Raw genomic sequence first — 56,487 nt, 5'->3', positions numbered from 1 at the left:
TTCAAATCCTCTTTCTGAAACAGTCACGAGCATCTGCCGGCCATCGGTGGGGTGCGGTGTGCGGGCGACCAGACCGGCCTCCTCGAGCGCGGCAACCGTCGCCCCCATGGACTGCGGCTTCATCCCCTCGGCACGAGCCAGCTCGGCGGAAGTCTGCGGCCCCTCACGAACCAGACGCCCAAGCACCATCGCTTCCGTCAGCGAAAGTTGTTCCCTTTGCCCGGATGCGCGGACGCGGCGCACGATCAGGCCCATCGCCCGGATGAGTTCGTCGATCTGTTGTTCCGTTGCAGCCATCGATGCCCTCTCCATCTAGACAGTAAAACTTATCAGTTTACCTGTCAAGAAAACAGCTAAAGATTCGCTGACGCCACATGCTGAATCCGAACGATGCGGCGTGCCATCGATCGAACTGATACGACTTCACGCAAAAGAAAACTCCCTCACGAGGAGGGAGCTTCTACGACCGGATTCGCAGACGATTAGTGCTTCGTATTCGTGTCCAGCTTGAGAGAAGCAGCTCCCCCACCAACAGCAATGGTGCGATGGAAGAGTTCGAGCGCCAGACCAAACATAGAGCGAGCATGCTCCGGGTCGTAGCGGACGCCTTCGTCGCGAAGGAAGGCGTGCGCTCCGTTGACCTCATGCCAGTTCAGCCTTGCGCCCACCTCGTTGAGCCGCTCGAGCACTTTCATGCGGCCCTCGGTCGGAATGTGCGGGTCCTGCCGTCCCCAGACCATGAGGAGCTCGCCTTTGATCTCCGCAGCGCGCGCCATCGAGTTGTCGTTCATGCCGGCGCCGAGACCGCCCTTGTGAATGTCGGTGGCGTAGAAGCAAACCGTGCCACTGACCTCAGGGTTCATCGCTGCGCGGAAGGCAAGGTGGCCACCGATGCAGATGCCCATGACGCCCAGGCGGCCGGTGCAGTCGGGCCTTGAGGCAAGGTGCGCGAGAGCTGCGCGAGCATCGTCGTCGTAGGCCTGCACGGTCTTGGTGGTCTTCAGGGTGTTGCCGCGATCGGAGCCCGCCTGATCGTATTCGAAGACGGTGCCGAGCGGTTCGAACTCGTGGTAGATCTCCGGAATAGCGACGATATAGCCGTGCCCGGCAAGCTGCACGGCTGTGCGGTGAATGGGCTTGGTGACCTGGAAGATCTCGCTGTACAGCACGATACCGGGGTAATGGCCCTCAGCCGCCGGGCGCACGATGTGGGTCCGCATGGGGCCAGATGGGGTGTCCAGGTCTACGTATTCGTTGTCGATAACAACCATCGGTGGATCTCCCTGTGTGCAGTGACGATCGGCATGCAGACTCCGTGGAGCAGCCCAGTCACGTCCCGCGTCCTGCTACGCTGCGGCCTCGATCACCCGGATGACGAAGCATGTGATGTTGTCCGAACCACCGCCGTCGCGCGCGAGCGCAATGAGCTGCTCGCAGGCTGAAGCCGCACTCGGGGCTTTGAGAAGTGTGGAACCAATGACTCCGTCTGAGACGTGGCGGGTGAGGCCGTCGGAGTTGAGCAGGATTACGTCGCCAGGCTCCAGCACCTCTCGAAACAGGTCAGGGTGTACATCCGGCTCCGCTCCAATAGCGCGAGTGATGACCGACTGAAGGGGCGAGTCTTTCGCCTGTTGCTCGGTGATCAATCCGAGCTCGACCTGCTCCTTGAGATACGAATGATCGGAGGAGATCTGGCGCAGGTGACCATGGCGAAGAAGATAAGCGCGGCTGTCCCCAACGTTGAGGACGGTGAGGTCATTGCCGCTGATCCGCGCCGCGACAAGGGTCGTGCCCATGCCCCGATAACGGGTATCGTACGCCGCCCGGGCGCAGACCGCCCGGTTAGCAGCGGCGGCGGCGCGCTCCAGCGCAAGCCCAGTCGACGTGGGAACGTGCCCGGGTGCGGCGTCCAGTTCCTGGTGAAAGATCTTGACGAAGGTCTCTGCGGCGATGGCGCTTGCCACCTCGCCCCCCGCCGGACCGCCCATCCCGTCACACACGACGAAGAGTCCGAGCGCGGCATCGGAGCCGTAGGTGTCCTGATTCAGACGGCGCACGAGCCCGACATCGGTCATCGCAACGGCTTCCAGGACGACTGCAGACACCAACGTGTTCCCCCGGACGGCTCAACGAACGGCCGCCAGCCCGGCCAGCAAGCGCCCGGCGCTCCCGCTTTCCGCAGCTACCGCCCGAGGATACCGTATTTCGATGCAAGGAAACCTGCGACACTCTTCGGCGCGGCAGCAGCAACCTCCTGCCATGTGACCAGTCCAAGCCTGCTGCGGAGTTCACTGGATCGGACAGCGACCAGGATGCGGAACCATGCGTCCCGCAGGTCGGGCCGCCGGTCATCGCAAAGAACGACGAACCGGGCTTCCTGATGCGCAGCGGCCAACACACCGCGGATGAGCTGCCAGCCGGCAAAACCCGCGTTCCCTCGCGGCAGATCCTCGAGTTCGAGGTGAGTCGATGCGCCTTCGTAGCGCAGCAAGCGTTCCCTCGATGCCGTACCAAAACCTCCCTCCGTGAGCTTTGCTTCGACCAGCAGATCTCCGAGGCGCATGTCGATCTCCGTCCGATCGACCTCGCCGCGAGCCATGGGGAGCATGCCGCGCACACCAAACTCCGGCCGAAGCCCTGGTGCAACGCCGAGGAGAGCGCAAATGCCTGCGCGCCTTGTCATTCCGGGATAGCAGAAGATATTCATCAGCAGGGCGTCCGAGCTTACCGCGCAATCCAGTTCAGCCCGGCGCCGGTCATGGGAACGAGGCACGAGTCGGCTCGACGTGTAGGCCTTTTCGAGGCGCGCCGCCCAGGCCGGACGAGCCAGGATCCGTCGATAGGATGCGGAGAGAAAGTTTCCATGCGTGCCGTCGTCCTCCGGCGCATAGAGGATGCTCGGCGTGGAACCTGCCGTCTGCTCGTGGAGGTGTCCCTGGCTGGCGCGCAGAAGGTTGCGCGCGCTCAACTCGCGTCGCAGCTTCCCGGCCGTGAGAAGCGAATGTTGGCGATCGTCCACTCGAACAGCATAGCGAAGGTATGGCGAACATGGGTGGATCAATCGCCGCTGACGGAAGCCTCTAGCTCATCAAATCCCCGCCACTTGTAGAAGGCGAGCGAGAACGCCCAACTCAGCACGAAGATGCCGATGATGGCATACCCCAGCAAGCCGAAGTTCTCGTTGAGGCGACCCACGAGCAGCCAGAAGCTTCCGCTGGGATGGGTTCTGTCGGCGACGAGTCCGAGCGCCTCGATCCCGCCCACGGCGAGAGCCACGACGACCGAAACCGAGGTGATGGTGAGGTTGTAGTACAGCTTCCGGATAGGCTTCACGAACGCCCAACCGTAAGCCCCGAGCATGAGGATGTTGTCAGTGGTGTCGACCATGCTCATGCCGGCGGCAAAGAGCACCGGGAAGATGAGGATCGACCACAGGGACAATCCGTGCGACGCCCCCGTGGCCGAGATGCCAAGTACCCCGACCTCGGTCGCGGTGTCGAATCCGAGGCCGAAGAGCAGGCCGAGCGGATACATGTGCCAGCTCTCGCGGATCAACGCAAACATGGGACGGAAGAGCTTCGCCAGCAACCCTCGGCTGTTGAGCAGCAGATCGAAGTCCTCGTCGACATAGGGCTCTCCGCGGCGCACGCGGGCAAAGGTCTGGTAGATCGACCGGAGTACGACGATGTTGACCAGCCCGATTGCAAAGAGAAACAGGGTGGAGACGAGCGTGCCGATGAGGCTTCCGATGGAGTGAAATCCCTCGATGCGCTGCTGCAACGCCCGGGCTGAGGCTGCGATGGCGACCGAACCGACGATGACAATCGTCGAATGGCCCAGCGAAAACAGCAGGCCCACTGTGACCGGCTTGCGGCCCTCCTGCATCAGCTTGCGGGTGACGTTGTCGATGGCGGCGATGTGATCTGCGTCAACGGCGTGGCGAAGCCCGAGGCTATAGGCGAGAAACGCCGTCCCCAGCAGGACCGGATGCGGATGAAAGGCGATCGCAGCCCAGATCCAGGCCCCGAGATTGAAGGCAATGAGGCCGATGTAGATCGCGACGACGCGCGCACGTGTGCCTCGCATCCGTCCCATCAGCATGCGCATGCCGCTCAAAGCCATAGAGCTACTTTATCGTGATGCCGGCGCGTTGCAGTGATGGCCCTCACCCACGCTGCCTCTGGGCGACCGCGAGGGTAAAGGTGAAGACCGATCCCTGCCCCGGCTGGCTGGTCACCCAGATCTGTCCGCCGTGCGCCTCTACGATCGCGCGGCAAATAGCCAGCCCCATACCGGTCCCGGAGCTCACAGGCCGGCGATTCGGCGAGCGGTAGAACTTGTCGAAGATGAGGGACTGTTCCATCGGATCGATGCCAAATCCGCGATCGGCGACACTGCAAGCAACGAAACCGCCAGAGATCTCGGCGCTGATGAAGATCGGAGTATCCGGGTTCGAATACTTGGCCGCGTTCTCGATCAGGTTATCGAGCACCTTCTCCATCCAGATGGGGTCGGCCATGACGCGGGGCAGCGTTGTCGGAAGCCGAACTTCGATGGGATGGTTTTCGAGCAACGTCTCGTTCTCACCGATCGCCTTCTGCATCATCTCTCCCAGGCCTTGCGGGGTGAGATTCATCCGCACCTCTTGGCTGTCGAGCTGCGCCATGTCCACCGCTTCAGCCACAAGGCGATTCAGCCGGTCTGCCTCCTCGTCGATGATCGTGAGCAACTCGCGCGAGCTTGCCGGTGGAAGCTGTGCCGTCAGCAATGTCGTGACGGAGGCCTTGATGGAAGTCAAAGGGGTGCGCAACTCGTGGGTGATCGAATCCATCATCCAGCCACGCAGTCGCTCGCTCTCGCGCGAAGCCTCGGCACGCGTCAGCTCAGACACAGCGCGGGCGCGGTCCAGCGAGATCGATACAAGACCGCCCAAGGCTTCAAGGGTCTGCGTCGAGAGCCTTACGCCGCGAAGAATCACCACTCCGCGAGGCCTCACCCCGGTACGCAGCGGGATCACCGACTCGTCTGAGGCCGGACTGAAGGTTACCGCCGGAGAGTTCGAAAGCTCCTGCAACTGGCTGGTGGAAAGCGCCGCAGGCCAGTCGGGCCCGGAACGATAGACACTGTCGTTGTCCAGTAGGTAGAAGACGACGGAGTGAGCTCCGCTGGCAGCTTCGATCGCCGCTGGGATGGCGTTCGTCAGCGGTATGATCTCGTCGGTCTGGAGAAGACCGCGACCGAGCCGGTAGAGCACTTCAAGCTCAGCCTGACGTTTGCGGGCATCGTCCGACTCCATGCGGATGCGGTTCGAGGAGCGGCTCGCAAAGACCGACGTAATGAGAAAGACGGCAAGTGCAAGGATGTTCTGCGGGTCTGATACGGTAAACGTGTCGACCGGTGGCAGGAAAAAGAAGTTGTAGCAGGCAGTCGCGATGAGCGACGAAACAATCGCGTAGCGGAGCCCCCAATTGGCTGCGATAAACAGAATGAGCAGAAGGAAGCTCAAAGCCACGGTAGTGGGATTGGCGTGGATCACCGTCCGAAAGAACGCTGTGATGATCGCCAGGCCAGACAAAATTCCGAGCCACCGAGCCGCCGTAATGAATCGTTTCGAGTTCACGAGCTGGATTGTACTGCGATGAGCACCCAAGGTATTGCGCGTAAACGCCCAGAAGACTGGTTGGAGTCCGCCGAGGCCGCGGAAGCTTCGGGAAAACCGCGAGGGCGGTTCAAGGTCTTCCTCGGATACGCCCCCGGCGTGGGCAAGACCTTCAGCATGTTGAGCGAAGGCATCCGCCGCAAGAGCCGCGGCGAGGACGTCGTCATCGCCATGGTGGAAACCCACGGACGCGCCGGGACTTCCGCCGAGGCAGAGAAGCTCGAACAGCTTCCGCGCAAGCGCATCGACTACAAAGGCACCATCTTCGAAGAGATGGATCTCGAAGCTGTCCTGCAGCGGCAACCCACGGTGGCGCTTGTGGATGAGCTTGCACACACGAACGTGGAAGGCAGCCGCCATCACAAGCGCTACGAGGATGTCTTTGCCCTGCTGGAAGCCGGCATCGACGTTCTCACGACGTTGAATGTGCAACACATCGAGAGTCTTACGCCACGGGTGCAATCCCTTACCGGCGTCATCGTGCGTGAGACCGTCCCGGACTGGGTACTCGACCGGGCGGATGAGGTTGTGATCAACGATGTGACGCCCGAGGCCCTCGCAGAGCGCATGCGCCGCGGTGACATCTACCCCATGGAGAGGGTTGAACGTTCGCTGCAGAACTTCTTCCGCCGGGGAAACCTGATCGCGTTGCGCGAGATGGCGCTGCAACGCGTGACCCGTGCCGTCGATCGCACGCTCGATACCTACGTCAAGCGCAAGCAGCTCGGCGGCCATTGGATGGTCTCGGAGAAGGTGGCCGTGTGCGTGAGCGCAAGCCCCGGATCCAGAGACCTCGTCGCGCGCGGTGCTCGCCTTGCAGACGCCATTGGCGCGGAATTCTTCGTGCTTCACATGGATACGGACATCGACGCTGAACCGGACACCGCGAGGGCGCTGGAGGAGAACTTCGAGTTCGCGCGCAATCTTGGGGCCAATATCGTTCACCTCAAGGGGACCAACGTCGCTGCGGCTACGGCGCAGTTCGCGGCACAGAACCGCATCACGCAGGTGCTCTTTGGAAGATCCGCTCTCACCGGCCTGAAAAAGTACCTGTATTTCGTGGCGATAAGCCGTTTCATGCGGGATGCACCCCACGCGGACCTGCACATCATTACGCAGGAGCAACGCTGAGATGAAGATTCTTGTGGTCGACGATGAACGCCAGATCGCCCGCGTGCTGCGGACCTCGCTCGAGAGTTATGGCTATGAGGTTGCCGTCGCGGAGAACGGCGTTGAGGCGTTGCAGAAGTTGAAGACCTTCTCGGCAGATCTCATCATCACGGACCTCTCGATGCCGGAGATGGATGGTGTGGAGCTCACGCAGCAGGTGCGCAAGTTCAGCGAGTTACCCATCATCGTGCTCAGCGTGCGCGAGCAGGATGCCTCGAAGGTTCTTGCGCTGGACAACGGTGCGGACGACTACGTCACGAAACCGTTCAGCATGCCGGAGCTGCTTGCTCGCGTGCGTGTGCAGCTCCGCCGCCGCAGTTCCCAGGAGCAGCCTGCCATGTCGATCAGCGATGGGGACTTCTCCATCGATGTCGAGGCGCATCGCGTGCTTGTCCGTGGTGAAGAGATCCATCTCACGCCCAAGGAGTTCGACTTGCTGCTCCTGTTGCTTCGCAATGCAGGCCGCGTGATGACCCATCGGACGTTGTTGAGGACGATCTGGGGTCACTCTGGAGAAGGCCAGCCGGAGTATCTGCGGGTGCTCGTGGCACAGCTGCGCAAGAAGATCGATCTCGGAGAGGCTCCGAGCTACATCCGCAGCGAACCATGGGTTGGCTACCGCCTTGAACCCGATCCTCTGACCGCCTTTACGACTTCTTAACGCCCTCCATACGGACTTCCTACTCCCTCTGACTTTGTAATGAAGGAGTTGGAGGAAGTGTGTCAAAAAGTCATGCAATCAGCACCACCGCGCTCGTACTTTGGAGCGCAGTAACGTGGGCCCAGCAAACAAGCAGCAACGTCGAAACGTCTACGGCGCCAGTTGCCAATGTCGCGTCCCAGAGCAGTACCGTGCAACAGGGTGGATTTTTCAAGCGCCTGGCGGACGCGTACCTCAGCGACTGGCGTGCCGTGCCTGATCCTAACGCCCCCGCAACTCCACGCCGCGGCTTTCCCGCGCCTCTGGATTCCACGCCTTTCCCCAGCCCCGACTTCTCTGTTGGGGGAACGCCTGTCATCGGAGCAGCTGACACCCAGACCTACCCTCTCATGCAGGCCATCAATGGCAATCGCAGCCGGGTGAAGATCTATGGCTGGCTGAACGGCGGCTTCAACGTCAGCACTTCAAACAAGGGGGATGGCGCCAATAGTCCAGCCTCCTATTACTACAACCCGAATCGGGTTACACCGGACCAGCAGGTCCTCTATGTAGAACGCCTGCCTGACACGGTGCAGACAGACCATGTCGACTGGGGCTTCCGATTTGCCCAACTCTATGGTCAGGACTACCGCTACACGACGGCAAAGGGCATCTTCTCGCAGCAACTGCTTGCGCGCAATCACGAGTATGGGTATGACCCCGTGATGGCCTACGTGGACATCTACGTTCCGCATGTTGCCAAAGGCATGAACATTCGCATGGGGCGATACATCTCCTTGCCGGACATCGAAGCTCAGCTGGCCCCCAACAACTACACGTACTCGCATTCCTTGCTCTATTCGGTCGATCCTTACACTCAGACCGGCATCGTAGCGAGCATCAAGCTCTCCGACCACTGGCTGCTGCAGACGGGATTCTCCGGTGGCAACGACGTCGCACCCTGGACAAAGGATGCACAGCCCACCGGAACAGCATGCGTGGACTACACCTGGCATAAGGGCAACGACGCGCTTTACACATGCGCCAACTCCTTCAATAACGGGAAGTACGCATACAACAACCTCCAGTCCTACTACGAGACGTGGTATCACGTCATCAACGCGCATTGGCACATGGATACCGAGACCTGGTACATGTACGAGCGCGATGTGCCAAATATCGGCGGGAATGTCTCCCATCCGATTGCACCGGAGACTGGCGCGAACGGTGCGTTCTGCTCCTACGGCGAACAACGCTGCTTCGCTCCTGAGACCGCCGTGGTCAATTATGTCGAGGACAAGATCGACACACATAACTACCTGTCGATACGCAACGAGTTTGTCGACGACATCAAGGGCCAGCGCACGGGCTTCACCACCATGTACTCCGAGCACCTGATCAGCTACGGCCACTGGATCGGAAGCACCATCCTGTTTCGGCCGGAGATTCGACTTGAGCATTCCTATCAGCTAAAGGCCTATGACCTCGGCACCAAGAACACACAGTTTGTTGTAGCAGGCGACATCACCTACCACTTCTAGGCCAGCGAACGGCAATACCACGGAGGCAGTTCATGTCCGATGCGATCTTTATCATCCTCACTCTTATTTTGTTCGGAACCGGTCACGGCTACATCGAAGCGTGTGCCCGGCTGAAAGGCAAGGCAAACCGTGCTTGAAAACATCATCCTGTTGCTGATATCGGCAGCCGTCATGGTCTATCTCGTGTACGCGCTGTTGCGCCCGGAGAAATTCTGATGACGCTCAATGGCTGGGCGCAGATTGCGCTCTTCTTCGCTCTTCTCCTGGTGCTCACTCGACCGATCGGTCTCTTCATGACCGCAGTCTTTGAGCGCCGCAAGACCTTCCTCGACCCGTTGCTCCTGCCCGTCGAGCGCCTGCTGTATCGCGTCACGGGCATCAACCCGGAAGAGGAGATGCACTGGAGCATTTACCTCGTCGCGATGCTGATGTTCAGCGCCGCAACGCTCTTCCTCACGTACGCGATCGAGCGCCTCCAGGGTCACCTGCCATGGAATCCACAGCACCTGGCAGCCGTCGCACCAGACCTTGCGTGGAACACCGCGATCAGCTTCACCACGAACACAAACTGGCAGTCGTACACACCCGAGACGACGATGAGCTATCTAACACAGATGCTCGGGCTTGCTACACATAACTTCTGGTCGGCTGCTGTCGGAATCGCTCTGGCGGTTGCGTTCATTCGCGGCATTGCACGTCGCGAGATGAAGACCCTTGGTAACTTCTGGGTCGACATCACGCGTGCACTGCTGTGGGTCCTCGCACCGCTCTCGCTCCTGTTTGCGCTTGCGCTGGTCTCGCAGGGGGTGGTGCAGAACCTGAAGCCATACGACTCTGCAAAGCTCGTTCAACCGCAGAGCGTGACCGGAGCCGATGGCAAAGTCTCGACGGTGACCACTCAGACGATCGCGCAGGGGCCTGTCGCTTCGCAGGAGGCGATCAAGATGCTCGGCACCAATGGTGGCGGGTTCTTCAACGCCAACAGCGCGCATCCGTTTGAGAATCCAACGCCTCTGACCAACCTGCTGCAGATGCTGGCGATCTTCCTCATTCCTGCCGGCCTCACTGTCGTGCTCGGAGAGATGACCAAGTCGCCGCGACATGGATGGGCAGTCTTTGGCGCCATGTCTGTTCTGTGGTTTGCAGGTGTGGCTGCAACCTATTGGGCAGAGGCACAGCCTAATCCCCTGCTGCGCGGCGCGGACCAACACGTCAGTGCAACACAGAGTGGCGGCAACATGGAGGGCAAGGAGGTTCGCTTCGGGATTGCGAACACCGCGCTCTTCGCCACGATCACCACAGACGCTAGCTGCGGCGCCGTAAACGGCATGCACGATTCGTTCTCGCCGATCGGCGGCATGATGCCGCTGCTGAACATGATGCTGGGCGAGGTGGTCTTCGGCGGCGTGGGCGCCGGTCTGTACGGCATGCTGATCTTTGTCATCATGGCAGTGTTCATCGCAGGCCTCATGGTCGGTCGAACGCCGGAGTACCTCGGCAAGAAGATCGAAGCGTACGACATTCAAATGTCGATGCTTTATCTGTTGATCTTCCCGTTGTTGATTCTCGGCTTCACAGCGATTGCCGTGCTCTCTCCAAAGCTCGGCCTCTCGAGCCTGACCAACCAGGGGCCGCATGGGCTCTCGGAGATCCTCTACGCCTACACCTCGGCGACCGCGAACAACGGCTCCGCCTTTATGGGTCTCAACGCGAATACGCATTGGTTCAACACCACGCTGGGGCTCGCCATGTTCTGCGGCCGCTTCCTCATGCTGATCCCGATGCTCGCCGTTGCGGGCAATCTTGCAGCGAAGAAGAGCGTTCCCGCCACGGCTGGCACGTTCCCGGTAACGACGCCGATGTTTGCGACGTTGCTGGTGGGCGTGATTCTTATCGTGAGCCTGCTGACCTTCTTCCCCGTCCTGTCTCTGGGACCCATTCTCGAACACCTGCTGATGCACGCCGGCAGGAGCTTCTAAAGGAGAGCGAACGCCATGAATACAAGTTCAAACAGAAAAACGCGTAGCCTCTTCGACGGCGAGATCCTTCGTCGCGCCAGCTTCGATGCGGTCCGCAAGCTCAGCCCCATTGTGATGATGCGCAACCCCGTGATGTTCGTCGTCGAGATCGGGAGTGTGTTGACCACGATCCTGCTCGTCGTCGATGGGGTCCGCAAGATCGGCCACTTCGGCTTCGACCTGCAGATCACATTGTGGCTCTGGTTCACAGTCCTCTTTGCAAACTTCGCGGAGGCCATGGCCGAGGGCCGAGGCAAGGCCCAGGCCGATGCGTTGCGCAAAGCCAAGTCCGAGACGATGGCAGTTCGCATCGTGAAAGATGATGTCACCGAGCAGGTGCCGAGCTCCAAACTGCGAGTCGGTGACATCGTGCGCGTCGTCGCCGGGGAGATGATCCCCGGCGATGGCGAAGTCATTGAAGGGGTCGCATCCGTCGATGAGTCCGCGATCACAGGCGAATCAGCGCCGGTGATTCGTGAAGCAGGCGGTGACCGATCCGCAGTTACGGGCGGTACACGCGTGCTCTCCGATGTGATCGTCGTGCGCATCACATCGAACCCCGGCGAGACCTTCCTCGATCGCATGATCGCACTGGTGGAAGGCGCAGAGCGGCAGAAGACACCGAACGAGATCGCGCTCAATATCCTGCTGTCGGGATTGACGATTATCTTCCTTCTCGCCGTCGTGACCCTGCAACCGTTCGCGATCTACTCCGGTGCGCCACAGACGATCTTTGTCCTGATCTCGCTGCTCGTCTGCCTCATTCCTACGACGATCGGTGCGCTGCTGTCGGCTATCGGAATCGCAGGCATGGATCGCCTGGTACAGCACAATGTACTGGCGACTTCCGGCCGGGCCGTGGAAGCGGCCGGTGACGTCGACACCCTGCTGCTCGATAAGACGGGAACCATCACGATCGGAAATCGTCAAGCCTCGGCATTTCTCCCTGCCCCGGGAGTGTCGAGTGCGCAGCTTGCGGACGCCGCACAACTCTCGTCTCTTCCGGACGAGACGCCGGAGGGTCGCTCCATCGTGGTCCTCGCAAAGGAGAAATACGATCTGCGAGGGCGCGAGCTCGCGTCGCTGAATGCGCAGTTCATTCCTTTCAGCGCCATGACGCGCATGAGCGGCATCGACATCGATGGCCGCATCATTCGCAAGGGCGCCGTCGATGCGATCGCCAACTACCTGGAGAAGCTCGGCAACCCCATGCCGAAGGAGGTCCGCGAATCGGTAGAGGAAGTGGCTCGCTCTGGCGGCACACCGCTTGTTGTTGCCGAAAACAATCGTGCGCTTGGGGTCATCCATCTCAAGGACATCGTCAAGGGCGGCATGCGCGAACGCTTTGAGCAGCTACGCGCGATGGGCATTCGCACCATCATGATCACCGGCGACAACCCTCTGACGGCTGCAGCCATTGCACGCGAAGCCGGCGTGGATGATTTTCTCGCTGAGGCCAAGCCAAAGGACAAGATGGATCTGATCCGGCGCGAACAAGCGCAGGGCAAGCTGGTTGCGATGACCGGGGACGGCACCAACGACGCGCCCGCGCTCGCGCAGGCCGATGTAGGCGTTGCGATGAACTCGGGCACCCAGGCTGCGAAAGAAGCAGGAAACATGGTCGACCTCGATTCCAACCCCACCAAGCTCATCGAGATTGTGGCTATCGGCAAGCAGCTGCTGATGACACGCGGAGCGTTGACGACCTTCTCCATCTCCAACGATGTGGCAAAGTACTTCGCCATTATCCCGGCGATGTTTGCGGGTGTCTTCCCTGTGCTGAATGCGTTGAACATCATGCATCTGCATTCGCCCGAGTCCGCGATTCTCTCCGCCGTGATCTTCAACGCGCTTGTGATCGTCGCGTTGATTCCGCTGGCTCTGCGCGGCGTTGCTTATAAGGCGCTCCCTGCTGCGACGCTGCTCAAGAAGAATCTGCTCGTGTACGGCCTCGGCGGCATCATCGTGCCGTTCGTCGGCATCAAGCTCATCGACATTGTGATCACGCTCGTGCATCTCGCATAGGCAAGGAGGCTGAGATGAAGAACGAAATGAAAAAGTTAATTGTGACCTCCGTACTGTTCACGCTGGTGACGGGCGTGCTGTTCGGGCTTGTGTATCCGCTGGTGACGACAGCCATCGCGTCCGTGGCATTCCCGAAGCAGGCGAACGGGTCGCTGGTGTATGACGCGCAGGGATCTGTGATTGGATCGCACCTGATAGGACAGGCGTTCGTCGGAGACAGCTACTTTCACGGCAGGCCTTCGGCAGCAGGTGCTGGTTATGATGCCGGTTCATCAGGTGGATCGAACCTTGGGCCAACAAACAAGGCATTGCTCACGCGGGTGGACCAAGCTGTCGCGGCAGAGGGTGCCGGGGCTCCGATCGATCTCGTGACGACATCGGGCAGCGGGCTGGACCCTGACATCACACCTGCGGCTGCCATGTTTCAGGTGGAACGTGTGGCTAAAGCACGGAAGCTTTCGGCTGACGCCGTGCGTACCCTTGTGGAAGCGCACGTCACCCAACGCCAGATGGGTCTCCTGGGTGAACCACGCGTGAATGTGCTCGAACTTAACCTCGCGCTGGATAAGGCAAGTCACTAAACGGAAGCAGATGAACGGAAGTTCATGGCGGGTTCTCCTTCAGCGGTGCGACGCTGGAAGGGGGCCCGCCATCCTGCGTTGACGCTATGGTTGCCGTCGCCCGAGCGGGCACGCAGATCGGTGATACTCAACCTATGGCGAATACAGGACGGAGGGAGTTGACGCGACGGAGTCTTGTTCGATCGGGGCTTGCCGGTGCCGCGATTGCAGGGCTTGCTCCCCTTCCACTGCTGGGTGCAACTGCAGATCTAACCCTGGAGATTGCACCCTTTACCGCCGAACCCACTCCGAAACACCGGTACAAGACTCTCGCTTACAACGGCCAGGTCCCGGGACCGCTGCTCCGCATGCGTGCCGGGCAGGCAACGACCGTCGAGGTTCGGAACCGATCTTCCCGCGAGGAAGTCGTGCACTGGCATGGGCTCTTCCTGCCATCGGAGATCGATGGCGCCATGGAAGAAGGAACGCCGATGCTTGCTCCCGGAGAGTCGAGACAGTACACCTTCCGGCCGGATCCTGCGGGATTTCGCTGGTATCACACCCATACCTTTGCGGGAAACGACCTTACCGCTGGTCAGTTCAGCGGCCTGCACGGTTTCCTTATGATCGATGGCCCGCGTGGAGCGCAATCGACTGCGTTCGATCGTGAGGTATTCCTGGCGCTGCACGATTGGGGAGGCCAGATGCTGGCCAGCGACGACGGCTCAATGATGCCGAGCTATGACGTTTCGACGATCAACGGCAAGGCGCTGGGCTTCGGTGAGCCGGTGCGGGTGAAGCACGGCGAGCGCGTGATGCTGCACGTTCTCAACTCGAGCCCGACGGAGGTTCATTGGATCGCGCTCGCTGGACATAGCTTCCACGTCGTCGCGCTCGACGGCAATACCCTTCCTACGGGCCAACAGAAGACCGTGCCCATGTTGAGGCTGGCGCCAGCAGAACGTATCAGTGCCATCGTAGCGATGGACACTACCGGCGTCTGGGTGCTCGGCGAGGTGCGCAAACATGTGCAGGCGGCCGGCATGGGAATCGTCCTGGAGTACGAAGGCGCCAACGGCAAGCCGAAATGGATTCAGCCGGAAGAACTGACCTGGAGCTACCGACAATTTGCTGGCAGCGATGAGTCCCTCACGGTAGATGCTTCCGAGCCGTCGGAGCCGGCATTGCCCATCAGGCTCATCTTCTCCTCGAAGTTTGAAGGTCACGGCGCGCCGGAGCGATGGACGATCAATGGAAAGAGCTATCCCGAGACTGAAGAGCCCGTGCTCCAGAAAGACAAGCGCTATCGCCTGATCCTCGATAACCAGAGCCATGACGATCACCCATTGCACCTGCATCGGCACGTCTTCGAGGTGAAGTCGATCGATGGAGCATCCGGGCTGAGAGGCATCGTCAAAGATACCGTGCTGGTTCCGGCGCATAGTGTCGCTGAAGTTGAGTTCCTGGCGCAGCATCCAGGGCGAACGTTGTTTCACTGCCACCAGCAGGACCACATGGACCGTGGCTTCATGATGGTGTTTCGATATTCATAAGAAGGGGACGATCGAGACGTGAGGGCGTTGGTATCGGCATCTAGAAATCTCCTGATCGCGATGGTGGCACTGGCTCTTCCGGTGCTTGCCAGCGCGCAGGGCAACTATGAGATCCAGGTCTATGGCGCCGACACCGTTGCGCCGAAGACATTGATGGTCGAACTGCATTCCAACTACACCGTGGACGGCCAGAAGCAGTTGATCGATGGCGTTTACCCGACCAATCATCAGGAGCACGAGACCATCGAGCTGACCGAAGGCGTCACGAAGTGGTCTGAGGTCGGCTTCTACATCTTTACCAGCGAACAGGACGGCCACGGTGTGCAATGGGTCGGCGATCATATCCGTCCGCGCGTGCGAGCTCCTGACAGCTGGCATTGGCCGGTAGGGGTTAGCCTGTCGACCGAGGTGGGCTATCAGCGCGCGGTCTATTCGCCTGACACCTGGACCTGGGAGATTCGCCCGATCGTCGACAAGACATTGGGGCGTTGGTACTTTGCAGTCAATCCTGCGCTGGAGAGAACGTGGCACGGGCCCGATGTGAAGCAGGGGCTGGCATTCGCTCCGGGCGCAAAGGTCGGCTATGACTTCACCAAGAAGATCAACGCGGGCTTTGAGTATTACGCGGATTACGGTGACCTGAGGCGCATCGATGGCCTGCACGATCAGCAGCAGCAGCTGTTTGTGGTCACGGACCTCAATGTATCGCCAGCATGGGAGATCAACATCGGCGTAGGCATGGGAGGAACCAGCGCGACCGATCACCTGATCGTGAAGGGCATCCTTGGCCGAAGGTTCGAGTGGGGCCATCACACTGCGGTGGACTAGCCAGACTCTCGCAAACGCCATCCACCAGCAATCGCGGTGTTCAGGCAGCGACGTATTGCGTCATCCAGCCAACCAGTTCATGCTCCGGAAGGGGACGACTGAAGAGATATCCCTGGGCAAAGTCGCAGCCGTCGAGGCGAAGGGCCGCCAGCTGGTCTTCGGTTTCGACCCCTTCAGCGACGACGCGCATACCAAGCGCGTGTCCCATCTCGATCGTCGTCTGGACAAGAACTCGATCGGCTGAACTCTGCGGCAGTCGGGACACGAAGGAGCGATCGATCTTCAGCTCGTTCGCCGGGATGTGGCGAAGCTGCTGCATCATGGCGTAACCGGTGCCAAAGTCATCCACGGACAGCCCTATGCCCTTCATGCGGAGACGCGTGAGGACGTCGAGTGTGCTGGACAGCTCCTCAATCAGGCCACCTTCGGTGATCTCAAGGATGATGCGATCCGTACTGATCCGATAGCGTTCCAGCAGAATCGCCAGCGTGTCGGGAAAGCTAAGGTCCCGCAAAGAGGAGGCGGTGACATTGATCGAAAGCGTAGGTGTCACGTCGGAGATCTGCGCCATTCGCTGAAGCGCTGCAAGACTTTGGGCGACGACCTCCCAATTCAGTCGTTCCATCAGACCGGCGCTTTCCATTCGGTCCAGGAAGCGGGCCGGAGGAAGCACGCCAAGGCGGGGATGTTGCCAGCGGACCAGAGCTTCGATCCCGACCATGACACCCGTGGCCAGATCGATCTGGGGTTGGAAATGAGGGATGAACTCGTGCTGAATGAGCGCCCGCTCGAACTCCTGGTCAAGGCAGTCCTCTGGCTCAGAGCACGGGCCACCCTCAGTCTTAAAGGTGCGCTCCGAAGCAACCGAAGCTTCATAGCGCGAGATCATCGCTTCGAGATCGGACCGGCGGAAGGGCTTCGCAATGTGTCCGACGATCTTCAGCCCGAGAGCCATCGCCAGCTCTTCGGCGCTCTCCATAATCCGGACGCCTAAACCGCTCATGACGATGAGGCTTGCCGTGCAACCCTGGCGATTGAGGAGCCGCAGCAACTCGACGCCGTCCACCTTTGGCAGGACGAGATCGAGAATGATCAGGCCAACGTCAGGAGAAAGAGCATGAAGGAACTCTGCAGCGCTCGAAGTGAGCGTGGTACGCAGGCCCATTTGCTCGACGACGTCGGCCACGAACCTGCCCAGGTCGCAGTCATCATCGATGATGAGCACGCGAGGCGCCAGCGGAATTTCAGCCGGTGAGGGCATGGCAATAGCGTTCATAGCAGCGGGGCCCGCATTTCAGCCGACGGTGATTGAGCGCGCACCTTGCGAATTGCCGCAATGAATTCACGGCGCTGGTAGGGCTTGTGGAGAAGAGGCCCGTCCAGGTGAAGCATGCGGCGCTCCGCTAAAGCATCGGCTGGAAATCCCGAACAGTACACCACACGAATGTCGCATTGCATCTGGCGGAGCTTTTCAATGAGCTCCACCCCATTCATGCCTCCGGGCATGATGATGTCGGTGATGACGAGGTCAACCTTTTGCCGGGTAAGCATCTCAAGCGCCTGGGCTGGTCCGGAGACGCCAACTGCGCTGTAGCCCAACGCGCGAAGGTAGGAGACAGCGACCTCCAGAAGGTCGCTCTCGTCGTCCACAACCAGGGCGACACCATTACCAATGACGATATCGTCGCTGGAATCTTCGAGCTGCGGATATGCCTGCGCGTCGTCATCGGACAGGGGAAGGTACAGAGACACGGTCGTGCCATAACCGGGTTCGCTATAGATTCGAACCGTCCCACCCGACTGACGAGCAAATCCGTACACCATCGCAAGCCCAAGACCGGTGCCCTTGTCGCGGCTCTTCGTTGTAAAGAAAGGCTCGAACACGTGCTCCAGCACCTCGGCGGACATGCCGTGGCCCGTGTCAGAAACAGACAGGCAAGCGTAGGAGCCGGCCTTCAACTCACCGGCTACGACTGGAGGATAAGCATCGTCCAGGTGGGCTACATGGGTGGTGATTGTGATCGAACCACCCTTGGGCATCGCATCCCGCGCATTGACCAGCAGATTCAGGAGTGCGTTCTGGAGCGCCGCCGAGTCGACGAAGACCGGAGGGGTCGTTTCGTCCAGGCTTGGGATGATGTCAATCTCAGGCCCTAAAGCTCGGGTCGCCAGTTCAAGGGTGCTGTTTACCAGGTCACTCAGCGTCGCGCGGGCGGGAGACAGCTCCTCGCGGCTTGAGAAGGCGAGCATCCTGCGGGCAAGCGAAGCTCCTCGGCCAGCGGCACGCTCTACACTCCGCACACGTCCGAGGGCCGCTTCATTTCCCTCGAGCATCTCTCCCAGCAGCTCAAGGTTACCGAGAATGATGCCGAGGAGGTTATTGAAGTCATGGGCTACGCCGCCCGTCAGCTGGCCAAGCGCCTCAAGCTTCCGGCTCTGCCGCAACTGGCGCTCCAGACGACGACGCTCCGTGATGTCACGCGCAATCTTGGAAGCTCCGATGATGTTCCCGAAGGAATCGCGAATCGGGGAGATCGTCGCTGAGACCTGGATGAGGGAGCCGTCCTTGCGGCGTCGCTCCGTCTCCATATGCTCCACGGTCTCACCACTGCGGATGCGGCTCAGAATGTCGTCTTCTTCGGAGACAAGCCCTTCCGGGATGAGGATGCGTATCGACCGGCCAAGCATCTCCTCAGCGCTGTAGCCAAAGACCTTCTCCGCTCCGCGATTCCAGCTGGTGACGATGCCGTCCACATCTTTGCCAATAATCGCGTCGTCCGACGAATCAACGATCGACGCGAGACGCTCACGCGCCAGTGCGGCACGTCGCGCCTCGGTGATATCGCGGTATGTCAGCAGGGTCGAGGTCGAGACGCCCTTGTGGTTATGGATCGGGGAACTGCTGACCTCAACATAACGAACGTCGCCATGCGACTTTCGAATCAGCTGCAGCTCAAGGGAACGGACATATCGCCCTTTCGCGGCAAGGCTGCTGGGCCACTCCGACTCAGGCAACGGCCTGCCCTCCGAAGAGAGGACCTCGTATCCACGACGGAGTTCGCTGTGGGCCACGGCTGGCCCGGATACTCCCAGAATGCGGGCGGCAGCTTTATTCATCGTTGCCAAGTTGCGAACGTGATCGATGAGGACAACGCCTTCGCTCAGCTGCTCAAAGATGACATCGGAGCGGCGTCCAGCCTCATCAATCTCGCGCTCCTGGCGAAGCAGCTGACGGCCCACCCACAGCACAACCGCTCCCGCAACCACAGCACTCAATCCCACCATGGAGGGGCTGAAATGCGTGAGGAGCGAGACTGCCAGAACTGAGAGAGCCTGAATCATCCACCCGACCTGTTACGTCCAAGAACTCGCGTGTTGGGGCATTCGCTATCAAGCCGCATTTACGCGCAACATCGTTCCTGACAAACGCTTCTCGCTGTTGCCTTTAAATCATCGGCCACCCCTCGGTCTGGGTGCATCGTGCGATGTACTTTCGTAATGACTGTGTGTCGAATCGGGAAGTTTACGCGAACAATGAGGGATCGACCTCGATTCCCTCGCTCGCGCGGATTACGCTAGTGGCGGCTCAGCGGCGACGGCGCATTCACTGGAACGGTCACCAGTACGATGTCGACCCTGCGATTCTGCTGACGGCCTTCCAGGGTGTCGTTCGACGCCGCCGGGTGATACTCGCCATAACCAGCGATCGCCAGGCGTTCGGGATCGAAATCGCCACTATCGAGAAGCATTCGAGCGACAGCGGTCGCTCGAGCTGTCGACAACTCCCAGTTCGAGTCGAAGCGCGCCGAGTGCATGGGCACATTGTCGGTATGCCCCTCAATGCGCATGTTCAGGCCATACTGCGTCAGGACGCCCGCAAGGCGTCGGATCTTCTCCTGCGCCCCGGGCAACAGCTCGGCCTGCCCGCTCGCGAAGAAGCCCAGCTCATGCAGGCTGATCACGAAGCCTTCGGGAGTCATGCGGAGCACGACTTCTTTCTGGGCGATCTCCTGCCCGAGTGCTTCCCCAAGCTTCTTCTGCAGCTCAGGAATGTCAATTCCCGCACTGCGATCGATCTGAGGGTCACCCGGACGCGGAAGCGTAGCCGGAGACGGGCCCGGAGGCGGGACCGTTGGCTGATGTCCATCTGTGGCCAGCGGGTTCATCTGCATCTGCTTGAAGCCAGCCTTTACGGCGGCCGAAACTTTGGCGACCGCTTGCTGATCCTTATACGCAGAGGCAAAGAGCACGATGAACAGAGCGAACAGAAGCGTTACAAAGTCGGCATACGAGATGAGCCACCGGTCATGACTGGGACTGGTGTGGTGGCGTTGGCGGCGCTGGACGCGCTCTCTCACTGCAACACCGTCTGTGAAATGGACTCAGCCGGCGGCTCGGGGAGGAAGCAGGCAAGGCGCTTTTCTACGGCTCGAGGCGTGTTCTTCTCCAGGATCGCGATCACGCCCTCAAGCGCGAGCTCACGCATCGCCTGACGGCGATCGACGAGTGCTCTCATCCTTCCTGCGCACGGTAGAAAGAAGAGGTTGGCTGAACCCACGCCGTAGAGTGTCGCGACGAACGCGGCGGCGATGCCCTTCCCTACCTCTTCGATGTTGGAGAGATGCTGCATGACCTGGATCAATCCGATCACCGCGCCCAGAATGCCAATCGTCGGAGCAAATCCTCCGGCGGACTCGAACACCATGGGCAACGCGTAATCGCGATCCATCTCTGCCTGCATGAGACCTTCGATCGAGTGACGCAGATCCTCAGAGCGCGCTCCGTCGATCGCCTGCGTAAGGCAGTAGCGAAGGAAGGTGTCCGGTATCGCTGTCAGAGCCGAATCGAGTGAAAGCAGGCCATGCTTACGAGCCTGCATGGCGTAGCGTCCAAGCTCGTCGATGAGTTGTGCTGCCTTGTCCTCTCCGCCGAGGAAGACCTGGCGGAGCATCGTCAGCGCGCGGCCGACAACGCTGAACGGAAACTGTACCAGCACGGCGCCCAGCGTCCCGCCGAAGACGATCAGTGCCGCAGTCGGCTGCAGGATCTGGCGGAGATTGCCCCCGTCGAGAACAAGTCCAGCGCCGACGCCGAAGACTCCGACGATGAGGCCGACGACAGCGCTTCCCTGACGCACGGAAGACTTCTCCTGCGGCACGCGCTCCGATTTGTCCATGCGTCGCTCCATCGCTAGTGCTTATGCGTGGTGAGACTGCGACTGCGGTTGAGTGCTCTCCGAAGCGATGAGATATCCATGCGCGGCCTCCACCGAAGCTGCATCGCGCTGCTGCCATGCGCCGCGAACCTGCAGTACGAGTTCGATCTGCGCCTCCAGGAGCGAAGCTGACTTCTTGAGTGATGCTTCGAGCATGCGGGCGCGAATGATCTGGTAGAAGTTCGCCAGGCTCATGGCCAGTGGATCCCCGCTCTCGAGGTTGACCCAATCCTGCAGCTGGCCGAGGACCAGCGTTGCATGGTTGAGAGCGATGCAGCGCGCCTCGATGTCTTCCTGGCGCATCGCTTCGACAGCGAGCCGGAGATCAGACGCAAGCTTGTCATATAACGCGATGACGAGGCCGATTGGCGTGGCGCCGGCGATCGCAGACTGACGATAGGAATTGGCAGGATTCGAAAAGTTCATGAGCTCTTTCCTGTGAGGCCGAGCATTGCGTTGATCTGGGCCATTTGTGTTGGCAGTTCCTCGAGTGCGGCTTCCGCCGTGCCGAGGTCGGTTGTCAGCTGCGTCTGCAGCGGGGTGATGTAATTCGTCTCGAAGTTGCTGATCTCGGAGGTCAAATCACTTTGCTGTGTCGTGATGCTCGAGAGCTCCAGGGTGAAGGCGCCGTCACCCGGATTGAGATAGAGACTCAGGGAGTTATTCATATTCGCCGCAAAGCCATTCAGCGAAGCCCCCTGGAAGAAGCTCTGGACGTCGCCCGGAGTGTTCACGAGGGCCGCATCCAGCGTGGTGGAATCCACGCTGAGTGTGCCATCCGTCCCCTGGGTGATCCCCAGATCCGACAAGCTTGAAACCGTCGTCGTCCCGCTGGAAGGGGTGTACGTGTAGTTGAGCGCCGACTGGAGCGCACTCTGCAAACCAATGACGGTCGGGTCCGACGCAAGGTCGCCTTCGGTGCCCGTGGTCGAGGAAAACTCGAACTGCTTGTTCACCAGGCCAACGGCCGTGTTGTAGTCGGTGACAAACTGGTTGACCGCGGTGGCGACTGCAGTCGAATCCGATGCCACCGTGAGGGTCGTGGTACCTCCGGTAGAGGCTCCAATCAGATCGAGCGTTACACCGCTGATCGCGCCCGTCACGGTATTCGATGCACTGGTGATCGGAACGCCATCAACCACCACGCTCGCGTTCGCCCCGGCTTCGGCCTGGGTGAATCCAAAGGTCGGCTGATTCACGCTGAACGTCGTCGTTCCATCGCTGCTTGCCAGGGTAAGGTTGGAGCCATTCGAGTCACTACCGGCGGTAGCGGTCACGCCGATGCCGGCGTTGTTGATCGCCGTTGCGAGCTGTGCGTAGGTCTCGCCAGCGGTGGTCGTAAAGTTAGTGGCTGTACCGCCCACGGTTACCGTCAGCGTGTTGGCGCCGAGTGTCTCACCCGTGGGGAGATCAGGTGTCGTCCAGCTGGTTCCGCTGAAGTTGGTCGAGCTGATACTGAAGTCGTCCGCCGAACCCGAGCTATTGCTGACGATCGCCAGACGCGATCCCGTCGAGTCACTGATCACGCTGGCAGTGACGCCAAGCGATTTTCCGCTGCTGTCCGTGGCGGTGTTGATCGCGGCCGCCAGACCTGCAAGTGTGTTGTCCCCGCTGGTGGCGGTGCTGATGGTGGCGGAAGATCCGCTCGCCATCGTGATTGTGAAGGACGTCGAAGGCAGAGTGCTCGAGGAACTGGCCGAAAGATCCGAGTACCAGGCGCCAGTCGTTGCGACGTTGTTCACGACGACGGTGTGCGTTCCAGCTACGGTGCCGGAGGCCGCCGTTGCGGTTACGACGTTTGAGTTTGAAGAGGTCACATCGCGTGTGGCCAGGGGCCCTGTCAATGTATTCAGCGATTCCATGTCCGTCTGAATGGCGGTGGTCGCCGTCTGCATCGCAGTGAGTTCGCTGGTTTGATTCGTGAGTGTGGTCTGCTCGCTCTTCCAGGCTGTCTCCGGCCCGCGCGCCGCAGCAACCGCGGCGGCCACAGCAGCCGTTACATCGATACCCGCGGACGATGCGCCAGTCGCCGCCTGCAGCAGTGAGCTGTAGTCGTAGGTTGAGTTGTTTGTGGTCGTCGCGGCGGTGACCGAGGAGGAGCTCATGCGTGAACCTTTTCTGTTCGCAGCGTGCGCACGCCGGGAATAGCGGACTTAAGCGAGGCCGGGAGATGATGCGTTGGACGGCATCACCTCCCGAGGGCCCCGGTTAGGTTTACTGGACCAGCTTCAGGACAGCCTGCTGTGCCTGGTTGGACTGCTGCAGAGCAGCCATACCGGTGGACTGCAGAATGTTGTACTGGGTCATGTTCGCAACGGTCTTGCCTACGTCTGCGTTCTGAACCGAGTTCTCGGCGGAGGTCAGGTTCTGCACCTGGCTGCTCATAACCGAGGAAGCGGCCGTGAGGCGGTTGACCGAAGCGCCGATGGTGCCACGCTGAGCTGCAACCGTGTTGATGGCAGCCGTCACGTCAGCCAGCGCGGTCTGCGCAGCTGCCGTGCTGCTGAGGTTGTCGCTGTTGAGGCCGAGCGAGGTGGCCGAGAGCGAGTTGATGGTCGTGGTGATGGTGGTGTTCGCAGCGCCAGTCGTGGTGCCGTCGCCGATGTACACGGTGTTGGTGTTGCTCGTGCCTGCAGCCGCTTCCATCGGGCCGAGAACCGAGTCGTTGGACGAGACCGAAATACCGGTCGTGCCGGTGTTCGGGCCGATCTTCAGTGCGCCAGCGCCCGTCAGGGTAGCCGTGGTGCCAGCCGACAGGGTGCCAGCCGAGACAGCAGCGGTCACCGCATTCTGAAGGTCCTGCACGGTGCTGCTTGCGCCGGCCTTGAACACGAACGTACCGCCAGTGGCGGAGTCAGTGATGGTCGTAACCGAGCCGCTGGTCAGCTGCGTTGACGTCGCCAGCGAGGCCTGGGTCGAGGTGAAGCTGGTGGGGGTGTTCGAGCTGAACACGTTCTGACCGTTGAAGTTCGTCGAGTTGCCGATCTGGTTGACTTCGGACAGGATCGACGCGAACTCCGTGTTCAGAGCGGTGGCCTGGGTGCTGGTTACGTTGCTGGTAGAAGCTTCCGTCGCCAGGGTGGTAGCGCGGTTCAGCAGCGTGGTGACCTGCGACAGAGCGCCGTCGGCGGTCTGCAGCATGCCAATTCCGTTGGACGCGTTCTGCTGCGACTGGGTGAGGGCAGCAATGTTGGCCTGGAGGCCATTGGCGATGGAGAGGCCGGCCGGATCGTCCGAACCAGAGTTGATCTTGAGACCAGTCGACAGCTGGGTGAGCGTCTTCTGGAGGTTCATCTGCGTGTTCGAGAGCGCGTTCTCCGCGGTCAACGACGCGATGTTGTTCAGGACTGTGAGTGCCATTGGGAATCGTCTCCTTGTAGTTCCAGCCGGCGCCTCACTCTTATATGTGGAGGTCGCTGATTGCGCCCCAGTCTGAGGGAGAAGGCCGTCTTGGACAGGGAACATATCGGCTGCTGCGCGACAGTGTTTACAGCAAGTCTTCATATGCCAATGATTTGTTTTGGAGGGTCATACCCCAAAAGTGGGAGCGGCGGAAGCTGCAAAACTCGCAGTCATCCGCCGCCCCATGATTTACCGATGTGAGCCGTGTCCTACTGCAGATACTGCAGGAGAGTCTGCGGTAGAGCCTTGGCTGCCGCGGCCAGAACCGCGTTATTATCCAGCTCTGCCTGTGCCAGATTCGTTGCCGCTTCGGCTGTGCTGATTCCGGTGAGCGCAGTCTGCTGGGTCGTAAGCGTGATGGTCTCGCTGCTCAGATAGGTCTCCTGCGAACTTAGCTCGCTCACGCCTTCATCCAGCGGGACGCGAAGTGTATCGAAGCTGGTCAGCGCCGAAGATACAGCCTGGGTCGCGGTGGAGATGGCGGTCGTGTCGCCACCCTTCAACGCCTTGATCAGATTTGTGAGTGAGGCAATCGTGTTGCTTCCATTGCCGAACAGTGTGCTCCCCGGGACATTCGAGGCGACTGAAAGCGAACTTCCAACGCTGACGTGGTTCACATCGGAGTTCCCCACATAGGCGTAGGAGTCCGCGACCTGGGTACCGGAGTCTGCGCTCATCGAACCAAGCGCGGAGTCGTTGGTGGACACCGCGACTCCGGATCCGGAGCTTCCCTGGCCAATTGAAAGCTGGCCATTTGCATTGATGGTCGCCGTCGTACCTGCTGATAGCGTGCCTGCGGACACTGCACCCGCGACGGCCTGTTGCAACGTCGCGATCGTGTCGCCGCTCTTCGCGGTGTAGGTGAAACTCTCACCTGTCGATGCATCGCTGATGGTCGTCTCAGAACCCGCGGTGAGAGCTGTGCTCGTCGTTAACGGAGTGGAAGCGGTACCGTTCGCGGAGCTATACGACAGCGAAGCCGGGACGAATGGCGGAGTGGAGCTTGCCGAACCACCGAAGAGGTATGAGCCCTGATACGAGGTGTTGGCCGACGAAACCACCGTCTGCAACAGACCCTCCACCTGCGAGGCGATCGAGTCGCGGTTACTGGCGGCCAACGAATCGCTCGCACCGGCTGTGCCAGAGCTGATGGCACTGTTCATCGCCGTGACGACCTGGCTCAGCGCCGAGCTCGCGGTCTGCATGCTGCTCTGCAGGGAGGACACGTTCTTCGTGTACTGATCGACGTTGGCCGACTCCATGAGGGAGCGGACCATGTTCGCAGAGGCAGAGGGATCATCCGACAGCTGTTGCACGCGCAGGCCGGTCGAGACCTGCTGCTCAGCTGTCGCCAACGAGCTTGCGCTCTGCTGGATGTCGTACTGCACCTGCGGAATCATGCTCGTCACTCGCATCGTCTTCTCCTTCTTCCTTCGTGTCGGCGATAAGCCCCAGCCAGGGCCCCCACGCGTCGCCGGGTCTACGCTTACGCCGCCGAGGCAGTTCCCATCGAGATCGTGACCTGAAACAAGGACTGTATCGTCGATACCACCCTTGCTGCAGCTTCATACTGCTGTTGGTACTGCATGAGGGAGGTCGTCTCCTGGTCGATGGAGACACCGCTTACCGAGCTGAGCTGGGTGTTGAGCGAAAGCAGACTGGACTGCGCCGCGCTTGATGCTGTTGTCGCATTCGCCGACAGCTGCCCAACCTGGTAAACCAGGTTGGCATAGGTATTGCCAGGCGTCGATCCCGAAGCGAGCGCGTTCGTCTGGATGGCCGTGAAGTTGGCGAGGTTGCCGTTGCTTCCGCTTGCTCCGGTAGAGCTGGCCGCAATTTGGGTAGTGCTGGTGAGCGCGAGACTGATGCCCGCGGCTGAACCCGAAACCGTCGATGGCAGACTGAACATCGCCGTCCCGGTATTGCCGTTTTGATCGGTGCCCTCGGCCTGCGCTGCGTTGAAGGCCTGTCCCACCTCGTTCGCCAAAGAGTCAAGCTGACCGAGAACTGCGGGGATGGTCGCCTGCTGCATCGTCAATGTGCCGCCGAGGTCGCCCCCGGTGATCGTCGAAGTCACATCCGTGCCATTGGAGTCCTTGATGACAGCGTTACCGCCGGTCCCGGTCGAGGCGCTCAGAGCGTAGCTCTTCGCACCCGACACGACGACGGCATTCCCGATCGTCAATGTGGTTCCATTCGAGGACTTGGTAGAGCTGACATTGGCGAGCTTGGACAGCTGCAGCACAAGCTGATCCTGCTGGTCCTGCAGCGTGCCCGCATCCTGTCCATGGTTGTTCTCGGCCTCGATCTGCGGATTCAATGCAGCGATCTGCTGGGTCAGCTGGTTGATCTGGCTTACGTCCTGCGTGACCTGCGTGTTGAGGCCGCCCTGGATCGAGGTCAACTGTTGCGAAGCGGTGTTGAACGATGTCGCCAGGTTTTGCGCAGCTGACAGCACCGCCTGCCGGTCCGAGGAGTTCGTCGGAGCTGTAGACAGGCTCGAAATGCTGGAGAACAACCCTGACATCTCCGTGCCGATGTCGCTGGTCGAGGTGGTGAAGACTTGCTCGATCTGCGTCAGGCTGGTCGATTGCGCGTCCGCGCTGGATTGTGCCTGCGTCTGCTGCTCCACCTGGGACTGCAGCAGCTCGTCTCTCACGCTCTGGTAGCCGTCAAAGTTGACCCCGCCGCCCAGTGTCTGGCCGTCGACGACTGAAGTCGGGCCCTCTTCCATCTGCGCGGTCTGGCGCGTGTAGCCGGGCGTGTTGGCGTTAGCAATATTGTTGTTAACGATCTGAAGAGCGCCATCGGCCGCCATCAGCGAACCGGTGGCTACGTTCAGAGAGCTTGTGAGCGACATGAATTAGGCCTCGCAGGACCACGTGCGCCGGGTTAGGCTGCCAGCGTGGTTGGGTGAACGATCGGGGGATGCATGCGCTACGTCTCCCGCGAAACCACGGCAGAGCGACGTCAGCAGGCTGATAGATCGGCTGGAAGTCTGTAAAACAAGAGCGTATCCTGCGCTGACCTGGCGGAGGTCTTCGACCGCTGTTTCAATCTGGGACTCGACATCGTCCCAGAGTTTGGCCCAGGCCCGGGCCGTGCTTCCGCTCATCGCGAGAGCATCATCGGGACGCGGCATCCGATCCAGTTGGAAGCAGAGGTCTTCCTGGCGGCAGATGCTGTCCGTGAGAGTAAGCAGGTCATTGGCAGCGATCGCATCGAGAGCGATGCGTATCTCGGTGGTCAACGCCTGCACACAGGCGAGGAAGTGAGCAGCAGACGGTTCAACGCCCTGCGGGGCGGAATCGAAGGCGCGTGGCGTCTCCGTACCTGGGCCTGTCATGGATCAGAGTCTCCTCCTCCACCGGCCCGTCGCTGCGTCGGTGGAGGTTTACATGCCCTCGCTGAGGATGCCGGAGGCAATCTTCGAGGGGTTGATGTTGTAGTTACCCGAAGCGATCTGCTGCTTCAAAGCGCTTACCTTGTCCTGCCGTACCTCGGGCGAAGCCATTGCCTGGCTCACCAGAGTGGAAACTGCAGAGCTCGAGGTGCTCAGCGTCGTACGATCCTGGGTTTCAGCCGGCGCCGCGGCGGAGCTGGACGTGGTGGCTGGTCGGCTGTTGAGTTCAACGGGGTTCTGGTTAGAGACTCCGTTCGTGAGGTCAACCTTCATTTTTTGTCCTCCTAATCTGACGGTACGTTCTATCGGCACAGATTAGGAGCCGTTCAGTAATCTCCCGGCACTTCTTGGTAACTAGCTGGTTTCAGTTACCTGCGGGGGTTGGTGCGACTCCCTCTGATTCTTTTTGCGACACGGCCGGGTGGGAATCGGCCTGCCGCTCCAGCGAACTCGTGATCATGCGTGAGATTCCGATGCCTCCCTGGGCTGCCATGGCCTGCCCAAGTGATTGCATTGCAATGCCTTGCATCGACGAGCTACCCGCATCGCCATCTTCATCGTCATCGCTTCCGGGCATCTTGCCGAAGCTGTCCTCGGCCTGCTGGAGCCACTGCCCCAGCAGCAGGGATTCGAAATCCTGGCCCGCCTTGTGGATCTTTTCCTTGCTGTCTTTTCCCTCCCCCGAGGCAAGCTGGTTGGCTTGCCGGACGAGGTTGTCCGCGGAACTACTCAGCGGCGTGGAAGCTGCGGCTGAGGCGAGGCTGGCCCCTGAGACTTGCATTAGATGACCTCCAGGTTGGCGTCGAGACCTCCGGCCGCCTTGATGGCCTGCAGGATCGCGATGATGTCGTGCGAGGTCGCACCGATTGCGTGGAGTCCTTTGATCAGTTCCTCGACGCTGGCGCCGGCCTTGAGCTGAATCGACTGGGCAGGAGTATCGGTCACGTTGAGCTTGGTTTGGGTTGTTGCGGTGGTCGTGCCGTTCGAGAAGGGCGCCGGCTGCGAGATGATGGGCGTCGTCTCGACGTCAATCGTCAGCGAACCATGGATGACGGAGACCGGCTGCAGCCGCACATCTCCGCCCATCACGATGGTTCCGGTACGTTCGTTCACAACGACGTGGGCAGGTTCTTCCACATCGATCTTCATCGATTGCACGCGCGAGATCAGATCCGGAACCGACCCATCCCCGGTGTCGGCGACGTTCACCTCAACACGGCGGCTGTCGATTGCGCGCGCCACAGGCTTGCCGAACTCCTTATTGATCGAGGTCTCGACATTGCGGGCCGTCGTAAAGTCCGGGTTCAGCAGCAGGAACGAGAGCTTGGGCAACTTGGTGAGGTCGATCGACGCATCACGCTCCACCGTTGCGCCGTTCGAGATGCGGCCGGTGGTCGGGTGGTTGACCGTCTTACTGTTCTTCGAGTTCCCTTCCGTATAGCCACCCAGGACCAGCGATCCCTGCGCCACGGCATACACCTTGCCATCGGCTGCGCGGAGGGCGGTGAGCAGAAGCACGCCGCCACTGAGGCTCTTAGCATCTCCGACTGAGGAGACGGTGACATCGAGATCCATACCAGGCCGAGAGAACGGCGGAAGCGAGGCAGTTACGAAGACAGCCGCAACATTCTTTACGGTGACGACCGCAGGCGTGATCTGCACGCCCATGCGCTGCAGGGTGTTGGCCAGTGTCTGCACGGTGAAGAAGGTCTGCTGCGAATCGCCCGTACCGCGAAGACCGGTCACGATGCCGTAACCGACGAGTTGGTTCTCACGAACGCCTTCGATGCTGGTGATGTCACGCACCGTGAGCCGATGCTCTTGCTGTCCGTTGGCAACTCGAGCGGCGAGCATCGCGAGCAACATCGCGGTGGCGATGGCCAATATATAGCTCGAACGTCGGCGCGCCGAACGAATCATCGTCTCAGGGACGATCCGGGTTAGAAGCCGAAAAGCCATAAGATTGCCTTCGTGATCGGGTTGAGTGGCTTCGTGCCATCGGAGATGATGCCCTTGCCCTTCATCTCGATCTCGAGGTTCGAGAGGGCAGAGGAAGGAACGGCGTTCTGAGGGCCAATATCGCCAGGGCGAAGCAGGCCGCGAACCATCACATCCTCATGCTGGTTGTTCATGAAGATCTCGCGGTGAGCCTCGACGATGAGGTTGCCATTGGGAAGGACCGCGATGACCTGGCCGGTGAGACTCGTCTGGAACGCAGTGCTCGAGGCCGTCTGACCGGAGCCCTTGAGCGTCGTTGTCGAGTTGGCGGCCAGCAGCGGGTTGAGTACAGAGGGCGTCTGCCCCATGATTCCCGTGATGGCGGAGTTGTGCGCAAACGCGCGCGAGGTGTTGACCGAACCGGACTGCGCAGCCGTCGTCTGCACCGAAACCACAATGGTGATGGTGTCATTCAACCTGGTTGCTTTGTAGTCGGTCGAGACGTCCGTCATCGGGCCAGTCGAGCTCCACAGACTGCCCAGCGTGTGCTCATCGGCGACGGCAACGTTCTTCCCCGAGAAACGCGCAACGTACTGTGCACGCAAGTCCTCGGCTGTAGGCTTGGGCTTCTTCTCCTTGCCAAAGGCGTGGGCGTTGATGGAAACAAGTCCCACGCAGCCCAGCATCAATATCGTTTTGAGGGCGCTGCGCATTAGAACGATCCCTTCACCAGGCCGCTACGGACAACCTGGGCCTCGAGTGTGTTGTGGTTCAGCGGGTTGCTCACGCGGATCGTCTGCCCTTCGACACCGTCCTCGAGGCACTTCACAGTCATCTGGATGTGAGCGTCGCCGCTGTTCATGATCATGGTGGCGTTGCTGCCGGCCTTCACGACCGGAAGCGCCGCCTCAACGTGCTGAGTCTTAGCGATGACCTGCGGTTTCGGCACCGGCGTCGCTGTCACCTTCAGACCAGCCGGCATGGAAACCACTGCATAAAACGGAAGGCAATCACGGGAGGAGTCACAAGCCACCCGGACTGCAAACCGAGGCACCATGCCCGCGGCAAGATCCTTGCGCGAGGGCCGGGTGTGATCAAGAGAGAGGATCGAAGTCACATGAAGCGCAGGCTGCTCAGAGGAGGAGACCACGCGGCTGAGCATCTCGATCCTCGCGCCGTTGATTGCCACACCCTGCTCTGCAAGGCGGACCTCGATGACGTGCGTAACCTGCCCGGCCGAGAGATTGAAGACATGCGTGCGATGCATCTGCGCCCCCGCAGAGGCTGATACGGTCAGCCCTCCAAGCATCGCAAGCATTGTGGTCTTCATGGTCATCTTCTTCTCCCTAGTCTTACTGCGCCAGCTGGTTCAACTGCTGCAGCATCTCGTCGCCAGCCTTGATCACACGCGAGTTCGACTCATAGCCGCGCTGCGCGAGGATCATCTGTACGAACTCATCGACGGTGCTGACGTTAGACTGCTCGAGCATGCCCTGCTGCAGCGCGCCGAGGCCCTCCGTGCCGCCGGGCGTTCCAACTACGGGATCACCCGAGGCCGTGGTCGGAAGATAGATGTTGTTACCCACGGAGTTCAGTCCACCGGGGTTGACGAAGAGCGCTGTCTGGATCGTTCCCACCTGCGAAGCCGCATTCTGGCCCGACTGCGTCACGCTCACCGTTCCATCGCTGCCGATGGTCACGCTGGTTGCTCCCGCGGGAATCGTGATCGTCGGCTGCAGCTGATACCCCTGCGCCGTGACGAGGTTGCCTGTCGAATCCTGTTGGAATGAACCCGACCGCGTGTAACCCGTCTGTCCGTTAGGAAGCAGGATCTGAAAGAACCCAGAGCCCTGGATGGCGAGATCCAACTGGTTGCCGGTCTGCGTCAGGGCGCCCTGCGTCTGCGTAATCTCCGTCGCACCAGGCCGGGTTCCGAGACCGATCTGCAGACCGGTGGCGTTGGTTGTCTGCTGCGTGGACGCGGCGCCCGGCATCACCTCGTTCTGGTAGAGCAGGTCAGAGAACTGCACAGTACGCGACTGGAATCCAGCGGTCGAAGCGTTCGACAGATTGTTAGCGATGTTATCGAGATTGAGCTGCTGGGCCGTCATGCCGCTTGCCGCTGTGTAGAGTGCGCGAAACATTGGATCTCCTTGGAAGTTCTGCTTTGATTCGCCGAGTTACTGACCTACGTGCGGAAGGTCCTGCGAGGCCGTCTTGTCCATTTCGTTGCTGAAGAGAGAAAGCATGCGGCGCATCTCTTCGACCGAGCGCTGTGCATCGATGAGCTCAACGACACCCGAGATGGGGTTGACGTTCGAGCCTTCGATCATGCCCTGGCGGAGCGTTGCGGTCGTTGCTGCAGGCGTAGTATTCGCGGGCGCCTTGAGATAGTTGTTCCCCATGCTCTCGAGGTCCACGTTGGCAGGAAAGTCGACAACCCCAAGCTTGCCGGCCGTCGCTCCGTTCACTGAGATCGTGCCGTCCGAGCTGATCGAAACCGGCTGACCGACGATCGAAATTGGAGCCCCGCCCTCACCCAGGACGGGGTCCCCGTTCGCCGTCACCAACTGCCCCTGCGCCGAAACTGAAAAGTTGCCTGCTCGTGTGTAAACAGTGCCCTGTGCGGTCTGCACCTGGAAGTAACCCTGCCCTTCGATCGCGATGTCCAGCGGGTTGCCGGTCTTCGTCAACGAACCCTGCGTCGTATCGAGGCGCGTGCCGCCGAGCACACCATAGTCGTTGGCATCCTCATTCAACATGGAGAGATTCGGATTGCCATGCTGGGCGAGCGTCGCGCGAAAGGTGCTGTGCCGTGCGCGGAAGCCAGGCGTGCTTTGATTCGCCAGGTTGTTCGCGACCGCATCCAGTGCATCCGTACGGGAGACCAGTGCTGTAGCCGCTGCATAGAGTCCGCTGTTCATCTTTGTTCCTCGCTGGAGCTACATGCAATCGCCGTGCCAATTTAGTTGAGAGGCGTTGCAGGTTGCACCAGTGCTGAATATCCAGTGTTTTCGTGATTCGCTCTCACTCACGGAGATAGCGGTTAGAGCAGCATGAGAGCAGCGTCGCGGCTTACGCGATAGCCAGCAGAGCCGGAGCCGACTCACCGACGCGGATGAGAACGTCGAGCGACCGATTGGCTGCCGTGAATCGACCCCACACATAACCGCGCGAGCGTGTGATCGAAAGCTGGTCCGCGCTGATGGCGATGCCCTGGTTGCAAAGCACGCGCGTCATCTCGGTCGTGCCGACAAGGTCGTCGAAGCAGATCTCCTGGGTCGCCGCACGTTCCTCGTGCAGAGCCATAAGAGCATCAAGCTCCGCACGGGTGATGAAGCAGGGATGCGTCTTGCAGCCGAGGACCTGCTCCATGGCATAGAGAGCACCGTACTCGATTGAGTCGACGAAGCCCATGAGCAGCTTCTTTCCGGTCGCCGAGTAATGCAGCGGCACCATGCCTGAGCGACGGAGCAACGTCGGCGGCAGCTTCACCGAGACGTGCTGAGACTCAGCCGTCGGCGTAAACAGCGGGCAGCCCCACTGCGAAGCGCGCGTGGAAAGAATCTGGCGCTCGGAGATGACGCCCATCTGCACCAGGATCTCGCCGAGTTCCCCGCCCTTGCGGCGCAACTCCTCATTGGCCCGCTTGAGGTCCATCTCGGTGATATAGCCGCGACTCACGAGCATCAGGCCTAAGGGCATTCGCGGCGAGTTTCCGTTTCGGCGGCTCGAAGAGCCCAGGAGCCGGATAATCAGTTCCTCCACCGCCGAAGCCACGCAGCGATAGCTGCAGTACCACTTGCCCTCGAGGGTGATTCCAACGTGACGAGTATCGAGCGCACGCTGCGTCAGCCAGCGGCGGCACTTGTCGCGATTGCACGGCACGGTTTTGAAACCCGCGATCCACGACGACTTCGAGAGCGATTCCACAAGATTCATCTGAAACTCCAATTTCGACACGCGAGGGGTTCGCGGATTAGGCCAGCATGTGTTGCGAGATGGGCTGAGGTACTTCGGTGACACGGAGACCATAGTTGCCGTCGATCACGACAGCTTCGCCTCGGGCGATGACCTTCCCTTCGAGAAGAAGCTCGACTGGCTCTTCGACCTGCCGGTCAAGCTCAATCACTGAACCCGAGGTGAGGTCGAGGACCTCACGCAGGGTCAGCTGACGCTGGCCGAAGCGGAGGACCACGTTGAGTTCGACATCGAGCACGAGATCGAGGTTCATGGCCTTCGCATCGCCGCGCTCAGGAAACGCCACCAGCGGGGGATGGACCGAGATCGCATCGATGCTCTGAACTGCAGCCGCATCGATGCCGATGGTAAGTCTGATCGTGGTTCCGTCATTGGCATGCATCGCAATGCCAAAGCTCTGCACGGGCTCGCTGCTGACGGCCAGCTCAACGGTCGCCTGCCACTCGGTGGCAGGGTTTGCCTCGCGGAGTGCTGCCAGCGCGGGCTCGATCCAGTGCTCCACCAGCTCGGAAAGCTCACCGTCTTCTTCAAGGGCGGCAGCGGACCGCGTCGCAGTGATCGCATGAGCGTCCGCCCGCAGGACGACGGAACCCTGCACTGCGCCTTCGAAGCGCAGCTCGAAGCTGGTCAGATCATCGGCGTCATCGACCGGAGCTCCGGTCTCTTCGACGGTCCAGGGGTTTCCGCCGAGGAACTCCAGCCGGGTTGCGAGCTGCTGCAGCAGGGACGTAAGGAACGGTGCATCGGCAAGCTTGGAAAAGGTAGGTTCCATGTCTCGTTACTCCCGGTCAGGCATGGGCTCAAGAGAGCGCGCCATGAGTTGCGCGGCCTTGCGGCGTCCACTACGGACGACGGTGGCCTCGAAGATGTCGATGTCCTCAACCGTCAGCCGGCCGGTGTTCTTCACGGGGGCCTGCATGTGGAGGATGGAGCCGGGGCGAAGACCAACGAGATCACGCACGAGGACGCGAATCTGAGTCTGGTCGGTGGCGACCATGAAGCTGCCATCCAGCAGGCGCTCGCGCAGCGTCGGGTTGGGAAGGTGGCGCAAGGCCGAGATCTTCTTGGACTGCGCGGCCTTCAGGTGGCGCAGCAGGTAGCCGACGAACGATGTCGGCAGCACAATCTTGAGGTTTCCAGTAGCTCCAGCGACCGTCATCTCAAAGAGCAGCGTGACGACCTTCTCTGCGATAGGCAGCACCTGGGAGACGCCAACAGGCTTGATGCAGCGGCCCGGGCGGAGCGACAGGCCAAGGGCCTTCCACGAGCGCTCAAGCTCCTTCACCATCAGTTCGCCGATCGGCACCATGATGTCTTCGTCGATCTCGGTGAGCTCGCGCACCTGCTCCGAACCGGAGCCAACGCCGCCGAGGAGAACATCGATGATCGGAAACACGACAGACGCATCCATGTCGATCAGGAAGCTGCTCTCAAGCACCCCCAGAGCGCAGGGCAGGATGTAGTTCTCTACCGGTACGCGGGATGCATAGTCGCCGCTGATCGTCTGCTCCAGAGAAACGAAGCGGATCTGCATGGAGGTGCCAAGGTAGACTTCGAGCGAGTTCGCTGTCTGCAGGGCGAACTTCTCATGCAATGTCGTCAGGGCGCGGGCGTTGTCGTTCGACAGACGGCCGGCATAACGGAAGTTGCAAGGATGGATCGTCGGGCGGCGCACTGTTCCAGTCGACGTGGAGGGAGCTGCACTCACGCGAGCCTCCGGGCGGAAGCGGCGGCAGTAGCACGGGCCCAGCTTGCAGGCATCGCGGGACGGGTCTTGATGGCGCGTGGCATCGACTTCTCAGTCGCACGAACTGCAGCCGGACGTTCAACTTCCTTCTTTGCCTCCGGCTTTTCGTTCAGGTGCTGCATCGCAGCCCGGAGCTTCATCAGAGCACCAGAGTGGATCTGCGAAACGCGGGAGACGACCACGCCGACGATCTCGGCGATCTCCTTCATCGTGGCTTCGCCCTCGTAGTAGAGCGAAAGAATCAGCTGCTCGCGCTCTGAAAGCTGTCCGATCGCCTTCGCCAGCTGCTCCTTCATCTCGCCTTCGAGGCAGAGCTCGAAGGGATTGTCGCCTCCGCGGCTGGGGGCGGACTCGATGAGATCGTACGAGACCGACGAATCACCATCGCTGTCCGACTGCTGACCCACCAGATACAGCCCATCGAGCTCGGTCATGGTGTTCTGCAGCTCGGAGAGCTCCATGTTGAGGTCGGCGGCAATCTCTTCGTGTGTCGGCTGCCGGCTGAGCTTCGATGCCAGGGAGGCGATCGACGCCGAGATGGCGCGGCCCTTGCGGCGCAGCGTACGCGAGCCCCAGTCGAGCTTGCGCAGGCTGTCCAGGATCGCTCCCCGGATGCGGAACTTGGCAAAGGTGCTGAAGCCAGCATTCTTGGCCGAGTCGAAGTTACGGGTCGCTTCGATGAGACCCAACACACCGGCGTTGACCAGGTCCTCCATCTCCACGTGCTGTGGAAGACGCTCACGGATGCGAGCCGCGATGTAATACACCTGTGGTAGTTCCTTCATGACGAGCTCATTGCGCTCATCAAACTCATCTACGGTTGCGGTGGAGCGGTATGCAATCTCGGCTGCGGTCATGTTGTGGCACTCCTTCATTTCGCGACTCATCGGCGTTCTCGTATTTCTCTGGGTCCCTTGTTGCCGTCCTGCTTATCGCAGGTTGGCTACGGACTGCACCTGCGTCATCGGAGGAATCTCACCCGGAGAAAGCACAACCACTCGCGGGATAAATGGCTCGAGAAGCCGACGTAGGTAAAACCGGCCAGGGGATGAGCAAAGCAGCACGGGTGGGGCAGTGCTCACATCCTGTCCAAAACTCTTTGTCAATCCATCTAGCACTCTGCGTGCCAAAGCGACGTGTTGTGGGACAGCAAGTGCAGCGCTGGTTTGATTCGAACCACGATTGCACTCCTCCTCAATGGCCGCATCGAGCGTAACTACTTTCAATTCACCATCTTTGCCCAGCAAAGGATGAACAAGCGCACGTCCCAGCGAATGCCGGACTGCCTCTACAAGCGCGATGGGATTCTTGTTGAAGGCTGCTGCCTCGACCAATGTTTCGAGGATCGTGCCCAGATCTCGCACAGAAACCTGCTCACGAAGCAGCTGCTGGAGCACCTTTTGCACCTCACCGAGGCTCATCAACTTAGGAATCAGCTCTTCTGAGAGCTTTGGATGAGAGTCAGTTAAGCGATCGATGAGACGCTTCGTCTCATGGCGCGACAACAACTCATGCGCATTCTGCTTGATCACCTCAGCGAGGTGGGCAGATAGCACTGAGGTGGGATCTACCACCGTGTAACCGGCTGCAATGGCCTGCCCTTGCGTCTGCGGTGAGATCCAGACAGCCGCTACGTTGAAGGCTGGCTCGCGCGTAGGCTGGCCCGGCAGGGGCGCCGCATTGGGATTCGAGCTGATGGCCAGCAGCGAGTCCTTGCGGAGCTCCCAGCGCGCGATCTCTACGCCGCGCAGGTACACGACGTACTCGCGCTCCTTCAGCGAAAGGTTGTCGGTGATGTGAATCGACGGCACCAGGAACCCAAGTTGCTGCGCCAGGTTCTTGCGCATGGACTTGACCCGGTTCAGCAACTGGCCGCCCTTGGCCGCGTCAACCATGGGAACCAGCCCGGTACCGACCTCGAGCATGAGCTCGTCGAGCTTGAGGATGGCGTCGATGGGATCAACGGCGGGCCCACCGGCTTTGCCGGCAGCGGCCGGTGAACCAGGCTTCGGCGTCGCAAGAGCTGCATCCTCGTCGACCTCTTCGGTCTCCTTGATCTTGCGGGCGCCATAGATGAGAGCGGCTGCCAGAGCGAAGAAGGAGATCTTTGGAAGCCCCGGGACCAGGCCCAGCGCGATCAGGACGCCACCGGCGATCCAGAGCAGCTTGGGGTTGTTGAAGAGCTGTTTGCCGACGTTGACGCCGAGCGATTGTTTGCTCGCCGCGCGAGTGACCACGATGCCGCCGGCCACCGAGACCAGCAGCGACGGCAGGATCGAGACCAGGCCGTCACCGACGGTGAGGATCGTGTAGGTCTTAAGGGCCTCTTCAATCGGCACACCCTGCTGGAACACGCCGATGCAGATGCCAGCGATGATGTTGATCGCAAGGATGAGGATGGTAGCCATCGAGTCGCGCTGGCTGAATCGAGCGGCTCCGTCCATGGAACCGCAGAATTCGGCCTCCTGGGCGACGCGCTCGCGGCGAGCCTTTGCCTGGGCCTCGTTGATGAGGCCTGCGTTCAGGTCGGCGTCGATCGCCATCTGCTTGCCGGGCATCGCGTCCAGGGTGAAGCGGGCGGTGACCTCCGCGGTCCGGACCGCGCCGTGACTGATGACCAGGAACTGAATCGCGACCAGGGCGATGAAGATCACGAAGCCAACAACGAAGTTGCCGCCGACGACGAACTGGCCAAAGCTCTCGACGACCTTGCCCGCCGCGCTGGTGCCTTCGTTGCCATGCAGCAGGATACGGCGCGTCGCAGCAAGATCCAACGCAAGACGCAGCAGCGTCAGCATCAGGATGAGGCTGGGAAACACCGAGAACTGCGTTGGCCGCAGCACGTTGATCGCGGTGAGCAGCACCAGCACCGACGCCGTGATGCTCACCGTGAGAAACAGGTCCAGCAGGAAGCTGGGCATCGGCACCAGCATCACGAAGACGATCATCACGGCGGCGATCGGGGCGATCCAGTCACCACTCTTGCTCATCAGTGCATTGAGGCGTGCAATCATCGGGAGTTTCCTTGTCTTTGCTGGGAAGTAGGCTGATTTTGTGCGGGCTGCGAGGGCTTGGCACGACCCGAAGCGTCGCGCGAACGGCGGGCGGCCTCGGCGCGCTGAACGTCAGCCTGCGCCTTGTAAACGAGTACGAGGATCTCGGCGACTCCCTGGTAAAGCTTTGCGGGAATCGTGTCGCCAACCGCGACGGTCTTGTAGAGAGCCTGCGCGAGCGGACGATTCTCAATGAGCATCACGCCGGCGTCGCGCGCGACTTCCTTGATCTTCTGCGCCACCAGGTCGAGGCCCTTGGCGACGATGATGGGCGCGTCCATGTCAGGGGTGTACTTCAGCGCAACGGCGTAGTGCGTCGGGTTGGTGATGACCACGGTCGCGGTAGCGGCAGCCTTCATCGACCACTTGCGGCGCATCATGCGCGCCACCTGGCGAAGCCGGCGCTTGATCAGGGGGTTGCCGTCGACGTCCTTCGACTCCTCCTTGACCTCCTGCTTGCTCATCTTCATGTCGCCCTCGATCTTGCGCCAGGTGAGCAGATAGTCCACACCGGACCAGGCCAGCAGGACCATACCGGCCTTCCACACCAGGCCCATGATGATGGATCCGACAAATGCCCCGAAGCCGCGCAGGCTCATGTCCGTAGCCGTGATCAGCTGGGGCCACGCCTTCTCGAAGGCCGAGGCCGTCATCCACGCAATCGCCCCGAACGGGAGGAGCGACTTGGCGACGTTGCTGAGGCCCAGCGGGGAGAACATCTGGCCCAGTTTCTTGGAGGGATCGAAGCGCTCAAACTTGGGCTGGAGAGCATTGGGAGCGAAGACAAATCCTCCCTGCGCATAACCCGCACCCACCGATACCGCCAGCGCGACGAGTAGGAGCGGTGCGATCCAGCGCATTACCTCGAGCGCGCTCCAGAAGAAGATCGGGCTCGTCGGGCGCAGGTCCTCATTGATCGCAACATCCAGAAGCTCACGGTAGAGGTGCGTCCAGTGAGGGACTGCGGACGGCATCATGAAGGACAGGGTCGCCGCCACCGCGCCCATGGCCAGGACGTTCGGCAGCTCACGCGAACGCGCAACCGAACCCTCTTCGCGGGCTTTATTGCGGCGGTGTTCTGTTGCTTGTTCTGTTTTTTGCGGATCGGCCATGGTCTCGGTCTAGTTCGCCAGGTGAAGCAGGTTTTCGGCACTCGCCATGGAACTGAGAAAGAGGCGCGAGAAGAGATCGGGCCAGAACTTGAGCGAGACTCCGAGGATCGAGAGACCGATGACGCTCTTTACGGCCGGGCCAAGGAGCATCAGGGGAAGCTGTGCAGCGGCTTTGCCCATCAGTCCCATCGCAATGTCCAGCAGCAGCGTCGCGGCGAGAACGGGCGCAGCCAGCTGCACTCCGAGGAGGAATACCGAAGCCACCATGTGCACCAGCGTCTGCACAAACGCGCCGCTGATGTGGTTGGTCTGGGGCGGAAGGTAGTCGAAGCTGCGGGCCATCACGCGAAGCAGGTAGAGCGGAATGCCGAGCCGAAGGAAGACCAGCATGGCGATGGTCTGGTGGAAGGTCGCAACGACCGTCGACTCAACCTGCGTCTGCGGATCGAGGATGTTGACCAGCGAATATCCGATCTGCACACTGAGGATCTGGCCGGCCATCTGGACCGCATCGAACACCAGGTTCGAGACGATGCCGACACCCACGCCGACCATCAACTCGGAGAAGACCAACAGCGGCCACTGGCTCAGGTCAACTGCCTTAAGGTGCGTCGAAACAAGCGGATAGAGCAGGAAGGTCAAGAGGATCGTCATTCCGGTCTTGATCCGGATAGGAACGGCGGCGCTGCCAAAGAAGGGAGCGAACATCATCAGCCCCGTCAGGCGGGTGGTAATGGTGAGGAAGACGATGAAGATGTCGGAGAGCGTCAGGTGGATCACTGCAGCACCCCATGAAAGTCGGACAGCATGGTGACGGTGTAGTGTGCAAGGTGGCGCAGCATCCACGGCATCATGAAGAACAGGGCGCCGCCAATGGCGAGCAGTCGCGGTACCGTGGAGAGCGTCTGGTCCTGCAACGAGGTGAGTACCTGGATGATGTTGATGATGAAGCTGATGGCAACCGCTGCCAGGAGCAGCGGCGCAGTCAGCAGGACCACCTGCATGAGCATCGACCGGCCCAGGGCGACTACAGGATCGACTCCCATTAGTAGAAGCTCCTCATCAGCGACCCGATGAGCAGGTGCCAGCCATCGACCATGAGAAAGAGCAGCAGCTTCAGGGGCGTCGAGATCACAACCGGGGGAAGCTGCATCATGCCGACCGAAGTCGTGATGGAAGCGACGATCATGTCCACCACGAGGAACGGAAGAAAGAGCACCGCACCGATCTGGAAGCCGCTCTTCAGCTCAGAGAGCACGTAAGCGGGTAGCAGGACCCGGAGCGAAACATCATTAAGGGTGGCCGGGCGCGGCTCCTTGGCGATATCGAGGAAGAGCGCAACGTCCTTCTCGCGAACGAAATGCGTCATGAACTGGCGCAGCGGCACGATGCCGCGATCCAGCGCGACCATCGCTGTGATCTGGCCGCTCTGCATGGGGACAATCGAGTCTTCGTAGATGGTCTTCCCTACCGGCTGCATGAGGAAGAAGGTCATGATGAGCGACAGGCCAACCAGCGTCTGGTTGGACGGTGTGGTCTGAAGTCCGAGAGCCTGACGTAGGAAGTGGAAGACCACCAGCAGACGCGCAAACGGCGTCATGCAGATGAGGATCGACGGGATCAGGGTGAGAAATGTCAGCAGGACGACGATCGTCCACTGCGGAGAGTTCGCACCAAGCCCACTGATGGTGATCTGGTTCGGATCTGCCGGAGCACCAGCCTGCGGTGCACGACGTGGCGCCAGAGGCGTAAAAGGGGGCAGCGGCCGAACTACCGGCAGCGAGGTCTCCTGCGACTGCGGCAGGGTGACCATATCCGAAGACTGCGGCGGAGCCGCTTGAGCTTCCGGAACAATCGCAAGTGCCGACACGAAAACAAGGCCCGTGACGACGCTCCGCATTGGAATCGCGAGTTTCACTACGCTGCCTTCCTCGTGCGCGTGGAAGTGCTGCGCTTGCGGGGTGCTGCCGCCTTGCGAAGTGCTTCTCCAAACGGTGCTTCCGCGCTGTCGAGCTGCGTGAGCAACGCCACGCTGGTGGAGCTGCCACCAATCAGGAAGCGGCGTCCATCCACATGGACTACCGAAACGAAGCGCTTGTCGCCAAGCTGAATCGTCTCGGAGACCCGGAGCTTGCTGGTCTGCAGTGATTGGGCACGACGGGCACGGAGCCAGCCGAGGATTGAGCTGAGGATGCCGCCCGCGTTGGGCGCAACGGCCCTGGGAACGAAGGACAGCGCGGGTTGCGGCATCTCGAGAGGCCGGGCCACAGGGCGGCGGCGCGACGTCTTCTTCCGAGGCTTGTTCTGAAGCTTAGGCTGAGTTTCGTTCATGACAGATCCGTAAGGCGAACAGCAAGGCGATCACCGACAACCTCAAACTCCGTCCAGCCAACGAGCTGGGTGTTTGCACGAAGAGGAAGATCGCTGCTCTGGTGATAGTGGGTTTCGACGATGGAGCCCTTGGCGAGCTCCAGGAGATTACGGACCGTGAAGTGCACCACGGGGATATCCAGTGCGAGGGTGCAGGGCAACCAGGGGATGAGGTCGAAGCTCGAGCGCTCAGCGCTCTTCTCAACCAGCTGCGGCCCGGTCAGCCGGGCTTGCGGCTCGGGATTCGGGGCTTCCGTTGGGGCAGTGGCGGTCATGCTGTCGTGTGCCTTCCGTTGCCAAGATGGCGAAGTCCATTGGGTAGACCTTCACCGCAGAAGCCGCCAGGAGTTTAGGTGTGTCTCTCTGGTTTCTATCTGCGACATCACTAACTGCAATCGCGATGCCAAATTGTTCGAAACGCGGACAGACCCTCGCAAATAGCCAGCAACCCGCTTGAATCAAGGCGTTTGCGCGCAAATGCGAAGGTTCGGATTGTGGCCGCGCGCTCGATGAGAAGCGCCCGGCCCGCTCAATGAGCCGAAGATGAGAGTCGTTCTAAGGTTGGAGTGGCTCACGCCGAGGCCTTCATGAGAAGACCTCGGCGGAGCTACTCTGTTCATTCGTTCCCCGCCTGGATACGGGGTCTACAACTATTGCAGCATCGCGATCGTGGCCTGCGAGACCTGGTTGAAGGTCGTCACTGACTTTGCATTCGCGCTGTACGCCTGCTGCGCCACGATGAGCTTGGCGAACTCGGTGGAGATGTCGACGTTGGATCCTTCTACCGAGCCGCCAACGATGCTTCCGCGACCACCGTTCTCGGCAACGCCGATCACTGCAAGACCCGAAGCGGCGGTGGGCTGGAAGGCGTTGCTGCCAACGTTGCTCAAACCCTGCTCATTGGCGAACGACGCCACTGCAACCTGACCGAGAGCGAGCGTGGTGCCACTCGAGAAGGTTCCCTGGATCGTGCCATCCGCTTCCACCTGGTAGGAAGAAAGTGAACCGCTGGAGTAGCCGTTCTGTGTCGTCGCGCTGGTGCCGCTCGCCGCAGCGGTCTGCGTCAGCGTGGGATTACCCGATGCGTCCTCGAGGTTCCAGCTGAGGTTCATCGCGGAGGCACCGTCAGCAAGTCCGGAGGTGCCACCGCTGGGAATGCTGATCGCGATGGAATTGCCACCGCTGGGCAGCGTGAGCTGGCCGCTGGAGTTGAAGCTCAGCGTGCCACTGGCAACCTGGGTGGTGCCTGTGCCGCCGCTGCTCAGGTCCGAAGACGGAACGGTCACGCTATAGTTCCACGTGTTGTTCCCGGCGGAGGTGTAGCTGATCGACAGCTCATGTGTTTGGCCGAGCGAATCATAGACAGTCAGTGAGCTGGGCGTCACGCTGGTGCCCGACGCCGTGCCTGCCTGCAGATTCGCACTGACGGTGAAGTCGCTGGTTGCGACCGCTGGGCTGGTCACGTCGGTCACCTTCAAAGGCTGGAGAGCGGCAGTCGTATTGACCACGCCATTGACGGCCGGATATCCGAGGACGAGACCGCCGCTGGGCGACGTCAGGTAGCCGGCGTTGTTCGTGGTGAAGTCACCGGCGCGAGTGTAGTCGAGCTGGCCGGTAGCATCCTTGGTCACGAAGAAGCCATCACCGGAGAGCGCCATGTTGGAAGAGACACCCGTGGAGCTGATGCTGCCTTCGGTGAAGTTGTAATCGTTGGCTGCGACGTTGACGCCCGAGCCGGTCTGGATCGGATCGCCTGCGCCGTTGGACTCGCTGGCCTGGGCAAAGATGTCCGAAAAGCTGACCGTCTGGTCCTTATAGCCGTCGGTATTCAGGTTCGCGAGGTTATTGGAGACTGCGGTGAGCTGGCTCTGGGCCGCCGTGAGGCCCGACAGAGGAATTGAGAACGATGCCATGGGAGATCTCCTTAGTAGAGGCCGTACGTGGAGGCAGCCGTCTGGGCCGCGGTGACTGTGGGCGAGACGAGAGGCGTGTTGAGCGCGTTCGTCACCGCATTGGAGTTCGAGAATCCGACGGGCATCATCGTGGTCGGATCAAAAGGAAGAGATTGGGAAGCCGCGGTCGCGCCTGCGGCTGAAGTGGAGGTGCCCGTGGCGCCGGCGGCGGACTGCACCGCAGCCTGCGCACCTTGCTTCGACGAGCCGGTCGCCGAGCTCGTCGAGGTGCTGGAGCCGCTGAGCTCCTGGTTGATGCTTGTCAGCTGGTCGAGCTGGTTGAGCGAAATCATCTGGCCGACCATCGCGGTCGAGTCCATCGGCGCGGTCGGATCCTGATTCTGGAGCTCCTGCACCAACAGGTTCAGGAAAGTGGAGCCGATGCTTGTTGTTCCCGAGCTGGCTGAAGTGGATGTGGAGCTGCCGGACGTTCCACTTGTGCTTGTCGCCGCCGGAAGCGGAGAACCTGCGAGGGAGTTGGTATTCATGCTGACAGCCATGGTGCCTCCTGTGCGCCTTGTTGCTTAGGCGCGGATATCGAGTCGGTTGCTGGTAGAAGCCAAAGTCTGGTTGGAAATTCTGGTCACGGCGGCAGCGCTTACGAACGCATCCGTAGCGCTATTGGAGGCCGATGTGCCGGTTGTCGTGGTGCTTGCGGCCTGACGATATGCCTGCTGGTCCTGGCTGGCACTGCTGCCGTTCGAACCCGTTCCTGCCGAAAACTGCTGATGGTTGCTGATGCGAACCTCGACGTTCGGGCTGATGCCGAACTTTGTCTGGGTCTCCGGAAGTCGCGCAGCGAGCTCACGCGCCAGTTCGGGATGCTCGACCGAGATCTGCGTGGAGACTGTCTGGCCAGCCGCTGAAGTGTGAATGGTGATGTTGCCGAACTCCGCCGACTGCAAGCCCACGCGCATCTCAGACTGCGAAGCCGACTGCATGAGCCGGGCCGACTGGATGGACGGCATCGTGGAGCCTGAGACCGCTCCGCTCACCGTCGTGACACCGTCATCGTGCTGCGTGGTGTGAACGCCAGCGGCTGCGGTCTGAAGAGCTGCCTCCGGGCTGACTGCCTGCTGAGTTGTCACATTCGCCGAAGCCGGAGCGACGCTGATCGCGCCGTTGTTGGCGGCCATCGCGGCGCGGAAGCCAGCGGTATCGTTGCCTGCGGTCACAACCGCGGAGACGTTGCTGTTGCTGTTGCCGGTCGTGGCGTCGGTGCTCGCGGCGCCCTTGTGTCCCTGCTTCGCCGAGCTGTCGTCCTGCGAGCCCTGGCCAGAGTTATTCGCGCTTCCTGAAGTCGCGACATGTGCGGTGACCGCCGAGTCGCTCGACTGCGACGCGACCATGCCCGGCTTCACGGCAGCTTGTGTCGCGATTCCCTGCTGAGCCTTGGTGGTTACCGCGGCCTGGAACGATACGGGCGTGGTGACAGGAATTGTCATGGCCGGAAAGACGGGCGAAGTGGCAGATCCAGCGGCACCGGCCACGACCGCAGACCCGGCGGGCGAAGCAGGCTGCGCAGGGCCAGCCTGCTGCAATGCCTTGTCCAACTGGACCTTGATCTGCGACAAAAGCTGCTGGTCCGGGGCGCCCGCGCCATTCGTTGCCGAGCCAGCCACCTGATTCAGGAGGGAGGCGATCTCCGCCGCGGTCATCGTCGGACTCGCAGAAGCCGCAGGGGTCGAAGGGGTTGAAGGGGTTGAGGCTGCGGTCGTCGAAGGGGCACCAGCGTTGGCGGCAGCGCCCGTGTCGGTGCCCGTGCTGGCCGAGCCGATTCCCTGGATCGCAGCGCTGGCATCCTTCGCCAACGGCGCGACCGGCAGCGCCAGGGGAGTGAACCCGAGCGCCGGCAGCGCAAGCTGGGCGGCGGTAACGGCATCGGCTGCGAGGGAGGACACGTTATCTGTCTTCGGGTCGCTGCTCTTCTTCGAGGAAGAAGACTGGCTTGAGTTCTTGCTGCCGCTCATGCCATTCGACGTGGAAGAGTTCATCTGCTCGCTTGCCTGGGCGAGGGACTGAGCGAAAGACGTCGTGTTCTGGCTAGCGGCCGGGACCGACGTCGTGGATGACGTCGACGTTGAGGTCGCTGTCGTCGCGGTGTCCACGAGATGGGCTACGTTCATCACGCCGATCTATAGTGCAAGCTCGATGCCATTCTTCCAATGGCGCCGCCGCCGTAAAATCCCCCGCAAAATCAACGCTTTTGCAACGCAGGCCAACGCTTCCCACTAGGCAAGCCGGCAACGCTGGAAACACTTGCCGGGTAGAGTTTGCCTAGTCCATGCCTGCGCCCGGAAAAGGGGACTGAGCCCAACGCAAAAAGAAAGGCGCCCTCATCGGAGGGCGCCTGGAAACGGAGACGAATCCGTGGAATTTAGAGCGGCGATTACATCGCCTTGCGGCTGCGCAGGGATGAGAAGTATTCATCCACACTGCGCTGCTCCTGTTTTGCAGCTTCGAACAGGAAGGTGTTTTTCTGCTTGTCATGCATCTCGGTGAGCATCTTGCGATCACGGCGTGCCGCTTCGTAGATAGCGAGTTGTTTGTCCTTCAGGTCCTCCAGCTTGGCGAGATTCGATTCGCTCTCCACCCGGCTCTGACGAAGATACGCAAGCTCACCGTAGGTGCCCTGAAGGTGATGCGCAGACATCGGCTTGAAGACGTGGCCGGTGCGATGGCCGTTGACGCGCTCCAGCTCCGCATCAATCCCGGCGATCTTGGTCATGACCTGCTGAATCTGAAAGAGGATTTGCTGCAGCAGGCGCTCCTCGCGCTCTTCGCGCATCAGGCGCACACGCAGTACGGTTGCCAGGGGAAATTTGAATGCCATGTCAGCTTGGGACCTCGGAGAGAGATTGAACGACGTTCGGGAATGGGTACACCTCGTCCGGCCGTTGCTGCAGGAAGGCCTGCAGCTTCGGCAGAGTTTCCACGGCACGGTCCAGGGTGGGATCGCTTCCCTTCTGATACGCGCCGATACGGATGAGATCTTCGCTGCGGTGATAGGAGGCCAGCAGCTTGCGCAAGGCTTCCGCCTTCTGCCGGTGCGCAGCTGTGGCTACGCTTGGCATCAGTCGGCTCAAGCTGTCCAGCACAGCAATGGGGGGATAGTGGTTGCGCGTCGCAAGCCCACGATCCAGAATGATGTGGCCATCGAGCAATGATCGCACCGTGTCGACCACGGGATCCTGCTGATCGTCGCCTTCCATCAACACGGTGTAGAAGGCCGTGATGCTGCCCTTTTGAAAGCAACCGGCGCGCTCGACAAGCTTCGCAAGCATGTTCAAGACGGAAGGCGTATAGCCCTTCGCCGTCGGCGGTTCGCCGGCGGAGAGACCGATCTCGCGCTGCGCCATGGCGAAGCGTGTGAGTGAGTCGACCACCATGAGAACGTTCTTGCCGGCAGCCGCGAAGTACTCGGCGATGGCAGTGGCAGAAAGCGCGGCGCGCATGCGCAACAAGGGCGATTGATCAGAGGTCGATACCACGACGACGCAGCGCTTGAGCCCCTCTTCCCCGATGACCTCAAGGAACTCGCCAACTTCACGGCCACGCTCACCGACCAGCGCGAGCACGGTGATGTCGGCGGCGGTGCCACGCAGCATCATGCCCAGCAGGGTGCTCTTTCCGACACCCGAGCCGCCGAAGATACCAAGCCTCTGGCCGCGACCGCAGGTGACAAACGCATCGAGGGCCCGGATACCGCAACCGAGCGGCTCGCGTATCGGCACACGCTCAAGCGGCAAAGGTGCGGAGCCGTCGATGGGAACAGACTTGTCGCCGCGATAGGGACCTTTGCCATCGATGGGTGCACCGGTCGCATCAATGACGCGACCGAGCAGATCCTTGCCCACACGAATCGACGGATGCGATCCTTTGGCCACGATGATGTCGCCATAGCGAATCCCCTGTGGTGGCTCTAACGCCATGCACAACGTGTGCGAGCCGCGGAAACCTACGACCTCGCCGGAGTAGCGCACGCCCTGCGTATTCGAGATCTCGCAGGACTCACCGATCGAACAAAACGGACCTTCGGACTCGATGAGATTACCCACGACCTCGAGCACACGGCCGCGCCACTGCAGCGTGGACTGGCGCTCCAGGCGATCGAAGTAGGCGGCGAGTGGGCGAGCGTTGGCGCTGTTCATGCAAGGACGTCCGGGCGTCGGCTGAGCAGATCGAAGAAGCCCTGTTCCACTTCCTTGAGCTGGTTCTCGATGCTGAGGTTTGCAGAGCCGAGGCTGGTCTCGATGACACAGTCGCCCGGATTCAGCGAATCATCGCCAACAACCTCAACACTCTTTCCGTTGATCGGGGTACTGAAGCGCTCGCTCCAGGAGGGAGCATCGTTGGACGGAACCCGCACAGACACGCCCGAGCCGCTGTTGACGCGCTCGATGGCGATACGTGCCAGCGCCGAAAGGAGCATCGGATCGACCTGCGATTCGCGATGAAGAATCTTCGCCGCAATCGAGACGGCAAGCTCCACGACATCGCGCTCCACCTTGCCGAAGTATGCGTGGCGTTCGACTTCAAAAGCAGAGAGAGCTTGCGAGATACGGTTGCGTTGCGTCTCCATGTCGCGCTGGTGCTGGATGTTCAACCGAGCCTCGGTTTCCGCTGCAGCGGCGCGCCTCGCGCTCTCAATCATCGCCTGGATCTCTTCCGGCGTGGGGCCGGCGACTACAGGCGCTGCGGGTGTGGCGGGCGCAGCCTTCTTTTTCACCGGCTCAGGAGGAGGAGCTGGTGCATCCGAAACGTCGCGATAGCTCAGCGAGCTGACAGCGATGGAGCGGCAAACCGCTTGACCGTTAGACAACGTATTCATCGCTACCCTCACCCTTCAGAACCATCTTGCCTTCGGCTTCAAGCTGCCGTGCGATCGCTACGATATCCGACTGCGCCTTCACAACTTCCTTGCTGCGCATCGGACCCAGCGAGTCGATATCTTCCTTCAACATCTCCACCGCGCGGGACGACATGGTGCGGAAGAAGTGGTTCTTCAGATCCTCACTGCATCCCTTGAGAGCAGCTGCGAGCATCTTCTTGTCGACCGCGCCCATGAGCTCGCGAATCTGGCCCTCTTCAACCTGCAGAAGATCGTTGAAAGTGAACATGAGGTCGCGAATGCTGATCGCAAGTTGCGGCTCCTCAGCTTCGATGTTTTCGAGGATCTCCTGCGCCACGCTGGAGTCCACGCAGTTCATGATGTCGGCCACACTCTGGAATCCGGAGTACGCGCGGCGTCCCTGCTCGGTGACCGTCTTGAGTCTGTGGCTCAAAGCCGTCGATACGCGGGCCGCCATCTCCGGCGAAAACCGCTTCAGCGCAGCGAGCCGCTTGATCGCCTCGGATCGAACCATCGGCGAGAGGCTCATCAGCAATGCCGAAGCCTGCTTGTCACCAATCTGGCCGAGGATCAACGCAACAGCCTGAGGATGCTCGCCTTCGAGGAACTTGGCGAGCTTCTGTGGATCGGCCCGTTGCAGCGCTTCGAGGGGTGTTACCTCACGTGCACGATCCAGCTTTTCGAGCATGGTCTCTGCTTCCTCTTCGCCCATGGCCTTGATGAGAAGACGCCGAGCGAGATCGCGGCCTCCCTGTTGCATGAAGTCCTGCGCCTGCGTCATGCGCTGGTACTCCTCAAAGACCTGGAGAGACACCTCGCCGGGGATTCTCCCGAGGCCGGCAACTTCGTCGGCCACCTGCTGGATCTCTTCTTCGTTGAGGCTTGCGAGGATCGCCGCTGCCGGTTCTTCACCGAGGACCGAGAGCAGGATGGCAGCCTTGCGCACACCGCGGAGACCGGAGATATCTACGAGACCGTTCATGCCGTTCCTTCCTTCAGCCACGCGCGGATCGCGGTGGCACCGGAGTCAGGGTCCTTCTCGACGAAGTCCGTGAGCTCCTTCTTCAGGGCGAGCGTACGCTCGGCGATCGTAGCTTCACTCATCTGCGGAAGTGCATCCTGGAGCTGCGACGGAAGCGCCTTCTCGAGCGATCCATCTCCGAGGTCGTTGCTCTTGCCACCCAGTGCGCGCTTCTGAATCGGGCGGATCATCAGCAGGTAGACCAGGCCAAACATCGCGAACAGAACACCGTAGCGAATCAGCGAAGCGTTGCCGTCAATCTGCTTCTGTGTCCTCTGTACGAGGGTGAGCGGGGCAGGCTCCACTACCTCAGGGCGATCGAACGAAAGGTTCTGAACACTGACAACATCGCCACGGGGCTGGCTGTAGCCGATGGATGCCTGGGCCAGCTCTGCGATCAGCTTGAGCTCTTCAGGAGTGCGCTTGGTGCGGGTCTCGACCCACTTGCCCTTCGCATCCTGCTTGCGGTGCACCACGTCATCGACGACGATCGCGGCCGTCAGGCGGCGAATACCACCGGCCGGGGCGAGAATGTGGCGAGTCACGCGGTTGACGCCATAGCTGGCGCTTTCGGACTTGGAGGACTGCGACGGCTCTGCGGGTGTCGCCCCGTTGGCAGGCGTGGGCGCCTTGGCACTCGGCACGTTGCTGGAGGTACCCGGGACGCCGCCGACACCCGCACCATTGGTGCTCGTCTCCTCGGTCTTCTGCATGCTCAACGGAACCGCGCCCTGAGGATCATACTTGTCGTCGTTCTCTTCGCTGCTGTTCGTCTCGTACTCTACATTGACAGAGGCATGCAGATTCTGCGCTCCGACGACAGGTGCCAGTGTTGCCATCAGGCGCTTGCTCAGCCCTTGCTCGAGCTCGTCATCGCCACCGAGAGCGTCAGGTCCAGTGGAAGAAAGTGTCCGTTCAGAGTCCGCGTCGATGACAACAACGTCGCCTGGCTTGAGCTGGTCCACCGCACCGGCTACAAGGCGCTGAATCGCCTTGACCTCTTCACGGCTGATGCCGTCGTCCTTGAGGCGAAGCGTCACCGAGGCCTTGGCGTTACGCTGACGGTCCATGAAGACCGACTCCGTCGCCATCACCAGGTGCACATTCGCGGCCTTCACATTGCGGATCGTGCCAATGGTACGCTCCAGCTCGCCTTCGATCGCGCGCTGATAGTTCACCTTCTCATCGAACTCGGTCTCTCCCCAGTTGGTCTTGTCGAACAGCTCATACCCAACGTGGCCGCTGTGCGTCTTGTCCTGGGAAGCAACCTCGAGCCGTGCTTCAGCTAGCTGCTCTGCCGCAACGTTGATGGACGTGCCATCCTCGCCCAGAGTGTAAGGGATCTTCTTTGCATCGAGCGCGGTGGTAATGGTCTTCGCGTCGGCCGGATCGAGCCCTGACATCAGAGGCTTCATGTCCGGCGTCGTCACCATGTGGGTGAAGATTGCTGCGGCGGCCACCGTAATGGCCACGCCGATGCCGAGGAAGATCTTCTGCTGCCCGGTGCGGCCGTTCCAGAACGCCGTGAGGCGCTGAACGAGCTCCGGCTGCTTGCCTGCGGGAGTTTGCTTCGCGATTTGTGCTGCGGCTGCCATCGTGATTCTGGTCTCTCTTCAAGCGGTGAAGGTTAGCTAAAACTGCATCTTCTCGATGTCCTGGTACGCATTCACAATCTTGTTGCGGACCTGCATCATCAGCTGAAAGGCGACGTCGGCCTTTTCGACCGCGACCATCACCTGGCTGACATCCGCACTGCCACCGTTGATCATGGTGCCGACCTGCTGTTCCGCGCTGCCGCTCAACTGATTGACCTGTTCGAGTGCTGTCTTGAGAACCGAACCGAAGCCCTCGCCGCCGGACGCGGCGGCGTCTGCACCACCAGCGACGCCTGAGGTCTGCGACAGAGATCCCAGCGAGCCGAGGGAACCGAGAGATCCGAGTGAAGGAATGAAACCAGCCATGAAAAGAACTCCTAAGCCTTGAGAATGTCGATGCTCTGCTGGATCATCTGCTTTTCAGCGGAGATCGCAGAGGCGTTGAGCTGGTAAGCGCGAACCGAACCCATCAGGTCCACCATTTCCATGGCGGGGTTGATATTGGGGTACGCAACGTAGCCGTCCTGATCCGCGTCGGGGTGCCCCGGCTCATACCGCATGATCGGAGCGGCCGGGTCGTCCACGACATCCGAGACGTGAACCATGCCTGCCGGTGGTGCATTGTTGTTGAGGCTTGCGAGCGTCATGCCAAAGGTGCGTGGCGTGCTCGAAGCGAAGACGACCTGGCGGCGATGAAAGGGTCCACCCGCTGAAGTGCGCGTGGTCTCGGCGTTCGCCATGTTGGAGGCGATAACCTCAGACCGCTGCCGCTCGGCTTCGAGGGCGGAACCACTGACCGCGATGGCATCAAAAAGCTTCATTAGCCGTTACCTCCGCCATTGATGGCGCCCAGCAGCTCATGGAACTGGAGCTTGATGAGTTGAATCCCCGCCTGGTACTGAAGCTGCGTCTCGGAGAGCGCCAGGCTTTCGCGATCCAGGCTGACGTTGTTACCGTCAGGGCGCTCCAGCAGACCCTTCACCTCGTGAAGCAGAGGACCGTGGCTCGAAGCGGTGGTGAGGCCAAGCGAGTCGTCAGACATGGCGCGCTTCAGTTCGCTCTGAAAGTCGATGTCCTGGGTGCGGTAGCCCGGGGTGTCGACGTTGGCCATGTTGGAAGCAATGGTCTGCTGCCTCTGGTCAGAGAGCCGCAGGTAGGTCTCAAGCTGAGAGAGCATAGGGGTGCTGTTCATGCGTAGCTCCTAGGCGGAAGTCCGTATTCCTTGATCTTGTTGCGCACCGTGCGCAGGCTGACGCCGAGCATCTCCGCGGCGTGGGTGCGATTGCCGCCGGTTAGAACCAAGGTGCGCTCGAGGTGCATACGCTCCAGATCAGCAATTCGTGTGCCAGCCACAGGCATTTGGCCTTGTGGATTCGTAGATTCCTGTTTCAGAACGGGACGAAACTCGCGATCGAAGCAAGCTTCGTCGATGACCACACCCTGATGCAGGGAAAGCACCCGCCGCATGAAGTTGCCGAACTCGCGCACGTTGCCGGGCCAGGAGTGGCGAGCGATCGCCGCCAGGAAGCTCGGCGCAAGCTGCGGGGTCGCACAGCGGTTCTCTGCGCCGAAGCGTAGAGCGAAGTGCTGCGCCAGTGCAGGCAGGTCCTGCATGCGCTCCCGCAGCGGTGGCAGAGACAACGGAATCACGTTCAGACGGTAGTACAGGTCGTGGCGGAAGCTGCCGCGCTCGACCATGGCGGCGAGTCCTGCGTTTGTCGTCGCGATGATCCGAATGTCGACATGCAGCGTGCGCGTGTCTCCGAGGCGCTCGAACTCGCGCTCCTGTAGCACGCGCAGCAGCTTGGGCTGCAGGTGCAGCGGCATCTCGCCAATCTCATCCAGCAGCAGCGTGCCGCCGTTGGCGAGCTCAAACTTGCCGGTGCGCATTCCCGTCGCTCCTGTGAAGGCCCCCTTGGTGTGCCCGAAGAGCTCGCTCTCGATAAGGTGATCCGGCACAGCAGCGCAGTTCACCGCAACGAAGGGCTTGTTCGCCCGATCGCTCATATCGTGAATGTAGCGAGCGAGAAGTTCCTTGCCGGCGCCACTCTCCGCCTCGACCAGAACATCCGCACCGGTGGAAGCTGCGGCACGGGCACGCTCCAACGCGGCCAGCAATGCGGGCGACGTACCCACGATGTTGCGTGTCGCCTGCGGCACCGATGCAGCGACCGTGGGCTCGGCGACTGGCGTCTCCTGCTGCTTCACGCTCTTGAGGACGCGGTCCGCCATCGAGCGGAGCTGGTCGAAGGAGACCGGCTTGGTGAGATAGTCGAAGGCACCATGGCGCATGGACTCGACAGCCTGCGAGACGCTGCCGTGGGCGGTAAGAAGAATCACAGCCGTATTCGGAGCCGTCGCGCGAACCGTCTCCAGGACCTCCATGCCATCGCCGTCCGGCATGCGCATGTCGCTGATGACCAGGTCATAGCTCTTCCGATCGATCAGGCGAAGGGCCTCGCGAACCCCCGAAGCCGTCTCGGAAGTCCAGCCCTGGCGCAGGAAGTTCGCGTTGAGCGCCATACGAATACCAGGATCGTCGTCAACGATCAGCACGTGCGGAGTGGTTTCGCTCATGCGGCCTCCTTCATCGGAATGAGCGGCAGCTCCAACGTGAAGCAGGCACCAGCGTTGGGAATATTGGTTGCGCGAATTGAACCGTTGTGGCGCTCGGCGACCTGGCGGCACACCGCGAGCCCAAGACCCGATGAACATCTGCCGCTGAAGCCGGGATCGAAGATCTGCCCGAAGTGCTCAGCTGCGATGCCAGTTCCTGTGTCAACGCACTCAAGAACAGCCACGCGATGGGCAAATGGGTTCGCCACGCTGGGCTCGCCGGCAACAGTACGCAGCGACAAGGTCACGCTGCCACCCTCGGGAGTGTGGCGAATCGCGTTGGTGAGGAGATTGAGCAGCACCTGACGCAGCGCATCGACGTTCCCTTGTGTGGAGGCTTCATCAGCTTTCACGGCGACGTGGATGTTGACACGCGATTGCTCTGCCTGGGGACGCATGAAGTCTGCAGCCTCCTGCAGAAGCTGCGGCAGAGAGACGGGAACCTCGCGCCATCCGGCTCGTCCGTAGAACGCCAGGACGTTGTTCACGGTTCCTGAGAGCGAGCGGATGCCAGCGCGAAGATTGGAGATCCAGCTGTTGCGCCCAGTCTCATCCTGCTCGATGAGCTCAGCGAAGAGCTCAAGGCTGGCTAATGGATTCCTAATCTCATGAGCGAGTACCGTGCTGATCTCAGCCTGTGCGAGAGCCTGGCGGCCGGCATCGCGGCTCTGCTCAGCGAGCTTGATCGCGCTGATGTCGCGCAGAAGAAGGATGAACTGTGCGATGAGGCAGGAGTCAGCAGCCTTAAGAACGCGGCGGCGAACCTGCATCCAGCGCTCGCGCCCATCGATCATCAGGCTGATCTCGCACTCGAACTCAGCGACGCTCGTCGTGGTGTGGCAGTAGATGGCGGCGGGAATGAGCTCCGCGATGCGTGCAGTGAGGACCGCAGCATTTAGCGTGTCAGGCAGCGCCAGCAACGTGCGGCACTCCCCATTGACGAAGTTCACACGACCCGCCGCATCGATTACCAGCACGCCGCAAGGCATCGCCTGGATCATCTGCTCAAGCGCCTGGCGCATGCGACGGTTCTCATCCAGGCTGGTTTCGAGGAGTGCGTTGCGCTCGACGAGCTCATGGCTTAGAGAAACGACCTCCGTCTGAAGGGTCCTATAGGAGTGCTCAAGACGCGAGCTGGTCGCGATGAATTCGCTGAAAGCGTCGGCAAGAAAGTTCGCCGAGGCCGCAGGAGCTCCCGAGACATCAACCGAGCCCAGGACAATACCCGCTGGCGGAGGATCGATTGGCCGAAGATGAGAAGTAGGCAGCATCTGCCTATTCCTCATGCAAGAACCGTGCCAAATCCAATCAACACTGAAATTAGGTGTAGATGAAAGCTGTTTCCGCTTGAGACAAGGCTAGAACCGGGGCTTCGTAACACTAAAGCACCACGTGCTCCCCACGAAGTTCGCGTTCATTGCCCAGCAGGATGCTGGCGCGCTCCATGACATTCCTCAACTCGCGAACGTTACCTGGCCATGGATGAGTGCGCAACATGGCAAGAGCTTCCTCGGTGAGAGTTGCATGAGGAGCAAATCTTGCGAGAAACGTTGCTGCCAGGCGCGGCACATCGCCAAATCGCTCCCGCAGGGGCGGCAGACGGATGGGGAAGATCGCCAGACGGAAGTAGAGATCCTCACGGAAGAGCTTCTGCTGGACCATTTGCGGCAGGGCTGCATTCGTTGCTGCTACGACACGCACATCAACCTTCAGGTTGTCGTTGCCACCAATGCGCTGCACCTCTCCCTGTTCAAGGAAGCGCAGGATTTTGCTCTGCAGCGAAAGCGGCATGTCGCCGATTTCATCGAGAAACAAAGTGCCGCCATGGGCTGCGTGGATGCGGCCGATGCGCGACTGGACAGCTCCAGTGAACGAGCCCTTGGTGTAACCGAAGAGCTCTGCCTCAAGAAGGGCCTCGGGAATAGCCGCGCAATTGATGACAACCAGCGGATGACGATGGCGCGGGCTCAGGAGATGGACCGCCTGGGCGATCAGGTCCTTGCCGGTACCACTCTCACCGGTAACGAGGACCGTCGTGTCACGCTGGGCGACCATGCGCGTCAGTTCGCTCACGCGACGCATGGCGTCAGACCCGCCGATCACATTCGGCAGACCGGGATCGGGGCCTCCGCGAGCCGACATGACGGACTGTAGAGCAGGCGGCGGCACAGGCCAGCTGGGAACAGGCGCAGACGGCTGAGGATGCAGAAGCGATGAAAGTTCAGTGGCCAGCGGT

At 60.8% G+C, this 56,487-nt stretch carries 58 protein-coding genes (2 of these 58 running past the window's edge); 9 read left to right on the top strand and 49 right to left on the bottom strand.

Annotated features, from left to right (window positions below):
• The 6 genes from C4S68_RS03345 to C4S68_RS03320 form a co-directional block, all read right to left on the bottom strand.
• Window positions 1–297, bottom strand: the 5' portion of a protein-coding gene (locus C4S68_RS03345; protein WP_200821459.1) for a MarR family winged helix-turn-helix transcriptional regulator. The gene continues 135 nt to the left of window position 1, outside the view; the window shows 297 of its 432 coding nt (coding positions 1–297); the start codon lies at window positions 295–297; its stop codon lies off the left edge, out of view.
• Between the two features lie 185 nt (window positions 298–482).
• The gene (locus tag C4S68_RS03340; RefSeq protein WP_103931570.1) at window positions 483–1,271 is read right to left on the bottom strand and encodes a dienelactone hydrolase family protein; all 789 of its coding nucleotides are present in this window, start codon (window positions 1,269–1,271) and stop codon (window positions 483–485) included.
• A gap of 75 nt (window positions 1,272–1,346) precedes the next feature.
• Window positions 1,347–2,105 carry a Stp1/IreP family PP2C-type Ser/Thr phosphatase gene (locus C4S68_RS03335; protein WP_146071989.1) on the bottom strand — a complete coding sequence of 253 codons (759 nt, stop codon included), beginning with the start codon at window positions 2,103–2,105 and terminating at the stop codon, window positions 1,347–1,349.
• Between the two features lie 77 nt (window positions 2,106–2,182).
• The gene (locus C4S68_RS03330; protein WP_235011319.1) at window positions 2,183–2,968 is read right to left on the bottom strand and encodes a PGN_0703 family putative restriction endonuclease; all 786 of its coding nucleotides are present in this window, start codon (window positions 2,966–2,968) and stop codon (window positions 2,183–2,185) included.
• Window positions 2,969–3,057: 89 nt separating this feature from the next.
• On the bottom strand, window positions 3,058–4,122 hold the full coding sequence (locus C4S68_RS03325; RefSeq protein ID WP_235011318.1) for a HoxN/HupN/NixA family nickel/cobalt transporter: 1,065 nt from the start codon (window positions 4,120–4,122) through the stop codon (window positions 3,058–3,060).
• Window positions 4,123–4,165: 43 nt separating this feature from the next.
• Entirely contained in the window at window positions 4,166–5,620 is a 1,455-nt protein-coding gene (locus C4S68_RS03320; protein WP_103931566.1) for a sensor histidine kinase, read from the bottom strand.
• A gap of 18 nt (window positions 5,621–5,638) precedes the next feature.
• Here C4S68_RS03320 and C4S68_RS03315 point away from each other — a divergent pair, with 18 nt between their 5' ends.
• From C4S68_RS03315 to C4S68_RS03305, 3 genes are read left to right on the top strand one after another with little or no spacing between them, the layout of a single operon-like run.
• Window positions 5,639–6,790 (top strand): histidine kinase, encoded by a 1,152-nt coding sequence (locus C4S68_RS03315; protein WP_103931565.1) that lies wholly within the window; start codon window positions 5,639–5,641, stop codon window positions 6,788–6,790.
• 1 nt (window position 6,791) lies between these two features.
• A complete protein-coding gene (locus C4S68_RS03310; protein ID WP_103931564.1) occupies window positions 6,792–7,490 on the top strand; it encodes a response regulator transcription factor in 699 nt (232 codons plus the stop codon).
• A 59-nt stretch (window positions 7,491–7,549) separates the two neighbouring features.
• On the top strand, window positions 7,550–9,010 hold the full coding sequence (locus C4S68_RS03305) for an outer membrane beta-barrel protein (RefSeq protein WP_146071988.1): 1,461 nt from the start codon (window positions 7,550–7,552) through the stop codon (window positions 9,008–9,010).
• On the opposite strand, the gene C4S68_RS23500 is transcribed toward C4S68_RS03305, so the two are convergent.
• Window positions 9,007–9,183: a hypothetical protein gene (locus C4S68_RS23500; RefSeq protein WP_235011317.1), complete on the bottom strand. Its 177-nt coding sequence runs from the start codon at window positions 9,181–9,183 to the stop codon at window positions 9,007–9,009. The genes C4S68_RS03305 and C4S68_RS23500 overlap by 4 nt on opposite strands.
• On the opposite strand from C4S68_RS23500, the gene kdpF reads away from it, so the two are divergent.
• The 6 genes from kdpF (at window position 9,182) to C4S68_RS03275 (ending at window position 15,994) form a co-directional block, all read left to right on the top strand.
• Window positions 9,182–9,226 (top strand): K(+)-transporting ATPase subunit F, encoded by a 45-nt coding sequence (kdpF, locus tag C4S68_RS23910; RefSeq protein ID WP_407641095.1) that lies wholly within the window; start codon window positions 9,182–9,184, stop codon window positions 9,224–9,226. The genes C4S68_RS23500 and kdpF overlap by 2 nt on opposite strands.
• Window positions 9,226–10,989: a potassium-transporting ATPase subunit KdpA gene (gene kdpA, locus C4S68_RS03295; RefSeq protein ID WP_103931561.1), complete on the top strand. Its 1,764-nt coding sequence runs from the start codon at window positions 9,226–9,228 to the stop codon at window positions 10,987–10,989. The genes kdpF and kdpA overlap by 1 nt, the downstream gene beginning before the upstream one ends.
• 15 nt (window positions 10,990–11,004) lie before the next feature.
• Window positions 11,005–13,053, top strand: a complete 2,049-nt coding sequence (kdpB, locus tag C4S68_RS03290) for a potassium-transporting ATPase subunit KdpB (RefSeq protein ID WP_103931560.1) — start codon at window positions 11,005–11,007, stop codon at window positions 13,051–13,053.
• A gap of 14 nt (window positions 13,054–13,067) precedes the next feature.
• Window positions 13,068–13,634 (top strand): potassium-transporting ATPase subunit KdpC, encoded by a 567-nt coding sequence (gene kdpC / locus C4S68_RS03285; RefSeq protein ID WP_103931559.1) that lies wholly within the window; start codon window positions 13,068–13,070, stop codon window positions 13,632–13,634.
• 158 nt (window positions 13,635–13,792) lie between these two features.
• A complete protein-coding gene (locus C4S68_RS03280) occupies window positions 13,793–15,166 on the top strand; it encodes a multicopper oxidase family protein (protein ID WP_235011316.1) in 1,374 nt (457 codons plus the stop codon).
• A 60-nt stretch (window positions 15,167–15,226) separates the two neighbouring features.
• Entirely contained in the window at window positions 15,227–15,994 is a 768-nt protein-coding gene (locus C4S68_RS03275) for a hypothetical protein (protein ID WP_103931558.1), read from the top strand.
• A 40-nt stretch (window positions 15,995–16,034) separates the two neighbouring features.
• On the opposite strand, the gene C4S68_RS03270 is transcribed toward C4S68_RS03275, so the two are convergent.
• From C4S68_RS03270 to C4S68_RS03065, 42 genes are all read right to left on the bottom strand, one after another.
• Window positions 16,035–17,270 (bottom strand): EAL domain-containing response regulator, encoded by a 1,236-nt coding sequence (locus C4S68_RS03270; RefSeq protein ID WP_103931557.1) that lies wholly within the window; start codon window positions 17,268–17,270, stop codon window positions 16,035–16,037.
• On the bottom strand, window positions 17,267–19,336 hold the full coding sequence (locus C4S68_RS03265) for a hybrid sensor histidine kinase/response regulator (protein ID WP_103931556.1): 2,070 nt from the start codon (window positions 19,334–19,336) through the stop codon (window positions 17,267–17,269). The genes C4S68_RS03270 and C4S68_RS03265 overlap by 4 nt, the downstream gene beginning before the upstream one ends.
• Before the next feature lie 233 nt (window positions 19,337–19,569).
• On the bottom strand, window positions 19,570–20,352 hold the full coding sequence (locus tag C4S68_RS03260; protein WP_103931555.1) for an OmpA/MotB family protein: 783 nt from the start codon (window positions 20,350–20,352) through the stop codon (window positions 19,570–19,572).
• Complete coding sequence (locus tag C4S68_RS03255) at window positions 20,349–21,170, bottom strand: flagellar motor protein (RefSeq protein WP_103931554.1); 822 nt, start codon at window positions 21,168–21,170, stop codon at window positions 20,349–20,351. Before C4S68_RS03255 ends, C4S68_RS03260 begins: the two co-directional genes overlap by 4 nt.
• A gap of 21 nt (window positions 21,171–21,191) precedes the next feature.
• Window positions 21,192–21,635 carry a flagellar export chaperone FliS gene (fliS, locus tag C4S68_RS03250; protein WP_103931553.1) on the bottom strand — a complete coding sequence of 148 codons (444 nt, stop codon included), beginning with the start codon at window positions 21,633–21,635 and terminating at the stop codon, window positions 21,192–21,194.
• Window positions 21,632–23,314 (bottom strand): flagellar filament capping protein FliD, encoded by a 1,683-nt coding sequence (gene fliD, locus C4S68_RS03245; RefSeq protein WP_103931552.1) that lies wholly within the window; start codon window positions 23,312–23,314, stop codon window positions 21,632–21,634. Before fliD ends, fliS begins: the two co-directional genes overlap by 4 nt.
• Window positions 23,315–23,423: 109 nt before the next feature.
• A complete protein-coding gene (locus C4S68_RS03240) occupies window positions 23,424–24,569 on the bottom strand; it encodes a flagellin N-terminal helical domain-containing protein (protein WP_160114976.1) in 1,146 nt (381 codons plus the stop codon).
• Window positions 24,570–24,820: 251 nt separating this feature from the next.
• Complete coding sequence (gene flgL, locus C4S68_RS03235; RefSeq protein ID WP_103931550.1) at window positions 24,821–26,026, bottom strand: flagellar hook-associated protein FlgL; 1,206 nt, start codon at window positions 26,024–26,026, stop codon at window positions 24,821–24,823.
• A gap of 71 nt (window positions 26,027–26,097) precedes the next feature.
• Window positions 26,098–27,471 (bottom strand): flagellar hook-associated protein FlgK, encoded by a 1,374-nt coding sequence (gene flgK / locus C4S68_RS03230; protein WP_103931549.1) that lies wholly within the window; start codon window positions 27,469–27,471, stop codon window positions 26,098–26,100.
• Window positions 27,472–27,474: 3 nt separating this feature from the next.
• Complete coding sequence (locus C4S68_RS03225) at window positions 27,475–27,957, bottom strand: hypothetical protein (RefSeq protein WP_103931548.1); 483 nt, start codon at window positions 27,955–27,957, stop codon at window positions 27,475–27,477.
• Between the two features lie 48 nt (window positions 27,958–28,005).
• On the bottom strand, window positions 28,006–28,287 hold the full coding sequence (gene flgM, locus C4S68_RS03220; RefSeq protein WP_103931547.1) for a flagellar biosynthesis anti-sigma factor FlgM: 282 nt from the start codon (window positions 28,285–28,287) through the stop codon (window positions 28,006–28,008).
• Window positions 28,288–28,378: 91 nt separating this feature from the next.
• The gene (locus tag C4S68_RS03215; RefSeq protein ID WP_103931546.1) at window positions 28,379–28,795 is read right to left on the bottom strand and encodes a hypothetical protein; all 417 of its coding nucleotides are present in this window, start codon (window positions 28,793–28,795) and stop codon (window positions 28,379–28,381) included.
• Window positions 28,795–29,934 (bottom strand): flagellar basal body P-ring protein FlgI, encoded by a 1,140-nt coding sequence (locus C4S68_RS03210; RefSeq protein ID WP_103931545.1) that lies wholly within the window; start codon window positions 29,932–29,934, stop codon window positions 28,795–28,797. The genes C4S68_RS03215 and C4S68_RS03210 overlap by 1 nt, the downstream gene beginning before the upstream one ends.
• A gap of 20 nt (window positions 29,935–29,954) precedes the next feature.
• The gene (locus C4S68_RS03205) at window positions 29,955–30,665 is read right to left on the bottom strand and encodes a flagellar basal body L-ring protein FlgH (protein WP_235011315.1); all 711 of its coding nucleotides are present in this window, start codon (window positions 30,663–30,665) and stop codon (window positions 29,955–29,957) included.
• Complete coding sequence (locus C4S68_RS03200; protein ID WP_160114975.1) at window positions 30,665–31,282, bottom strand: flagella basal body P-ring formation protein FlgA; 618 nt, start codon at window positions 31,280–31,282, stop codon at window positions 30,665–30,667. The genes C4S68_RS03205 and C4S68_RS03200 overlap by 1 nt, the downstream gene beginning before the upstream one ends.
• Window positions 31,283–31,304: 22 nt before the next feature.
• Window positions 31,305–32,096 carry a flagellar basal-body rod protein FlgG gene (flgG, locus tag C4S68_RS03195; RefSeq protein WP_103931543.1) on the bottom strand — a complete coding sequence of 264 codons (792 nt, stop codon included), beginning with the start codon at window positions 32,094–32,096 and terminating at the stop codon, window positions 31,305–31,307.
• 36 nt (window positions 32,097–32,132) lie between these two features.
• On the bottom strand, window positions 32,133–32,876 hold the full coding sequence (gene flgF, locus C4S68_RS03190) for a flagellar basal-body rod protein FlgF (RefSeq protein ID WP_103931542.1): 744 nt from the start codon (window positions 32,874–32,876) through the stop codon (window positions 32,133–32,135).
• Between the two features lie 151 nt (window positions 32,877–33,027).
• Window positions 33,028–33,894 carry a GspE/PulE family protein gene (locus C4S68_RS03185; RefSeq protein WP_160114974.1) on the bottom strand — a complete coding sequence of 289 codons (867 nt, stop codon included), beginning with the start codon at window positions 33,892–33,894 and terminating at the stop codon, window positions 33,028–33,030.
• Between the two features lie 37 nt (window positions 33,895–33,931).
• A complete protein-coding gene (locus C4S68_RS23495; protein ID WP_235011314.1) occupies window positions 33,932–34,705 on the bottom strand; it encodes a flagellar motor switch protein FliN in 774 nt (257 codons plus the stop codon).
• Between the two features lie 6 nt (window positions 34,706–34,711).
• Complete coding sequence (locus tag C4S68_RS03175; protein WP_103931540.1) at window positions 34,712–35,641, bottom strand: FliM/FliN family flagellar motor switch protein; 930 nt, start codon at window positions 35,639–35,641, stop codon at window positions 34,712–34,714.
• Window positions 35,638–36,567 (bottom strand): sigma-70 family RNA polymerase sigma factor, encoded by a 930-nt coding sequence (locus tag C4S68_RS03170; protein WP_235011313.1) that lies wholly within the window; start codon window positions 36,565–36,567, stop codon window positions 35,638–35,640. The genes C4S68_RS03175 and C4S68_RS03170 overlap by 4 nt, the downstream gene beginning before the upstream one ends.
• A gap of 42 nt (window positions 36,568–36,609) precedes the next feature.
• The gene (gene flhA, locus C4S68_RS03165) at window positions 36,610–38,694 is read right to left on the bottom strand and encodes a flagellar biosynthesis protein FlhA (RefSeq protein ID WP_103931539.1); all 2,085 of its coding nucleotides are present in this window, start codon (window positions 38,692–38,694) and stop codon (window positions 36,610–36,612) included.
• Window positions 38,691–39,845, bottom strand: coding sequence for an EscU/YscU/HrcU family type III secretion system export apparatus switch protein (locus C4S68_RS03160; protein WP_103931538.1), 1,155 nt, complete (start codon window positions 39,843–39,845; stop codon window positions 38,691–38,693). The genes flhA and C4S68_RS03160 overlap by 4 nt, the downstream gene beginning before the upstream one ends.
• A 9-nt stretch (window positions 39,846–39,854) precedes the next feature.
• Window positions 39,855–40,625, bottom strand: coding sequence for a flagellar biosynthetic protein FliR (gene fliR / locus C4S68_RS03155; RefSeq protein ID WP_235011312.1), 771 nt, complete (start codon window positions 40,623–40,625; stop codon window positions 39,855–39,857).
• Window positions 40,622–40,891, bottom strand: coding sequence for a flagellar biosynthetic protein FliQ (locus C4S68_RS03150; protein ID WP_103931537.1), 270 nt, complete (start codon window positions 40,889–40,891; stop codon window positions 40,622–40,624). Before C4S68_RS03150 ends, fliR begins: the two co-directional genes overlap by 4 nt.
• Window positions 40,891–41,763, bottom strand: a complete 873-nt coding sequence (gene fliP, locus C4S68_RS03145; protein WP_235011311.1) for a flagellar type III secretion system pore protein FliP — start codon at window positions 41,761–41,763, stop codon at window positions 40,891–40,893. The genes C4S68_RS03150 and fliP overlap by 1 nt, the downstream gene beginning before the upstream one ends.
• Window positions 41,763–42,176 (bottom strand): flagellar biosynthetic protein FliO, encoded by a 414-nt coding sequence (locus C4S68_RS03140; RefSeq protein WP_103931536.1) that lies wholly within the window; start codon window positions 42,174–42,176, stop codon window positions 41,763–41,765. The genes fliP and C4S68_RS03140 overlap by 1 nt, the downstream gene beginning before the upstream one ends.
• Window positions 42,173–42,490, bottom strand: coding sequence for a FliM/FliN family flagellar motor switch protein (locus C4S68_RS03135; protein WP_103931535.1), 318 nt, complete (start codon window positions 42,488–42,490; stop codon window positions 42,173–42,175). Before C4S68_RS03135 ends, C4S68_RS03140 begins: the two co-directional genes overlap by 4 nt.
• A gap of 375 nt (window positions 42,491–42,865) precedes the next feature.
• Window positions 42,866–44,128: a flagellar hook protein FlgE gene (locus tag C4S68_RS03130; protein ID WP_103931534.1), complete on the bottom strand. Its 1,263-nt coding sequence runs from the start codon at window positions 44,126–44,128 to the stop codon at window positions 42,866–42,868.
• A gap of 11 nt (window positions 44,129–44,139) precedes the next feature.
• On the bottom strand, window positions 44,140–44,667 hold the full coding sequence (locus C4S68_RS03125) for a flagellar hook capping FlgD N-terminal domain-containing protein (RefSeq protein ID WP_103931533.1): 528 nt from the start codon (window positions 44,665–44,667) through the stop codon (window positions 44,140–44,142).
• Window positions 44,668–44,691: 24 nt separating this feature from the next.
• The gene (locus C4S68_RS03120; RefSeq protein ID WP_103931532.1) at window positions 44,692–46,293 is read right to left on the bottom strand and encodes a hypothetical protein; all 1,602 of its coding nucleotides are present in this window, start codon (window positions 46,291–46,293) and stop codon (window positions 44,692–44,694) included.
• A gap of 263 nt (window positions 46,294–46,556) precedes the next feature.
• Window positions 46,557–47,000: a flagellar export protein FliJ gene (gene fliJ / locus C4S68_RS03115; RefSeq protein WP_103931531.1), complete on the bottom strand. Its 444-nt coding sequence runs from the start codon at window positions 46,998–47,000 to the stop codon at window positions 46,557–46,559.
• Window position 47,001: 1 nt separating this feature from the next.
• Window positions 47,002–48,318: a FliI/YscN family ATPase gene (locus C4S68_RS03110; protein ID WP_103931530.1), complete on the bottom strand. Its 1,317-nt coding sequence runs from the start codon at window positions 48,316–48,318 to the stop codon at window positions 47,002–47,004.
• Complete coding sequence (locus tag C4S68_RS03105) at window positions 48,315–48,998, bottom strand: FliH/SctL family protein (RefSeq protein WP_103931529.1); 684 nt, start codon at window positions 48,996–48,998, stop codon at window positions 48,315–48,317. Before C4S68_RS03105 ends, C4S68_RS03110 begins: the two co-directional genes overlap by 4 nt.
• Window positions 48,982–50,001 (bottom strand): flagellar motor switch protein FliG, encoded by a 1,020-nt coding sequence (gene fliG / locus C4S68_RS03100; protein WP_103931528.1) that lies wholly within the window; start codon window positions 49,999–50,001, stop codon window positions 48,982–48,984. The genes C4S68_RS03105 and fliG overlap by 17 nt, the downstream gene beginning before the upstream one ends.
• On the bottom strand, window positions 49,998–51,635 hold the full coding sequence (gene fliF, locus C4S68_RS03095) for a flagellar basal-body MS-ring/collar protein FliF (protein ID WP_103931527.1): 1,638 nt from the start codon (window positions 51,633–51,635) through the stop codon (window positions 49,998–50,000). The genes fliG and fliF overlap by 4 nt, the downstream gene beginning before the upstream one ends.
• A 36-nt stretch (window positions 51,636–51,671) precedes the next feature.
• On the bottom strand, window positions 51,672–52,001 hold the full coding sequence (gene fliE / locus C4S68_RS03090) for a flagellar hook-basal body complex protein FliE (RefSeq protein ID WP_103931526.1): 330 nt from the start codon (window positions 51,999–52,001) through the stop codon (window positions 51,672–51,674).
• An 11-nt stretch (window positions 52,002–52,012) separates the two neighbouring features.
• Complete coding sequence (gene flgC, locus C4S68_RS03085) at window positions 52,013–52,456, bottom strand: flagellar basal body rod protein FlgC (protein WP_103931525.1); 444 nt, start codon at window positions 52,454–52,456, stop codon at window positions 52,013–52,015.
• A complete protein-coding gene (gene flgB / locus C4S68_RS03080) occupies window positions 52,456–52,827 on the bottom strand; it encodes a flagellar basal body rod protein FlgB (RefSeq protein ID WP_103931524.1) in 372 nt (123 codons plus the stop codon). The genes flgC and flgB overlap by 1 nt, the downstream gene beginning before the upstream one ends.
• On the bottom strand, window positions 52,824–54,212 hold the full coding sequence (locus C4S68_RS03075; protein ID WP_103931523.1) for a sigma-54-dependent transcriptional regulator: 1,389 nt from the start codon (window positions 54,210–54,212) through the stop codon (window positions 52,824–52,826). Before C4S68_RS03075 ends, flgB begins: the two co-directional genes overlap by 4 nt.
• Window positions 54,209–55,522, bottom strand: a complete 1,314-nt coding sequence (locus tag C4S68_RS03070) for a sensor histidine kinase (RefSeq protein WP_160114973.1) — start codon at window positions 55,520–55,522, stop codon at window positions 54,209–54,211. Before C4S68_RS03070 ends, C4S68_RS03075 begins: the two co-directional genes overlap by 4 nt.
• A gap of 109 nt (window positions 55,523–55,631) precedes the next feature.
• Window positions 55,632–56,487: the 3' portion of a sigma-54 interaction domain-containing protein gene (locus C4S68_RS03065; RefSeq protein ID WP_235011310.1), read on the bottom strand. It continues 326 nt past the right edge of the window; only the last 856 of its 1,182 coding nucleotides appear in the window; the start codon falls outside the window, past its right edge; it ends in the stop codon at window positions 55,632–55,634.

Source organism: Bryocella elongata, assembly GCF_900108185.1.
GTDB classification, from domain to species: Bacteria; Acidobacteriota; Terriglobia; order Terriglobales; family Acidobacteriaceae; genus Granulicella; species Granulicella elongata.
This window is presented reverse-complemented; position numbering and strand designations above follow the sequence as displayed.

Coding starts and splice junctions, on each gene's coding strand:
- C4S68_RS03340 (WP_103931570.1), bottom strand. CDS start 1,271: ATGGTTGTTATCGACAACGAATACGTAGACCTGGACACCCCATCTGGC.
- C4S68_RS03325 (WP_235011318.1), bottom strand. CDS start 4,122: ATGGCTTTGAGCGGCATGCGCATGCTGATGGGACGGATGCGAGGCACA.
- C4S68_RS03315 (WP_103931565.1), top strand. CDS start 5,639: ATGAGCACCCAAGGTATTGCGCGTAAACGCCCAGAAGACTGGTTGGAG.
- C4S68_RS03310 (WP_103931564.1), top strand. CDS start 6,792: ATGAAGATTCTTGTGGTCGACGATGAACGCCAGATCGCCCGCGTGCTG.
- C4S68_RS23500 (WP_235011317.1), bottom strand. CDS start 9,183: ATGACGGCTGCCGATATCAGCAACAGGATGATGTTTTCAAGCACGGTT.
- kdpA (WP_103931561.1), top strand. CDS start 9,226: ATGACGCTCAATGGCTGGGCGCAGATTGCGCTCTTCTTCGCTCTTCTC.
- kdpB (WP_103931560.1), top strand. CDS start 11,005: ATGAATACAAGTTCAAACAGAAAAACGCGTAGCCTCTTCGACGGCGAG.
- kdpC (WP_103931559.1), top strand. CDS start 13,068: ATGAAGAACGAAATGAAAAAGTTAATTGTGACCTCCGTACTGTTCACG.
- C4S68_RS03275 (WP_103931558.1), top strand. CDS start 15,227: ATGGTGGCACTGGCTCTTCCGGTGCTTGCCAGCGCGCAGGGCAACTAT.
- C4S68_RS03270 (WP_103931557.1), bottom strand. CDS start 17,270: ATGAACGCTATTGCCATGCCCTCACCGGCTGAAATTCCGCTGGCGCCT.
- C4S68_RS03265 (WP_103931556.1), bottom strand. CDS start 19,336: ATGATTCAGGCTCTCTCAGTTCTGGCAGTCTCGCTCCTCACGCATTTC.
- C4S68_RS03255 (WP_103931554.1), bottom strand. CDS start 21,170: ATGGACAAATCGGAGCGCGTGCCGCAGGAGAAGTCTTCCGTGCGTCAG.
- fliS (WP_103931553.1), bottom strand. CDS start 21,635: ATGAACTTTTCGAATCCTGCCAATTCCTATCGTCAGTCTGCGATCGCC.
- fliD (WP_103931552.1), bottom strand. CDS start 23,314: ATGAGCTCCTCCTCGGTCACCGCCGCGACGACCACAAACAACTCAACC.
- C4S68_RS03240 (WP_160114976.1), bottom strand. CDS start 24,569: ATGGCACTCACAGTCCTGAACAACATCGCGTCGTTGACCGCGGAGAAC.
- flgL (WP_103931550.1), bottom strand. CDS start 26,026: ATGCGAGTGACGAGCATGATTCCGCAGGTGCAGTACGACATCCAGCAG.
- flgK (WP_103931549.1), bottom strand. CDS start 27,471: ATGTCGCTCACAAGCTCTCTGAACGTAGCCACCGGTTCGCTGATGGCG.
- C4S68_RS03225 (WP_103931548.1), bottom strand. CDS start 27,957: ATGACAGGCCCAGGTACGGAGACGCCACGCGCCTTCGATTCCGCCCCG.
- flgM (WP_103931547.1), bottom strand. CDS start 28,287: ATGAAGGTTGACCTCACGAACGGAGTCTCTAACCAGAACCCCGTTGAA.
- C4S68_RS03215 (WP_103931546.1), bottom strand. CDS start 28,795: ATGCAAGTCTCAGGGGCCAGCCTCGCCTCAGCCGCAGCTTCCACGCCG.
- C4S68_RS03210 (WP_103931545.1), bottom strand. CDS start 29,934: ATGATTCGTTCGGCGCGCCGACGTTCGAGCTATATATTGGCCATCGCC.
- C4S68_RS03205 (WP_235011315.1), bottom strand. CDS start 30,665: ATGCGCAGCGCCCTCAAAACGATATTGATGCTGGGCTGCGTGGGACTT.
- C4S68_RS03200 (WP_160114975.1), bottom strand. CDS start 31,282: ATGAAGACCACAATGCTTGCGATGCTTGGAGGGCTGACCGTATCAGCC.
- flgG (WP_103931543.1), bottom strand. CDS start 32,096: ATGTTTCGCGCACTCTACACAGCGGCAAGCGGCATGACGGCCCAGCAG.
- flgF (WP_103931542.1), bottom strand. CDS start 32,876: ATGAACAGCGGACTCTATGCAGCGGCTACAGCACTGGTCTCCCGTACG.
- C4S68_RS03185 (WP_160114974.1), bottom strand. CDS start 33,894: ATGAATCTTGTGGAATCGCTCTCGAAGTCGTCGTGGATCGCGGGTTTC.
- C4S68_RS23495 (WP_235011314.1), bottom strand. CDS start 34,705: ATGGAACCTACCTTTTCCAAGCTTGCCGATGCACCGTTCCTTACGTCC.
- C4S68_RS03170 (WP_235011313.1), bottom strand. CDS start 36,567: ATGAGTCGCGAAATGAAGGAGTGCCACAACATGACCGCAGCCGAGATT.
- flhA (WP_103931539.1), bottom strand. CDS start 38,694: ATGATTGCACGCCTCAATGCACTGATGAGCAAGAGTGGTGACTGGATC.
- C4S68_RS03160 (WP_103931538.1), bottom strand. CDS start 39,845: ATGGCCGATCCGCAAAAAACAGAACAAGCAACAGAACACCGCCGCAAT.
- C4S68_RS03150 (WP_103931537.1), bottom strand. CDS start 40,891: ATGGGAGTCGATCCTGTAGTCGCCCTGGGCCGGTCGATGCTCATGCAG.
- C4S68_RS03140 (WP_103931536.1), bottom strand. CDS start 42,176: ATGAACGAAACTCAGCCTAAGCTTCAGAACAAGCCTCGGAAGAAGACG.
- C4S68_RS03135 (WP_103931535.1), bottom strand. CDS start 42,490: ATGACCGCCACTGCCCCAACGGAAGCCCCGAATCCCGAGCCGCAAGCC.
- C4S68_RS03130 (WP_103931534.1), bottom strand. CDS start 44,128: ATGGCATCGTTCTCAATTCCTCTGTCGGGCCTCACGGCGGCCCAGAGC.
- C4S68_RS03125 (WP_103931533.1), bottom strand. CDS start 44,667: ATGGCTGTCAGCATGAATACCAACTCCCTCGCAGGTTCTCCGCTTCCG.
- C4S68_RS03120 (WP_103931532.1), bottom strand. CDS start 46,293: ATGAACGTAGCCCATCTCGTGGACACCGCGACGACAGCGACCTCAACG.
- fliJ (WP_103931531.1), bottom strand. CDS start 47,000: ATGGCATTCAAATTTCCCCTGGCAACCGTACTGCGTGTGCGCCTGATG.
- C4S68_RS03110 (WP_103931530.1), bottom strand. CDS start 48,318: ATGAACAGCGCCAACGCTCGCCCACTCGCCGCCTACTTCGATCGCCTG.
- C4S68_RS03105 (WP_103931529.1), bottom strand. CDS start 48,998: ATGAATACGTTGTCTAACGGTCAAGCGGTTTGCCGCTCCATCGCTGTC.
- fliG (WP_103931528.1), bottom strand. CDS start 50,001: ATGAACGGTCTCGTAGATATCTCCGGTCTCCGCGGTGTGCGCAAGGCT.
- fliF (WP_103931527.1), bottom strand. CDS start 51,635: ATGGCAGCCGCAGCACAAATCGCGAAGCAAACTCCCGCAGGCAAGCAG.
- fliE (WP_103931526.1), bottom strand. CDS start 52,001: ATGGCTGGTTTCATTCCTTCACTCGGATCTCTCGGTTCCCTCGGCTCG.
- flgC (WP_103931525.1), bottom strand. CDS start 52,456: ATGAAGCTTTTTGATGCCATCGCGGTCAGTGGTTCCGCCCTCGAAGCC.
- flgB (WP_103931524.1), bottom strand. CDS start 52,827: ATGAACAGCACCCCTATGCTCTCTCAGCTTGAGACCTACCTGCGGCTC.
- C4S68_RS03075 (WP_103931523.1), bottom strand. CDS start 54,212: ATGAGCGAAACCACTCCGCACGTGCTGATCGTTGACGACGATCCTGGT.
- C4S68_RS03070 (WP_160114973.1), bottom strand. CDS start 55,522: ATGCTGCCTACTTCTCATCTTCGGCCAATCGATCCTCCGCCAGCGGGT.